Raw genomic sequence first — 55,869 nt, 5'->3', positions numbered from 1 at the left:
CGTTCTTCTTCGATCTCCAGGCGGTCAACTCGGGTGCGAACCGTCCCAAGGGCGTCGAGCCGAGGAAGGTGACCAAGGTGGCCGTGCTGGGTGCGGGGATGATGGGCGCGGGCATCGCCTACTCGTGTGCCCGCGCCGGCATCGAGGTCGTGCTCAAGGACGTCTCGCTGGAGTCGGCGGTCAAGGGCAAGGCGTACTCCGAGAAGCTGTGCGCGAAGGCCGTGGCGAAGGGCCGTACCAGCCGGGAGAAGGCCGACGCGCTGCTCGCCCGGATCACGCCGTCCGCCGAGGTGGCCGATCTCGCGGGCTGTGACGCGGTGATCGAGGCGGTGTTCGAGGACACCTCGCTCAAGCACAAGGTGTTCCAGGAGATCGAGCACGTCGTCGCCCCCGACGCGCTGCTGTGCTCCAACACCTCGACGCTGCCCATCACGGCGCTGGCCGAGGGCGTCGAGCGGCAGGGCGACTTCATCGGGCTGCACTTCTTCTCACCCGTGGACAGGATGCCGCTGGTGGAGATCATCAAGGGCGAGCGGACCGGGGACGAGGCGCTGGCACGCGCGTTCGACCTGGTGCGGCAGATCAGCAAGACGCCGATCGTGGTGAACGACTCGCGGGGCTTCTTCACCTCCCGGGTCATCGGCCACTTCATCAACGAGGGCGTCGCGATGGTCGGCGAGGGCATCGAGCCCGCCTCGGTGGAGCAGGCGGCGGCCCAGGCCGGCTACCCGGCGAAGGTGCTGTCCCTGATGGACGAACTGACCCTCACCCTCCCGCGGAAGATCCGCGAGGAGACGAAGCGGGCCGTGGAGGAGGCGGGTGGTACCTGGACGGCGCATCCCGCCGAGGCGGTCATCGACCGCATGGTCGACGAATTCGAGCGCCCGGGACGCAGTGGTGGTGCCGGGTTCTACGCGTACGGCGAGGACGGCAAGCGGGCCGGGCTGTGGCCGGGCCTGCGCGAGCACTTCACCAAGCCGGGCTACGAGATCCCGTTCGCCGACATGCAGGAGCGGATGCTCTTCGCGGAGGCGCTGGACACCGTCCGGCTCCTGGAGGAGGGGGTGCTGACGTCCGTGGCCGACGCCAACATCGGGTCCATCTTCGGGATCGGCTTCCCCGGCTGGACCGGCGGCGTCCTTCAGTACATCAACGGCTACGACGGGGGCCTGCCCGGCTTCGTCGCCCGCGCCCGCGAACTGGCCGACCGCTACGGCGACCGCTTCACCCCACCCCCGCTGCTGCTGCGCAAGGCGGAACGCGGCGAGACCTTCACGGACTTCTGACTCCGGCGTTTCCCACCCACCCGCAAGGAGGCCCCGATGACTCCAGAGCCCCGCACCGCCGGTGAACCACCCGACTCCCCGGCCCGGCGCACCCTGCCCCGGCTGCTGGCCCGCAATGCCCATGACCACCCAGGGCTCCCCGGTCTGTCCTGGCAGCAGCCGGAGGAAGGCGGGAACGGCGACTGGACGACGCTCACCTGGGCGGAGATCCACGAGCACACCGAGCGCCTCGCCGCCGGTTACGCGGGACTCGGCGTCGGCCGCGGCGACCATGTGCTGATGATGATGGCCAACCGGCCCGAGCACTGGCTGACCGACCTGGCGCTGGTCCGTCTCGGTGCCGTCCCGGTCAGCGTCTACGGCACCGCGGCCCCCGAGCAGATCACCCACATCGCCCGCAACTGCCGGGCCCGCCTCGCCGTGGTGGAGGGGGCGGCACAGGTGGAGGTGTGGGAGCCGCTGCTGACCGACGCGGCGACTTCGCTGGAGCGGCTGGTGGTGGCCCAGGCGGGCGCCGAGGGCGGCCACACCCCGTACGCCGGGCTGCTTGGAGTGCCGGTGCCGGAACCGCTCGCCAAGGAGCTGGACGCCGCGAGCCCCGACGATCCGCTGACCGTCGTCTACACCTCCGGTACGACCGGGGAGCCCAAGGGCGTCGTCCTGACCCACCGCCAGGTGCTGGCCAACGCCCTCGCGCTGGACGCGGTGGTGGAGCTGCCGCCGCACGTGGAGCACATCTGCTACCTGCCGTTCGCCCACATCGCGGAGCGGATGCTCGGCATCTACCTGCCCTGTCACCGGGCTTCGCACGTCTACCTCTGCGCCGACCCGGCCGCCGTGGGCGCGGTGGTGCGCAAGGTGCGTCCCGCGCAGTTCTTCGGCGTGCCGCGGATCTGGGAGAAGCTGTGCGCCTCCGTGCGGGCGGTCCTCTCCCTCATGCCGGCCGAGCAGCGGGAGGCCATCGACGCGGCGTCCGCGGTGGCCCGCGAGCACGTCCGGTACCGCGAGCGGGGGGAGGCACCGCCCGCCGAGCTGGAGGAGCGCTACGCCCGGGCCCGCGGGGAGGTCCTGCTGCCGCTGCTGGCGGCGGGCGGGCTGGACCGGGTGACCTGGGCGGCCAGCGCCTCGGCGCCCATGCCGGTCGACGTGGTCGACTTCTGGGCCGGGTTCGGCGTCGTGATCATGGACGCCTGGGGGCTGACCGAGACCACCGGCGTGGCCACCACCAACAGCCCCCGCACGGGGTTCCGGATCGGTTCGGTGGGACGCCCCGTGGAGTCGGTTGAGGTCCGCCTCGCCGCGGACGGCGAGATCGAGGTGCGGGGCGAGTCCGTCTTCTCCGGCTACCTGCGGCCGGACGGATCGGTGCGCTCCGCCCTGGACGCCGACGGCTGGCTGGCCACCGGCGACATCGGGCGCACGGACGAGGACGGCTACCTCTGGCTCACCGACCGGAAGAAGGAGATGATCATCACCTCGACCGGCAAGAACGTCTCACCGGCCCTGGTGGAGAACGCGCTCAAGGAGCACCCGCTCATCGGTCAGGCCCTGGTCCACGGCGACCGGCGCTCCTACCTCGTCGCCCTGCTCGTGCTGGACGCGGAGGCCGCCCCCGCCTGGGCCGCGGCCCATGGTGTGCAGGCCGACGGCACGATCGCCGGGCTGGTGGCGCATCCGGCCGTCAGGGCGGAGGTGGACCGTGCGGTGGCCGCCGCCAACTCCCGGCTCAGCCGCACCGAGCAGGTGAAGCGGTACGCGCTGCTGGCCGAGGAATGGGGCCCGGCGACCGGCGAACTGACGCCCTCGCTGAAGATGCGGCGCCGGGTCATCCGGGACAAGTACGCCGAGGCCCTGGCCGGACTGTACGGGGGCTGAGCACCGACTCGGCGGAGAACCGACGGCGCCGCCCGCCCCCGGCCGGGAACGGGCGGCGCCGCTCGTGCACCGGCCGGGGACGGGCGGCGCCGCCCGTTCAGCGGCCGGCTCAGAGGCCGTACGTCCTGCCGATCACGTCCCGCTGGATCTCGCTGGTCCCGCCGTAGACCGTGGAGACGACCGCGGCCCGCAGATGGCGCTCCATGTCGAACTCGGTCGTGTAGCCGTACCCGCCCATCATCTGCATGCCCTCCAGGGCCGCCCGCTTGGCGACCTCCGTGGCCTTCAGCTTGGCCATCGACGCCTCCCTCGGGAACAGGCGGTCCGGCTCGGCGTCGCAGTCCAGGGCCACCTCGCGCACCAGCAGTCGGGTGCACTCGATCTCGGTGGCGAGGTCGGCCACCCGGTGCCGCAGCGCCTGGAAGGTGCCGACGGGCCGGCCGAACTGCTCGCGCTCGCGGACGTAGCCGAGCGCGTCGTCGAAGGCCCGGCGGGCCAGGCCCAGCATGTTCGAGGCCAGGAAGAGCCGTTCATGGTTGAGCCCGGCCATCAACTGCCGCCAGCCGTCGTCGACCTGTCCCACCACCGCGTCGGCGGGCAGCCGGACACCGGTGAGGAACACGTCGTTGACCTCCCGGCCGCCCATGGTCTCGATGCCGCGCACCTCCACGCCCGGGGTGTCGGCGGGCAGGTGGAACATGGTCAGCCCGCCGTGCTTGTCCTCGCCGGTGCGGGCCACCAGCAGGATGCTCCGCGCGCAGTGGGCGTTGGATGTCCAGGTCTTCTGCCCGTCGATCAGCCACGTCCCGTCGGCCGCCCGCCGGGCCCGGCAGCGCAGCGCGCCGACGTCCGAACCCGCCTCCGGCTCGGACATGGCGATGGCCAGGACGTCGCCGCGCGCGGCACCGGACAGCACCTCCAGCCGCTGCCGCTCGCTGCCGAACCGTTCGTACGCCTTGGCGGCGATGACGGTGGTGACGAAGCCGCCCGCCGGGACCATGCCGTAGGAGGTCTCCTCCAGGAAGAGGCAGGCGTCGGCCAGTCCGCCGCCGGCACCCCCGTACTCCTCGGGCAGACACACCCCGAGCCAGCCCAGTTCGGCGAGCCTGCCGTACAGCCCGGGGTGGTGCGCCCCCCGCCCTTCGTCCGTCAGCGCGTCGCGCTGCTGCCGGGTGCCGCACTCGCGCTTGGCGAAGTCCCGGACGGCCGCGACGAACGCGGACTGCTCTTCGGTGAGACGGCTTCCCATCAAGTCCTCCAGGGTGCGTGTGACAAAGTGGTGGCAGTTGTTTCTCGATCGCCTTGGACGGAGGTGCCGCTTCGTGAGTACGGCCGCGAAGACCGAGACGGAGGACCCGACGGCGCGGCGCATCCTCGACGCCGCGCTGGAGCAGTTCACCGTCTTCGGCCTGCGCCGTTCCTCCATGGACGACGTCGCCAAACGGGCCGGTGTCTCGCGGGTCACCGTCTACCGTCGCTTCCGGAACAAGGACACACTGGTCGAGCAGACCCTGCTGCGCGAGAACAGCCGGTTCTTCCAGCGACTCGACCAGGCGGTGGCCGCCCTGCCGACCATGGAGGAACGGGTCGTCGAGGGGTTCGTGGTCGCCCTGCGCCACACCCGCGCGCATCCGCTCTTCGGTGGTCTGCTGCGCCTGGAACCCGAGGTGGTACTGCCGTACATGACCGTGCACGGCGGGTCCTCGCTCGCCGCCACCGTCGACTACCTGACGGGCCATCTGCGCCGTGCGCAGCAGGCGGAGGGCCGCCCGGACGACGACCCGCGGCCGGTCGCCGAACTCATGGTGCGGGTGGCCGTCTCCTTCCTGCTCAACCCCGCCAGCTGCATCGAGATGGAGGACGAGGACCAGGCCAGGGCCTTCGCCCGCCGTTACCTGGCCCCCCTCCTCACGGCCTGAACGGCGGGGCGCCGACCGGCGGTTCAGTGCCGCAGGTGCAGCGTCCGGGCCAGCCGCACGGCGCGCCTGCGGGCGGCGGCCGGTACCTCGAAGGAGGTCAGCGCGACCGGCGGGGCGAACCGCTGCACCGTCGTCGACTGCACCGCCGTGAACGCCCGCAGCCCCTCCGCGCCGTGGATCCGTCCGAAGCCGGAGTCCCGCGAACCGCCGAACGGCAGCGCCGGCACGGCCGCGAAGCCCAGCACGGAGTTCACCGACACCGCCCCCGCGTGCAGCCGCGCCGCGATCGCGGCCCCGGTGCGCCGGCTGCCGCAGAACACCGCGGCCCCCAGGGCGTACCGCGAGTCGTTGGCCCGGGCCACCGCCTCGTCCACGTCGGCCACCGCGTTGACGGCGACCACCGGTCCGAACGTCTCCTGCGTCATCGCCGCCGTGTCCTCCGGGACCCCGGTCAGCACGACGGGCGCGACGTACGGCGCCCGGACCGACCCGGGACCGCCCAGCGCGGCCCGCGCGCCCGCCGACACCGCCGCGGTCACCTGCCGGGCCACGGTCTCGAGCTGACCCGGCAGGGTCATCGGACCGTAGTGCGCGTCGGCGTCGGCGCCCGGCCGCAGCGCACCGGCGCGCCGCACCACCCGTTCGCACAGCGCCGCATGGATCTCGCGCACGGCGTAGACACGCTCCACACCGGCACAGGTCTGCCCCGCGTTGCTCAGCGCGCCCCACACGACGGCGTCGGCGGCGGCGTCCAGGTCCGCGTCCGCGGTGACGATCACCGCGTCCTTGCCGCCGCACTCGGCGAGGAACGGGGTCAGCGACTCGGCGCACACCGCCATCACCGTGCGCGCCGTCCCGGGCGACCCGGTGAACGCCAGCTTGTCGACGCCGGAGCGGGCCAGTGCCTCTCCGGTGGCGGCGGCGCCGGTGACGGTGGTGAGCAGCCCGGCGTGCGCGGGCACGGCCTCGTCGAACAGACCGGCGAGCAGGACGCCCGTGCCCGGGGTCAGCTCGGACGGCTTGAGGACCACCGCGTTCCCGGCCGCCAGGGCGTACCCGACGGAACCCATCGGGGTGTAGCAGGGGTAGTTCCAGGGGCCGATCACGCCGACCACGCCCAGCGGCCGGTGCACCAGCGAGGCCCGCTGGTGCACCGTGAACAGCCCAGTGCGCACCCGCCGCCGGCGCAGCACGCGGTCGGCGTTGCGGGCGGCCCAGCCCAGGTGCTCCAGCGTGAGGACGACCTCCAACTCGGCGTCCCCGACCGGCTTGCCGGTCTCCGCGGCGATGGTCCGGGCGACGGTGTCCAGCTCGAAGGCGAGCGCCCGCTTCCAGCGCAGCAGCGGCTCCCGGCGCCGGTCCGCGGACAGCGCGGCCCACTCCGACTGGACCCGCCGGGCCCGGACCACGGCTCGAGCGACCTCCTCGGGACCGTCGACCGGGTACTCGGCGAGCGGGTCGCCGGTCGCTGGGGAGTGCGTGGTGAATGTCGCGGCGCGGGGTGCGGCGTCCGGGGTGGTGTCGGTCATCGGGCCCCCAGCGAGTCGAAGATACAAAATCCATAAACTTGTTTCACGGGCACGCGGGGGCGTCAATGGGTTCGTCGGCAATCCGGTCGGGCATCTCTCCTGGGGGTCCGTGCGCCGAGCGTCCGGCTCTCCGAGGGTGGTCACCGACTGTGACTGTTTCTGATCGAGTCCGACCGGTTCTCCGGCATGACGGAACGGTTGCGTATCCGGCTTATCGGTCTGTCGTACGAGGCCTCATACCAGAGCGGGACGTTGCCCGGGGGACTTTGGCAACTGCCCACCGCACATGAGGGGCAGCCGACTACTGTCAGTGTCCGTCGGGCGACGTAGGGCCGACGGACCAGTACACGGACCAGTACGAGGACACCGATGTCTCACCTCCGCGCTCCGGCCGCGCGAGCAGACCGCCGCGAGGGCGGGCGGCACGGCCGGCCGGCCCCACGGAACACCGCCGCGCTGCCCGAGACCCACATACGGTCCCAACTCCTGAGGCTCGCCGTCCTGCCGCCGGTCGCGGTCGCCCTCGGCGCCTGCGCGGTCGTCCTGTTCACCGTCCGGTCCACCGGCGTGCGACCCGGCCCCGTCCTGTGGGGCGTACTGGCCGGGGCGGTCTCGGTGACCGGCGCCGCCGTCGTCATCGCCGCGGTCGCCGCCGACCGCGCCGCGCGGTCCGTGCACGAGCGCGTCGGCGCCCTGCGGCGCAGCACCGCGCGCCAGGAGGGCGACCTGCGCGCCGTCGTCGAGGCCCTGCGCCGCGGCGAGGCCCCGTCCCCGCGCACCCCGCGCGGCGGCCTGCCGGACGGCGCCGACGACTTCGAACTGCTCGCCGCCGACCTCTCCCGCGCCCACGACGGCGCCGTCACCGCCGTCGTCCGCGCCGCCCAGCTCTCCAGCCAGGCGGGCAGCGAACAGAAGCTGGAGGTCTTCGTCAACCTCGCCCGGCGCCTTCAGTCCCTGGTGCACCGGGAGATCTCCATCCTGGACGAGCTGGAGAACGAGATCGAGGACCCCGACCTCCTCAAGGGCCTCTTCCACGTCGACCACCTCGCCACCCGCATCCGCCGCCACGCCGAGAACCTCGCCGTGCTCGGCGGCGCCGTCTCCCGCCGCCAGTGGAGCAACCCGGTCGACATGACCGAGGTGCTGCGCTCGGCCATCGCCGAGGTCGAGCAGTACTCCCGGGTCCGGCTGGTCCCGCCCATCGACGGCACCCTGCGCGGCCACGCCGTCGCCGACGTCATCCACCTGCTGGCCGAACTCGTGGAGAACGCCACCCTGTTCTCCGCCCCGCAGACCCAGGTGCTGATGCGCGCCAACCTCGTCACCTCGGGCCTGGCCGTCGAGGTCGAGGACCGCGGACTGGGCATGCCCGTCGGCGAGCAGAGCCGGATGAACGCCCTGCTCGCCGACCCCGACCAGGTCAACGTCGCCCGCCTGCTGGCCGACGGGCGCATCGGGCTGTTCGTCGTCTCCCAGCTCGCCAAGCGGCACGGGATCACCGTGCGGCTGCAAACCAACATCTACGGCGGTGTCCAGGCCGTACTGGTCGTGCCGCAGGCCCTGTTGGGCACGGAGCCGGGGGCGCTCCCCGGGGGCGCGGCCCACCCGCCCCAGGGTGCCGGGACCGAACCGGTACCCGTGCCGCAGCCCCGGCAGCAGCCGCGGGCCGTGGCTCCCGCGACGCCCCCGGCGGCACCGGACAGCCCCGCTCCGGTCCCGCTCACCGCGGCCCCGCCCGCCCCGCACGCACCGGCTCCGGCCCCGCCGGCGCCCGCCCTCGCCCCCGCTCCCGCGGCGACCGGCCGGGGCCAGGTGCACCGGAGCGACGGCGAACCCCTGCCGCTGCCCGTGCGCGGCACGCACCGGAACCGCCCCACCCCGGCCGCCGCCGTGCCCGGCGTGCGGTCCGAGGACCGGGACGTCCTCGCCGAACACGCGGCCACCCCGCCCGTCCCGCGGCACAGCGCGGTGCGCGGCACCATGGGAAAACCCCAACTGCCGCGCCGCCGCGCCCAGGAACACATCGCCCCCCAGCTCCGCGGCGGCCCCGCACCCCGCCAGGAACCCGAGCAGTACACCGGTCACGACCCCGGCCTGATGGCGGCCTTCCAGCGCGGCATCGGCCTCGCGGAGGCCCAGCAGCACACCGAACCGGCGCCGCCGGCACCGACCCGCCGGGACCCGGGCGTGCCGGCCGAATGACCCGCACGACCACCCCCACCATCCCCACCACCCTCATGCCCCGTTCCGCCTCCGCACCCACCACCCCCACCACCCGCGCCCCAGCCCCCACCCTCACGACCAGCGCTCCCGCAGCCCTTCGTACCCCAAGGAGTCGATCCACCATGGCGAGCGATGCGCCGACCGGCCAAGTGTCCGACCTCGACTGGCTGATGAGCGGCCTCGTCCAGCGCGTGCCGCACACCAGCAGCGCGGTGCTCCTGTCCGCCGACGGACTGGTGAAGTCCGTCCACGGACTCGACGCCGACAGCGCCGACCACATGGCGGCACTGGCCTCCGGCCTGTACTCCCTCGGCCGCAGTGCCGGCGTCCGCTTCGGCGACGGCGGCGACGTGCGGCAGGTCGTCGTCGAACTCGACTCGACCCTGCTCTTCGTCACCACCGCGGGCTCCGGCACCTGTCTCGCCGTGCTGGCCGGCCGCGAGGCCGACGCGGCCGTCCTCGGCTACGAGATGGCGATGCTCGTCAAGAGCGTCCGCCCCTACCTGGTCACCGCACCCCGGCAGCACGCCGTCGAACCCCCGGCGATGAGGCCTTGACGGTGGCCGCGGCCGGCGACGGGCCCTGGCTCGACGACGCGGCCGGACGGCTGGTGCGCCCCTTCACCGTCAGCAACGGCCGTACCCGGCCCACCGTCGCGCTCGACCTGATGTCCCAGGTCATGGCCACCGGGGCGACCCCCCTCGGCTACCTCGGACCCGAGCACGCGCAGGCACTCGACCTGTGCCGGGCGCCCCTCCCGGTCGCCGAGCTCGCCGCACATCTGCGACTCCCGGTGGCGGTCACCAAGGTGCTGCTCTCGGATCTCGTCGACTGCGGCGCGCTGACCACCAAACCCCCCGCCGCGTTCCACCACCACCCCACGGACCGGGCCCTTCTGGAGGCAGTGCTCGATGGACTACGACGACAGCTCTGACAACGCGCACGGCGAAGGCGCCGACCCGTTCCCCACCGCCCTGAAGATCCTCGTGGCGGGCGGATTCGGCGTCGGCAAGACGACCTTCGTCGGCGCGGTCAGCGAGATCGCACCGCTGAGCACGGAGGAACTGCTCACCACGGTCAGCACCGCGACCGACAACCTCGACGGAATCGAGAACAAACTCGAAACGACCGTGGCCATGGACTTCGGCCGCCTCACCCTCGACCCCGAACACGTCCTGTACCTGTTCGGGACGCCCGGCCAGGAGCGCTTCTGGTTCATGTGGGACGAGTTGTGCGAGGGCGCGCTCGGAGCGGTGATCATCGCCGACACCCGCCGTCTGGAGGAGTCGTTCGCCGCCGTCGACTTCTTCGAGGAACGCGGGCTCGGCTTCGTCGTCGCGATCAACGAGTTCGACGGCTCCTACCGCTACGACCCCGAGGAGGTGCGCGCGGCCATGGACCTGCACCCCGAGATCCCGATCGTGCGCTGCGACGCCCGGATCTCCAGCTCCGGCGTCCAGACACTGCTCACCCTCGTACGCCACCTCATCGCCCACACCCCGGCCCCGGCGTCGGGGTTCGGCGCCGGAGTCCGCCCATGAGCTACGACCCGCCCCGCCCGGCCGGACGTCTGCTGCTCACCCCCGAGGACCGGGAGGCCCCCGCCCGGGTACGGCGGCTGCGCCGGCTCGGCCTGGCGGAACGCCCCGATCCGGCCCTCGACGCCTACGCCGGGCACCTCTCCGGCCTCGTCGAGGCGCCGTACGCGATGGTCAACTTCCTGGTGGAGGGCGGGCAGTTCTTCGCCGGCCTGCGGGTGCCGGAGGTCCCGCCGGTGACCCGGGGCGACGGGACCAGCCCCGAGTTCGGCCGGGTCCAGGCCAGGGACCACGGCTTCTGCCCCCACGTGGTGGTCCGGCGCAAGGCGCTGGTGCTGGAGGACGTGCGTGACTATCCGCGCTTCGCGGGCAACCCCGTCGTCGACGCGTTCGGCATCCGCTCCTACCTCGGCGCCCCGCTCATCGACAGCACGGGCACCGTCCTCGGCACGGTGTCCGCCGCCGACGTGCGGCCCCGGGCCTGGGGGACGGCGGGCCTGGCCACGATCAAGTCGACGGCGGCCGACCTCGTACGGCGTATCGAGCGCAGTGCGCAGGACGGGCTCCCGCTGTGAGCGGTGGCGCCCCCTCGCCGGGTGTGCACGGGCCGTCGGCGGACGCGTGAAGGAAAGCTGCGGCCGGGCTTAAGAAAGGCTCGATGGACCCGGGGCGGTGCGGTACGGCAGATTGCTGTGCGATTCCCCTCCCCTTCCCGGACGCGGGCCGCCTCGGTGTGCCCACCGCCGGGACCTCACCCCCGTCAGGAGCCGTAGCGTTGAAGGCGCTGGTCAAGGAGAAGGCGGAGCCCGGGCTGTGGCTCGCGGACGTGCCCGAGCCCGCCGTGGGACCCGGTGACGTCCTCATCAAGGTGCTGCGCACCGGCATCTGCGGCACCGACCTGCACATCCGGGCCTGGGACGGCTGGGCGCAGCAGGCCATCCGCACCCCGCTCGTCGTGGGCCACGAGTTCGTCGGCGAGGTCGTCGGCACCGGGCGCGACGTCACCGACATCAAGGCCGGCGACCGGGTCAGCGGCGAGGGCCACCTGGTCTGCGGGAAGTGCCGCAACTGCCTGGCCGGCCGGCGCCACCTGTGCCGCGCCACCGTCGGCCTCGGCGTCGGCCGGGACGGGGCGTTCGCCGAGTACGTCGCCCTGCCCGCCACCAACGTCTGGGTGCACCGCGTCCCCGTCGACCTCGACGTCGCCGCGATCTTCGACCCGTTCGGCAACGCCGTGCACACCGCCCTGTCCTTCCCGCTGGTCGGCGAGGACGTCCTCATCACCGGCGCCGGACCGATCGGCCTGATGGCCGCCGCCGTGGCCCGGCACGCGGGCGCCCGCAACGTCGTGATCACCGACGTGAGCGAGGAGCGGCTGGACCTTGCCCGCAAGGTCGGCGTCAGCCTCGCCCTGAACGTCTCGGCCGCGACCATCGCCGACGGACAGCGCGAGCTGGGCCTGCGCGAGGGCTTCGACATCGGCCTGGAGATGTCCGGCCGCCCCGAGGCCATGCGCGACATGATCGCCAACATGACGCACGGCGGCCGGATCGCCATGCTCGGCCTGCCCGCCGAGGAGTTCCCGGTCGACTGGGCCCGGATCGTCACCTCCATGATCACCGTCAAGGGCATCTACGGCCGCGAGATGTTCGAGACCTGGTACGCCATGTCCGTGCTGCTCGAAGGCGGCCTCGACCTCGCCCCGGTGATCACCGGCCGGTACTCCCACCGCGACTTCGAGGCGGCGTTCGCCGACGCGGCGAGCGGCCGGGGCGGCAAGGTCATCCTCGACTGGACCGCGTAAGCCACCCTCCCACTCCCGTATCTCCAGGAGCTCCCGACATGTTCGACTCCGTGCGCGACGACCTGCGCGCCACCCTCGACGAGATCCGCGCCGCCGGCCTGCACAAGCCCGAGCGCGTCATCGGCACCCCGCAGTCCGCGACCGTCAACGTCACCGCCGGCGGCCGCCCCGGCGAGGTCCTCAACTTCTGCGCCAACAACTACCTCGGCCTCGCCGACCACCCCGAGGTCGTCGCCGCCGCCCACGAGGCGCTGGACCGCTGGGGCTACGGCATGGCCTCCGTCCGCTTCATCTGCGGCACCCAGGAGGTGCACAAGGAACTGGAGGCCAGGCTCTCCGCGTTCCTCGGCCAGGAGGACACGATCCTCTACTCCTCCTGCTTCGACGCCAACGGCGGCGTCTTCGAGACCCTCCTCGGCCCTGAGGACGCGGTGATCTCCGACGCCCTCAACCACGCCTCGATCATCGACGGCATCCGGCTGTCCAAGGCCCGCCGCTTCCGCTATGCCAACCGCGACCTCGCCGACCTGGAGCGGCAGCTCAAGGACGCGTCCGACGCCCGGCGCCGCCTCATCGTCACCGACGGCGTCTTCTCCATGGACGGCTACGTCGCCCCGCTCGCCGAGATCTGCGACCTCGCCGACCGCTACGACGCCATGGTCATGGTCGACGACTCGCACGCCGTCGGCTTCGTCGGCCCCGGCGGCCGCGGCACCCCCGAGCTGCACGGCGTCATGGACCGCGTCGACATCATCACCGGCACCCTCGGCAAGGCGCTCGGCGGCGCCTCCGGCGGTTACGTCGCGGCCCGCGCCGAGATCGTCGCCCTGCTGCGCCAGCGCTCCAGGCCGTACCTCTTCTCCAACACCCTCGCCCCGGTGATCGCCGCCGCCTCCCTCAAGGTGCTCGACCTGCTGGAGTCGGCCGACGACCTGCGCGTACGGCTCGCCGAGAACACCGCCCTGTTCCGCCGCCGGATGACCGAGGAGGGCTTCGACATCCTCCCCGGCGACCACCCCATCGCGCCCGTCATGATCGGCGACGCGACGCAGGCGGGCCGCATGGCGGAGCTGCTCCTGGAACGCGGCGTGTACGTGATCGGGTTCTCCTACCCGGTCGTCCCGCAGGACAAGGCCCGCATCCGCGTCCAGCTGTCCGCCGCCCACTCCACGGACGACGTCAACCGCGCGGTGGACGCCTTCGTGGCCGCCCGGGAGCGGCTCGCGGCCTGAAAAGCCCCGGTGACCTGAGAGAATCGATCCCATGATCGAGGCGCGGCGGCTGCACATCCTGCGAGCGGTGGCGGACCACCGCACCGTCACGGCGGCCGCCGCCGCGCTGTACCTCACCCCGTCGGCGGTCTCCCAGCAGCTGGCCGCGCTGGAGCAGGAGACCGGGCACCGGCTGGTCGAGCGCGGCGCCAAGGGCGTACGGCTGACCCCGGCCGGCGAGATCCTGCTCAGCCACACCAACGCCGTCCTCGCCCAGCTGGAGCGGGCGGAGGCCGAGCTGGCGGCGTACGGCTCGGGCGAGGCCGGCACGGTCACCGTCGCCTCCTTCGCGACCGGCATCGCCCTCGTGGTCGCGCCCGCCCTGGCCCGCCTCGCCGACTCGGCGCCCGGCATTCGCATCCGCGTCCAGGACGCCGAGGGCGACGCCAGCCTGCCGATGGTCCTGGACCGGCAGGTCGACGTGGCCGTCGCCGTCGAGTACCGCGGGGCGCCGTCCGCCGACGACCCGCGGCTGACCCACGTCCCCCTGTACGCCGAGCCCTTCGACGCGGTCGTGCCGGTCGCCCACCGCCTCGCCGACGCCGCGGAGGTGCCGCTCGCCGAGCTGGCCAAGGACACCTGGATCGGCCCCTACCCGGGCAACCCGTGCCACGACGTGGTCGTGCTGGCCTGCGAGCACGCCGGGTTCCAGCCCCGCCTCGAACACTCCTCGGACGACTTCCGCGCGGTGGTGTCCCTGGCCGCGGCCGACGCCGGGGTGGCGCTCGTCCCGCGCTCGGCGCTGCACGGCACCGACCTCACCGGCGTGGTGGTGCGCCCGGTCGACGGGGTCGCGCCGACCCGCCGCGTGTTCGCGGCCGTACGCCGGGGAGCGGAGGAGCATCCGCTGATCCGCCAGGTGCTGGACGCGCTCGGCGAGGCGGCCCGGGTGTGAGGCTTCCGTAACCCGTGTGTCTCATATCCGGGATAACCTCCCGGATATGAGAGACGAAGACCGCGGCCTTGCCGCGGGTCCGGCCCCGGACCCCGCCCTCGATCCGGATCCGGTGGACGCCCGGCTCGCCGCCCGCCTCGCCGAACTGCGGGCCGAACGCGGCTGGTCGCTGGGGGAGCTGGCGGAGCGCAGCGGGGTGAGCCGCTCCACGCTGTCGCGGGCCGAGCGGGCCGAGACCAGCCCCACCGCCGCCGTACTGAACCGGCTGTGCGCGGTCTACGGACGGACCATGTCCCGACTGCTCAGCGAGGTCGAGGCGGCACCCGCGCTGCTGGTGCGGGCCGCCGAGCAGCCCCGATGGGAGGACCGCCCGGCCGGGTTCGTACGCCGCTCGGTGTCGCCGCCGCACGCCGGACTCCGCGGCGAACTGGTCGAGGGACGGCTCGCCGCGGGCGCCGACATCGCCTACGACCGGCCGCCCGTGCCCGGCCTGGAACAGCACGTCTGGGTCCTGGAAGGGGCCCTGGAGATCACGGTGGGGGACGTGGCGCACCACCTCGCCGCCGGGGACTGCCTGCGGATGCGCGTGTGGGGGCCGACGCGGTTCCGCAGCGCGGGACCCGAGGGCGCGCGCTACGCGCTGGCGGTGGTGCTGCCGTGATCGTGGACCGGGCCGACGCGTACCGGGTGACGGAGCTGCTGGACGGGCTGGCCGGTCTGCTCACCGACACCGTCGCGGGCGGCGCCTCCATCGGCTTCCTCGCCCCGCTGGACCACGCCGAGGCCGCGGACTGGTGGCGGGAGCGGGCCGCCGCCGTGGCCGCCGGGCGGCTCGCCGTCTGGGTGGCGCGAGGGGGGGAGCGGGTGACCGGGACCGTGAGCCTCGCCCTGCCGGACAAGCCCAACAGCCGCCACCGCGCGGAGCTGGTCAAGCTCATGGTGTCCCGCGAGGCCCGCGGCCGGGGGCTGGGCCGCCGGCTGCTGACCACCGCGGAGGAGGCGGCCGCGGCGGCCGGCCTCACCCTCCTCCACCTGGACACCGAGACCGGCAGCCCCGCCGAGCGCCTGTACCGGTCCGCCGGGTGGACCCGGGCCGGCACGATTCCCGACTACGCGGCCGACCCGCGCGGGGAACTGCGGCCGACGACCCTCTACTTCAAGCAGCTCGGCGTGCCCGCGGCCGCGGGCGCCGTCGCCGGGTGACTGTCGGTGGCGGCGGCTACCGTGCCTGTCATGCCGGACGCAGAAGACGTACGCCGAATCGCCCTGTCCCTGCCGGACACCACGGAGAAGACCGCCTGGAGCATGCCCACCTTCCGGGTCGCGGGGAAGATGTTCGCGACCCTGCCCGAGGAGGAGACCTCCCTCGCGGTGCGCTGCCCCAAGGAGGAGCGCGACGAACTGGTGCTGGCCGAGCCGGAGAAGTTCTGGATCGCCACGCACGAGGCGCAGTTCGCCTGGGTGCGGGCCCGGCTCGCCGCCCTGGAGGGCGAGGACGAGCTGCGCGACATCCTCGCCGACTCCTGGCGCCAGGCGGCCCCGCCCCGGCTGCTCGACGCCCACCCCGGACTGGGGCTGCCGGCCGGGGGCTGAAAACCCCTCGGGCGTTGTCAGTGCCCCATGGCATGATCCGAATACGTGCGCGACAGCCGGGACCGGAGGGGGGTCCCGGCTGTCGGACGTACGGTGCGACGGGAGCGCTGACGGGGAGGGGATGCACGTGAAGGCCGGTACGTCGTCGCGGCCGACGGCGGCGCGAGCCGTCTGGTCGCGGGACTTCGCCTTGTTCTTCGCCGCCCGGGCCGTGGCCCGGCTCGGCGACACCATGCTGCCCGTCGCGCTCGCCGCCGGACTGCTCCAGCACGGGTACGGGGCGGGCGCGGTCGGTCTCGCCATGGCCGCGACGGCCGCCGCCTTCGCCGGTCTGGTCGTCTTCGGCGGAGTCCTCGCGGACCGCTTCAGCACCCGCAAACTGATGATCGGCGCCGACCTGGTCCGGGTCGGCACCCAGTCCCTGGCCGCCGCGCTCTTCTTCTCCGGGCACGTCGTGCTCTGGCAGATCTGCGCCATTGGGTTCGCCAACGGGGTCGCGAGCGCCGTCTTCCAGCCCGGCGTCGCCAGCACCGTGCCCCGGCTCGCCTCCGACGTCCAGGGCGCCAACGGCGCGATACGCGTGGCCGAGTCCGCCGCCCAGCTCGCCGGCCCCGCGGCGGCCGGCCTCCTGGTCGGCTTCGCCTCGCCCGGCGGGGTCTTCGCCGCCCACGCCACCACGTACGCGATCAGCGCCCTGTGCCTGCTGCTGCTCCGGCTGCCCCCGCTCCCGCCGGGCAGCCGGTCGGTGTCCGGCCGCGGGAGCAAGGCCTTCCGTGCCGACCTGGTGCAGGGCTGGCGGGAGTTCCGGGCGCGCCGATGGCTGTGGAGCGTCATAGCCGTCTGGGGCGTCTACATGATCGCCGTCTGGGGCCCGACCGTTCCCCTGGTCGCCACCGAGGTGGTGCAGGAGCACGGCCCCCGCGCCTATGGGCTGGTCAACTCCGCGCTGGGCGCGGGGACCGTCGTGGGCGGTCTGCTCGCCCTGCGGCTGAGGCCGCTGCGCATGCTCCGGGCCGGTGCGATCGCCCTCGTGGGCTTCGCCGCCTTTCCCGCGAGCGTCGGCGCCGGGCTCGGCGTCCCCGCCATGGCGGCCGGAGCCGCCGTCGCCGGGGCCGGGCTGTCCTTCTGGGGCGTGATGTGGGCGACCAGCGTGCAGACCCAGGTCCCGCCGGACGTCCTCAACCGCATCCACGCCTACGACGTCGCGGGCTCGCTGGCGATGATGCCGGTCGGCCAGGCACTCGCGGGCCCGGCCGCGGCAGCCCTCGGCGCCGACCACGTCCTGCTCGTCGCGGGTGCGACCAGCTTCGCCGTGTGCGCGGCCCTGCTGCTGATACCGGCGGTGCGCGGGCTGGTGCGGGTGGAGCCGGCCGCGGCCGGCCCGAGCGGCGCCCCGGCCGTCACCGTGCCGTCGTCCCGCACCCAGAAGTGCTGACACCGCCGGAGCCCGCCGCGGAAAAGGGATGCGCGACCACGGGTCCGAGTGCGGTATGGTTTTCCTGCGCGTTGGACCGGGGGAAACCCCAGGTCAGATGGGCATCGGGACGTGGCGCAGCTTGGTAGCGCACTTGACTGGGGGTCAAGGGGTCGCAGGTTCAAATCCTGTCGTCCCGACTGGAGACAGTCGTTGATCGAGGGGCGGTTTCGGAGAGATCCGAAACCGCCCCTCGATCGTGCGTTCTGCGGCGTGCCTGGGCGCTGAGGCGAGATGCCCGATATATCACTGTCGGGTGTCCGCGCTCATCCTCTGCCACTTCGCGCTCGCGCTGTTCGCCGGGCCGCTGGTGAGACGGTGCGGAACCCGCGCCTTCCTCGTGCTGGCCCTGCCGCCCGCCGCGGCGACCGCCTGGGCCGCCACCCGCTGGAGCACGGCGGCCGCGGGCGGCGCCGACACCGCCGAGTGGCGCTGGCTGCCGTCCTACCACGTGGACTGGGCGCTGCGACTGGACGCCCTCGCCGAGCTCATGGTGCTGCTCGCCGCGGGTGTCGGCACCCTCGTCCTGGTCTACTGCGCCTCCTACTTCGACGACCGCTCGCGGCAGCTCGGCAGATTCGCCGGGAACCTCCTCGCCTTCGCCGGGGCGATGCTCGGCCTGGTGCTCGCCGACGACCTCGTCCTGCTCTACATCTTCTGGGAACTGACGACCGTCTTCTCCTACCTGCTGATCGGCCAGACCAGCGACCACAAGCGGAACCGGCGCAGCGCCCTCCAGGCCCTGACGGTCACCGCGCTCGGCGGACTGACCATGCTGGTCGGCTTCCTGCTCCTGGGCCACGAGGCGGGCACCTACCGCATCTCGGCGATCCTGGCCGACCCGCCGTCCCCCTCGCCCGCGCTGTCCACGGCGGTCGTGCTGATCCTCGTCGGCGCCCTGTCCAAGTCCGCGATCTGGCCCTTCAGCCTCTGGCTGCCCAACGCGATGGCCGCCCCCACCCCCGTCAGCGCCTATCTGCACGCCGCCGCGATGGTCAAGGCCGGCGTCTACCTCGTCGCCCGGCTCGCCCCCGCCCTCGCCGACATCACGCCCTGGCGCCCGCTCCTGCTCGTCCTCGGCTCGGCGACGATGCTGCTGGGCGGCTGGCGGGCGCTGCGGCTGCACGACCTGAAACTCGTCCTCGCCTACGGCACCGTCAGCCAGCTCGGCTTCCTCACCGTCCTCACCGGCGCGGGCCGCCACGACACCGGCCTCGCCGCCACCGCCATGATCCTCGGGCACGCCCTGTTCAAGGCGCCGCTGTTCCTGGTCACCGGCATCGTCGACCACGCCACCGGCACCCGGGACCTGCGCAAGCTCTCCGGCCTCGGACGCCGGCTGCCCGCCGTGTGCGCCGTCGCCGTACTCGCCGGAGCGTCCATGGCCGCGGTGCCGCCCCTGCTCGGCTTCAGCGCCAAGGAGGCCGCCTTCCAGGCGCTCCTCGACGGAAGCACCGGTGACCGCTGGGCGCTCGCCGCGGCCGTCGTCGGCTCCGCCCTGACCACCGCCTACACTCTGCGCTACCTGTGGGGCGCCTTCGCCCGCAAGCCCGGCGTCCCCGACACCCCCGCCCACCCCGTCGCGGCGGCCTTCCTGGCCCCACCCGCCGTGCTCGCCCTGGCCTGCCTCGTCCTGGGACCCGGAGTGACCTGGCTCCAGGGCCTGCTGGGCACCTACGCCGGGCAGTTCCCGACGCCCGCCCACCCCTACCACCTGGCGCTGTGGCACGGAGCGGGCCTCGCCCTCGGCCTGTCCGGCGCCGCCTGGGCGGGCGGGGTCCTGCTGTTCCTCGCCGCGGGCCCCGTCGGGCGGACCGGCCAGGCGGTGGCCTGGCGCTCCGCCGACCTCGTCTTCGGCCGGATGCTGCTCGCCCTGGAGCGGACCGCCCTTCAGTGCACCGGACTCGTGCAGCGCGGCTCGCTGTCGGTGTACCTGGTGACGACCATGAGCGTGGTCCTCGCCGGTCAGATCGCCGTGCTCGTCGCCGACGAACCCTGGGCCGCGGTGCCCGCCCCACGCCTGTGGGACCATCCCGCCCAGGCCGCCGTCGCCCTGCTGACCTGCGCGGCGGCCCTGCTGTGCCTGGGCGTGCGGCGCCGGATGAAGGCCGTCGTCTTCGCCGGCCTCACCGGATACGGCACCGCGCTGCTCTTCGTCGCCCAGGGCGCGCCCGACCTCGCGCTCACCCAGTTCTGCGTGGAGACCGTCTCGATGATCGTCTTCGTGCTGGTGCTGCGCCGGATGCCGGTGCGCTTCGAGGAGAACTTCAGCCGGTGGCGGCGGTTGCTGCGGATGCCGGTGGCCCTCGCGGGCGGCGCCGCCGTCGCCGTCGTCGTCTGGATCATGGCGGGGCACCGCCGCGCCGGCAGCGCGGGAGCCGCGATGGTCGAGGAGACCGCGCACCACGGGCTGAAGGACGTCGTCGCCACGATCCTGGTCGATCTGCGGGCCTGGGACACCATGGGCGAGTCCGCGGTGCTCGCCGCCGCCGCGATCGGCGTCACCAGCCTCATCTACCTGCACCGCCGCGCCGACGGCGCCGAACAGCCGGTACTGCCGCTGCCCGGGGACCATCCGCACGCCGGACTGCGCACCGCCTGGCGGGCCAGCCGCTACGAGTCGGCCGGGCTGCCCAGCGGCGACGAGGGCGCACCCGAGCGGAACTGGCTCGCCGCCAGCGCCACCCTCGCCCCCGAGCGCCGCTCCCTCGTCCTCGAGGTCGTCGCCCGTCTCATCTTCCACCCGGTCCTCGTCCTCTCCGTCTACCTGCTGCTGTGCGCGGAGAACCTGCCGGGCGGCGGCTTCGTCGCCGGACTGACCGCGGGCGTCGCCTTCATCGCCCGGTACCTCGCGGGCGGCCGGCACGAACTGGCCGACGCGGTGCCGTTCAAACCGGGCCTGTTCACCGGTCTCGGCCTGTTCCTGTCCACCGGGGTCGCGCTCGGCGGCCTCGGCGAGGGCACCGTGCTGCACGGCTGGACCTGGCACGGCCACCTGCCCGTGTGGGGCGACGCCCACCTGTCCACCGCCGTCCTCTTCGACTGCGGCGTCTATCTGCTCGTACTCGGCGTCGTCCTGGACATCGTGCGGGCCCTCGGCGCCCGGATCGACCGCCAGATCGAACGGGCCGCCCCGCGCCCGGAGGCGGGCCGCGCATGACCGTGAGCCTGTCCCTGCTGGTGGCCGCCGCCGTCCTCAACGCCGTCGGCGCCAGCCTGCTGCTGACCCGCTCCCTGACCCGGATCCTGCTCGGTGCCGTCGTCCTCGGCAACGGCGTCAACCTGCTGGTCCTCGCCGCCACCGGCAGCGCGGGCGAGGCGCCCCTGCTCTACCCGCACATCATCCGCAACCGCGTCACCGACCCGCTGCCCCAGGCCATCGCCCTGACCGCGATCGTCATCACCCTCGCCACCACCGCCTTCCTGCTCGCCATGGCCTACCGCAGCCACCAGGTCACCGGCTCCGACGAGATCAGCGACGACACCGAGGACCGGCTGGTCGCGCTGCGCGCCGAGTTCCTCGACCGGCGCGGCGAACTGCGCGACCGCTACCGCGAGGCCCGCGCCGAGGACGGCGGCGCCGACGCCGAGCAGCGCGCCCGCTACCGCGCCGCCCGCAGACGGCTGCGCCGGCGGGTCCGCGAGGAACGCGCCTACCAGGCCCGCGCCAACGACGTCTCCGGGAACCTGTGGAACGACATCCTCGGCGCCGACCCCGAGGACTACCGGGTGGGCCGCGAGCTGGGCTCCACCGACGCCGCCGGGCGCCCCGGGCCCGCCCCGGCCCGCGTCGCCGGACCCTCCAACGACCCCGAGGAGACCGGCCGCGAGCCCGACTCGCTCCCCGGCGAGGACTCCTGCCACCCGCCGCCCGACCAGCCCGACGACCCGGGCGGCGCCGGCACGGAAGGAACCAGGTGAACGCGCTCGTCCCGCTCCCCGTCCTGCTGCCCCTGTGCGTCACCGGCCTGAAGCTGGCCATCGGACCCCGGCTGCACCGCTTCCAGCGCTTCATCAGCATCGCCGTGCTCGGCGCGGTCCTGGTGCTCTCCGTGCTGCTCATGGTGGCCGCCGACCGCCACGGCCCGCTCAGCGTGCACCTCGGGGACTTCGCACCGCCGGTCGGCATCACCCTGGTCGCCGACCGCCTCGCGGGCCTGATGCTCACCGTCTCCAGCGCCGTCACCCTGCTCGTCCTGGTGTACTCGCTGGGCCAGGGCATGGCCGACCGCGACGACCAGGCGCCGGTCGGCGTCTTCCACCCCGCCTACCTCATCCTGGTGGCGGGCGTCTCCTGCACCTTCCTCGCCGGCGACCTCGTCAACCTCTACGTCGGCTTCGAGATCATGCTCGTCGCCAGCTTCGTACTGCTCACCATCGGCGGCACCGCGACCCGCATCCGGGCCGGATCGACGTACGTGATCATCTCGCTGTTCTCCTCCGTGCTCTTCCTGGTCGCCATCGCCATGACCTACGCGGTCGCGGGCACCGTGAACTTCGCGCAGCTCGCCCAGCGGCTCCAGGAGGTGCCGCTCGGGGTGCGCACCCTGCTGGAGGCGATGCTGCTGACCGTCTTCGCCATCAAGGCGGCCGTCTTCCCGCTCGCCGCCTGGCTGCCCGACTCCTACCCGACCGCGCCCGCGCCGGTCACCGCGGTCTTCGCCGGACTGCTCACCAAGGTCGGCGTGTACTCGATGCTGCGCACCCAGACCCTGCTCTTCCCCGGCCACCGCCTGGGCGACCTGCTGATGCTCGCCGCGCTCGCCTCCATGGCCGTCGGCATCCTCGGCGCCGTCGCCCAGACCGACCTGAAGCGGGTGCTGTCCTTCACCCTCATCAGCCACATCGGCTACATGGTCTTCGGCATCGCCCTCGCCGGGCGCGGCTCGATCGGCGGGGCGATCGTGTACGTGGCCCACCACATCACCGTGCAGACCACCCTGTTCCTCGTCGCCGGGCTCATCGAGCGGCGCGACGGCACCACGGAACTCACCCGCCTCGGCGGCCTGGCGAGGACGGCGCCGGTGCTCGCCGTGCTGTTCTTCGTCCCCGCCATGAACCTCGCGGGCATCCCGCCGCTGTCCGGCTTCATCGGCAAGCTCGGTCTGATGCGCGCGGGCGTCGCCGACGGCGGCGGCTGGGCCTGGGCACTCGTTGCCGGTTCCGCCGCCACCAGCCTGCTCACCCTCTACGTCATGGCGAAGGTCTGGAACCTCGCGTTCTGGCGCGACGCACCACCCGGCGCCGAGGAGGAGGGCGTCGTGCTGGAGTCGGCCGAGGACGACGACACGGGCGACGACACCGGCGACGACGAGGAGCGGCCCACCGGCTTCGGGAGCGGGCTGCCGGTGCCGGCGGGCGCCGTGGTCTCCGCGGGCTTCCTCGGGCAGTCCATCACCACCACCAAGCACCTGCCCTGGCCCATGCTGATGGCCACCGGCGCCGCCGTCGCCCTCGGCCTGTCGTACACCGTCCTCGGCGGCCCCCTCACCACCTTCACCCAGGCCGCCGCCACCGAACTCCTCGCCCGCACCCCCTACATCGAGGCGGTGCTCGGCCGGTGAGCAACCTCTTCCGCGACCGTTCCCCCTACAGCTGGTCCTTCCGCGTCGGCCGCGGCCGACGCGTGCTGGACCTGCCGCTCGTCGGCTGGCTGACCGTCATCTGGATCCTGCTGTGGGGCACCCCGTCCTGGGCCAACCTCGTCAACGGCGTCCTCGTCGCGGTCTGCCTGTGCCTGGCCTTCCCGCTGCCCGCCGTGGACATCGGCCTCAGGCTGCGCCCCCTGGGCATCCTGCGCCTCGCGGCCTACCTGCTGTACGACATGTTCTCCTCCAGCGTCGAGGTCACCCGGCAGATCTTCGCCAAGGGCCCCTACCACGCCGCGGTCGTGGCCGTCCCGCTGCGGGTGCGCAGCGACCTCATGCTCACGGCCACCGCCGTCGCCGTCTCCAACGTCCCCGGCGGCTCCGTCATCGAGGTGCGCCGTTCGACGGCCACCCTGTTCCTGCACGTCCTGGACGCGGGCAACCCCGGCGAGATCGAGGGCGCCCAGCGGCAGGTGTGGCGCATGGAGGAACTCGTCGCCCGCGCCTTCGGCACCGCCGAGGACATCGCCGACGCCGCCCGCCCCGTACCGGAAGGTGACCTCCCGACGTGACCACCCTGCACACCGTCGAAGACGCCCTGCTCGTCGCCTCGCTCGCGATGATCCTCGTCGCCGGCGCCCTGCTGCTGTACCGGATCTGGTACGGCCCCTCGATGCTGGACCGCGCCGTCGCCCTGGACGTGGCCGCGGCGCTCATCATCGCCGGCATCGGCGTCAAGGCCGCCCACGACCGCGACTCCTTCTACTTTCCCGTGATGCTGGTGCTCGCCTTCCTCGGCTTCACCGGCTCGGTGGGCATCGCCCGCTTCATCGCCGTACGCGACCGGCCGTCCGTGCGGGCGGACGGCCGGCAGGACCACCGGTGAACCCCTGGGCCCAGGCCGCCGACCTGGCCGGAACGGTCCTGCTGTTCCTCGGCTGCCTGCAATGCCTCCTCGGCGTGATCGGGATGGTCCGCTTCCCCGACGTGCTCTCCCGCAGCCACGCCGCCACCAAACCGCAGACCCTCGGGATGCTCCTCGTCCTCGCCGGGGTCGCGCTCAGGCTGCGGCACGGCACCGACGTGGGCACCCTCGCGCTCATCGCCTTCTTCCAGTTCCTCACCAGCCCCGTCGCCTCCCACCTGGTGGCCCGCTCGGCCTACCGCACCGGACAGACGGGATCCCGGGGCCTGCTCAGGGACGACCTGGACCCGCAGCTGAGCGACGCGGACGGCGGCGACGGGGACGGCGGGGACGACGGCGACCGGGGGCGGCAGCGGTAGCCGCGCAGCGAGTTCAGCCCACGCAGCCCACGTGTGCCAGCGCCTGCTTCAGCAGCACCCCGTGCCCGCCGGGCATCTCGCTCTGCACCGCCTCGGACAGCGCCTCGCGCGGATCGAACCAGACCAGGTCCAGGGCGTCCTGGCGCGGCCGGCAGTCACCGGTCACCGGAACCACGTAGGCGAGCGAGACCGCGTGCTGCCGCGGGTCGTGGTACGGCGTGACCCCGTGCGTCGGGAAGTACTCGGCCACCGTGAACGGCTGGAGCGAGGACGGCACCCGGGGCAGCGCCACCGGCCCGAGATCCTTCTCCAGGTGGCGCAGCAGGGCGTCGCGAACCCGCTCGTGGTGGAGCACCCGGCCGGAGACCAGCGTCCGGCTGACCGTCCCGTCGGGCCCGATGCGCAGGAGCAGGCCGACGCTGGTGACTTCGCCGCTGTCGTCCACCCGCACGGGCACGGCCTCGACGTACAGGATCGGCATGCGGGCGCGCGCCATTTCGAGTTCGTCGCTCGTCAGCCAGCCCGGCGTGGTTTCGGTCATGTCAGACATCGCTTGATCATACTTTCAGCCGTTCGTGCTTCCAGGGCGGCGCTCCGGGACTGTGACCCGTCCCACGCCGCTCAGCCGTCGTCCGCCGGACCGCCGGGCAGCCGGTAGACCCGGCGGGCGTTGTCCCGCCCCGCCCAGCGGGCCAGGCGCAACGCGTCCGGCAGGGACAGCTCGTCGGCGTCCAGCCGCTCCTGGAGCAGCCCGGCCAGCCCCCGCCGGAAGGCCAGCGCCCCCAGGTGGTGGAACTCGGCCACCCCGTAGGCGTCGGAGCTGTACAGCAGCTTGCGGAACGGGGTGATCTCCAGCGCCTCGGCGAGGATCGCGCCCGCCCGTGCGGGACCCACGTGGTGCAGGGTGAGCCCCACGTCGAGGTACACCCGCTCGAAGACCGCGGACAGGTAGGCCGCCTGGCGCTGGTAGGGCCAGCAGTGCAGCAGCAGGACCGGGATCGTGCCGGCGGTCAGGCGCAGCCAGTCGGTCAGCAGGGCCGGGTCCGCCCGGTGCAGGCGGAGGTCGCCGTCGCCGAACCCGGTGTGCAGTTGCAGCGGCCGCCCGAGATCCACGGCGGTCCACAGCAGGTGCCGCACGAGCACCGGGTCCGCCAGCCGCGCGCCGCCGCCCGCGAGCCAGCGCCGGGCGGCCTCGGTGACCTCGGCGGGCGAGGGGCGGGCCGGGTCAAGGTCGAAGCCGGTGCGGTAGGCCGCCACCGACTTGACGCCCACCACGCCGGGCCGCCGTACCGCCTCCCACGCGGCGGCACGGAACGCCCGCGCGTACCCGTCCGGTTCGACCCCGTCCGCCGCCACCGCCTCCGCGACGCCCTCCAGCCGGACCACCTCGTACGCCGTCGCGCCGGCCGCGTCGGCCAGCTCGGCCGGACTCGTCACCCGGTGCGGGGCGTACCCCGTGTCCACGCAGAACGCGCCGGTGCGCGCGGCCCGCAGAAACCGCCGGTTGACCTCGGCGGCGCCCAGCTCGGACCGGCGGGCCAGGTACACGTCGGCGGGGGCGTGGCGCGGCAGGCCCAGCAGGGGTGCGCAGTGGCGGCGTACGGCGAGGCCGGCGGGGCTGTCGAAGGGGGAGACGCCGGGCCACGCCTCGCCCTCGGTGAGCAGCGACTCGAAGCCCGCGCGGTCCAGGTCGCCGGTGACGGCGCCGTGGCAGTGGTGGTCCACCAGCTCCAGCGCGGCGAGCCGCTCGTCGACGGGTCCGGCGGCCATCTCAGTACTTCCAGCGGTACGCCGCCGCCACACCGTCGTCGTCCAGCCCCTCGGCCGACCGGGCCTCGCCCAGCCGTACGGCGATCACCGCGTCGGCCAGCACCGGACCCAGCGCCTCGCGCAGTACGCCGTCGGCGCGGAACGCCTCCACCGACTCCGTGAGCGTGACCGGCAGCCGCCGCACGCCCCGGGCCGCCGCCTCGTCGGCGCCGAGCCGGGCCGGGTCGCCGGTGGTCTCCGCGGGCAGCGGCGCGGACGCGGAGAGCCCGTCGAGTCCGGCCGCGATCACCGAGGCGAGGGCGAGATAGGGGTTGGCGGCCAGGTCGACCGGCTTCACCTCCAGGTTCGCCGCGCGGTCGCGGACCCCGGTGGTGCCGGTGACGATCCTGAGCGCCGCCTCGCGGGTCTCCCGGCCCCAGGCGGTGAACACCCCGGCCCACTGCGAGGGGCGCAGCCGCAGCCGGCTGGCCGGGCTCGGCGCGGTCATCGCCGTGAGCGCCGGGAGGTGGCCGAGGACCCCGGCCACGAAGGACTCGGCCTCCGCGGTCATGCCGTACCGGCCCGTGCCGCCCGCGTGCAGGTTCGTCCCGTCCCGCCAGGCGGAGAGGTGGAGGTGCCCGCCGTTGCCGACGCCCTGTCCGAGGACCGCCGGGGCGAAGGAGACGCGCAGCCCGTGCCGCCGGGCCACCGCCCGGATCGTCTGCCGCACCAGCACGCTGTGGTCGGCCGCCGCCACCGGGTCGAGCGCGCTCACCGAGACCTCGAACTGCCCCGCCGCGTACTCGGGATGGAACTGCTCCACGTCCACGCCCTGCGCGGCGAGCGCCGCGAGCAGGTCGGCGGCGCAGTCGCTCAGCTCGACCTGCCGGGCGGCCCCGTACGCCGGTCCGGACACCGCCGGGACGAACGCGTCGCCGTCCGTGTCGTCCCGCCCCACGACCCACTCGATCTCGACGGCGGCCCGGAAGGCGATGCCGTGCCGCGCGGCGGCCTCCGCCACGGTGCGGCGCAGGACGGTGCGCCCGCACGCCGGATGCGGTGCCCCCTCCTGCGTGATCCGGTCCACCGGCGCCCACGCCCAGCCGGGCTGCGCCGCCAGTACGGTCAGCCGGTCGAGGTCGGGGTAGAGGCGCAGGTCGCCGTCGGGGGAGCCGAGGACGTCCGTGGTGACGATCGAGTCGTCGGCCAGAAAGGTGTCGAACACCGGCGACATGCCCACGCCCCAGGCGGCGGCCGGGGCGAGCTTCGCGGTGGGCACGGTCTTCACCCGGGCGATCCCGGCGGTGTCGACGTAGGCCAGCACCACGCCGTGCACGCCCTGCCCGGTCAGCTCGCCGCTCAGCGCGGTGGCCCGCTCGACGTCACCGGGACGCCCGCCGGGCACGGGGTCGCTCTCGCTCACGTCTCGGCTCCTTCGCGCGTGCGCCGTCCGTCGCGGACCATTGTGCCGCCGGGTGATCACCCTGTCCGGGTTTCGGCGGATGTGCGCACGATGCGGTGAAGGCCGGGGTCAGTCCATGGGGGTGGGCTGCGGAGAGGGAGTCCCGCCGTCCAGGACGGTCTGCAGGCGCTCGGTGCCCTGGCGCACCGCCTGTTCGACCGAGTCGGTCTGTCCGCCGTCCAGACCGCCGCCCATGACGGTGACGGCGGAGGTGTCGACCCGGACCGCGGCGATGTCCAGGGTGAGCGTGGCGGGGCCGCCGTCGGCGTTCCCCCGGACGGTCACCCGCAGCCCCGTACGGGCGTCGCCCACGTCGGGCACCGACGCCTCGGTCACCTGGACCGTGCGCTCGCCACCCCCGGAACCGGTGGCGGTGAACTCGTCACAGGTGTCCGGCAGGGTGCGCAGCCACTTCATCCGGGCGTCCAGACCCGCGCGGTCGTACCCGGCGACCTGTTCCAGCAGGCGGGAGTCGCCCTGCTCGAAGCCGGTGAGGGCCGACGGTCCCGACGGGTCGCCCAGCAGGCCGTCGTCGTAGAGGGCGTCCAGCAGTGCCTGGCAGTCCGTCGCGCTGGACTTCGCGGTGAGGAAGTCGGCCACGTCGACCTCGCCGACGAGCAACCGGTCGCGCCACTTGTCCGCGTCCTCGACCTGGTTCCAGCCGCCCTCCAGGTCGGCCTCGGTGAGCAGGGCGGCCTTGGCCCCGGCCTCGGTGAGGGCGGCGGGGGAGGCGCTGGGGGAGCCGGTCGGGGAGTCCGTGGGCGAGCCGCTCGGGGTCTGCTCCGCCGCGTTCTGCCGGGCGACCCCGGCCTGTTCGGCGGCGGTGTCCGAGGCGTTCTCCGACCCGCCGCCGCCCGAACAGGCCGCTGTGGCGAGCAGCGCGCCCGCCGCCAGGGCGGAGGCCACGAGACGGACGGGGTGGGACGGACGACGGCTCATCGCGGGATGCCTCCTGGGACGGGAAACGGTGTCCTCAGCGCATCACCGGGGCCCGGGGCGCACCAGCGCACGGGCCTGTTCGGGTGACCGGCGTTCGGCCGGGCGGCAGGAGCGGGCCGGACCGCCCGGGCCCGGCGCCCCCGGCCGGCGCCCCCGGCCCACGGCGCCGGGCCCGGCGCCCTCAGCCGACGCGGTCGAGGGTGTCCTCGGCCACCTCCTTGTCCACCGCGGCCCGCACCAGGGCGGCCGCGAGCACGGCGGGTTCGGTCTTCCCCGCCAGAGCGAGGACCCGGTCCTGATCCCCGGGCAGCCGCAGTCGCTCCGCGCCCTGGAGGGCCTTGCGGTCCAGCAGGGGCCCCGCCTCCGGCCAGACCAGCTGGGCCTCCCGCAGGAAGATGTCCGCGCCGGTCGGCCCGACGCCGGGGAACTCCTGGAGCAGCCGCCGCAGCTCGGAGACGTCGCCGTCCGCCTCGTCACGGAGCCGGCGCAGGTCACCGCCCCACCGCTCGGTCAGCAGCTCGGCGGCCTCGCCGAGCTGGGTGGCGGTGCGCTCGTCGTAGCGCCGGTAGCCGCCCCGGCCGAGCGCGTCCACCCGCTGCTGCCAGGTGGCCCCGGCCATGCGGCGCGCATCGCGCAGTCCCGCCTCGCTCAGGGCACGGGCGGTGGCGACCGCGATGGACGCGCTGATGCGGGCGCTGAGCAGGTGCGCGAGGACCAGCAGCCGGTACAGCGGCTGCGGGGTGTCCTTGAGCCGGATGCCCGCCTCCTCGGCGTACGTCTGCCCGTGCGCGTCGACGAGTTCGCGCACCGTCCGGCGCTGGTCGGCGGCCACGGCTACGGCTTCAGCGGGTCGTGACCGACCGTCATGAGCCGGTGCCTGAGCCGGGTGTCGTCGGACACGGGCTCGTTCTCCAGGTCGGTCTGCGAGGTCACGGTGTCCACGACCTCGCGCATGGCGCGCAGGTCGTCCTCCGTGAGGTCGGTGCGCCGCTTTTGCAGGATCGCGAGGACGTGCTGTCCGAGCGGCGGACCGGCGTCGTCCGGCAGCGGCTCGGTCAGCTCGCCGGAGTCGCTTACCCGGAGCCAGTCCGCGAGTTCCGCGGAGGTCATGTTCACGACGCGGTGGAAGTCCTCCCACAGCGCGTCGAGTTCGAGGGCGTCGGCCATGAGGTGTCCCTCATTTCGTCGTGCGTACGTGCGTGCTGCGTGGTCAGCCGGAGCAGGGCGACGCGCTCCGCCTCGTCGGTGCCGCCCCAGACGCCGGAGGTCTGCCCCGATCGCAGGGCGAAGGCCAGGCACTCGGGCGTCACCGCGCATCTGGCGCACACGCGCTTGGCGGCCTCCGTGTCCCGCAGGGCGGGCCCGGTGGTGCCCACCGGGAAGAACAGATCGGGGTCCTCATCCACGCAGGCGGCGCGGCGCAACCACTCCATGCGGGCGCGGGTGCCCAAGGAGTGCGAGAGGCAAACGCCCGCCGCGTCAGCGGGCGAGCACGCCGTCCAGGAAGCGCGTGACGTCGGCGAAGACCTCCGCCCGGTTCGTCTCGTTGAAGACCTCGTGCCGGGCGCCCGGGTAGATCCGCTCGGTCAGGTCGCCGCCGCTCAGCGGCTCGACGCCGACCCGGCTGCCGGGCAGCGGCACCAGCCGGTCGTCGTCCCCGTGCACCCACAGCAGCGGCAGCCGCCCCACGTCGCCGCCGCCGGCCACGGTCGCCAGCGTCCGCACGAACGCCTCCAGGGTCGGCCGCTTCATCGGGCCGTGCCAGACCAGCGGGTCCGCGGCGTACGCGGCTCCCACCGACGGGTCGCGGGAGAGCGAGGCCGGGCTGATCGGGGTGTCGGGGATCTCCTCCAGGGCGAGCAGCCGGCGCGGCAGCCCCCAGTCGCCGATGACGGGCCCCGACAGCACCAGGGCCGTGAGCTCGCCGGGGTGGCGCTGGGCGTAGCGGGCGGCGATGAGGCCGCCCATGGAGTGCCCGACCATGACGACCGGCAGGCCGGGGTGGGCGGCCCGCGCCAGCTCGGCGACGGCGTGGACGTCGGTGACCACGTCCTCGAAGTCCTCGACGACCACCCGCTCGCCGTCCGAGCGCCCGTGCCCGGTGTGGTCCGGCGCGTAGACGGCCGCGCCGTGGCCGGTCAGGACGCCGGCCACCTCCTCGTAGCGCCCGGTGTGCTCGCCGTAACCGTGGACCAGCAGTGCGACGTAGCGCGGGTGCCCGGAGGGCCATGCGCGGACGGCGATCCGCCCCCGCGTTCCGGTCAGCGTGTGCTCGCGGGCCTCGGCCATGTCTCCTCCGGCTGCGTCGGTGACGTCGGTGACGTCGTCCGGAGGATCTTCCCAGGACGCCGTCCGGCGGTCTATAGTCCAAAACTAGCAGTGCTAATTAAGGGTAGTGCTCATCAAGGTTCGTGGTGGTCGACACGGCGGCGGTGCGCCGTCCGGCGACCGCGCGACGACGGTCAGGAGTCCCTCGTGCGTCCCGTCCACTTCGCGGCCGCCCGCCGCACCCCGATCGGCAAGCTGCGCGGCGCGCTGTCCACCGTCCGGCCGGACGACCTCGCCGCCGCCGTGATCCGCGGCCTGGTCGCCGACGTGCCCGCGCTCGACCCCGCCCGGATCGACGACGTGTACTGGGGCGCCGCCAACCAGGCGGGCGAGGACAACCGCAACGTCGCCCGCATGGCCGCGCTGCTCGCGGGCCTGCCCGAGACCGTGCCCGGCGCCACCGTGAACCGGCTGTGCGCCTCCGGCCTCGAGGCCGTCACCGCCGCCGCCCGCACCATCGCCGCGGGCGAGGCCGACATCGTCCTCGCGGGCGGCTCCGAGTCCATGAGCCGCGCCCCCTTCGTGCTGCCCCGCCCCGACGAGGCGCTGCCGCACCGCATCGAGACCGCCGACACCCGGCTCGGCTGGCGCCTGGTCAACCCGGCGATGAAGGACCTGCACGGCCTGCTCGCCATGGGCGAGACGGCCGAGGAGGTCGCCGAGCGGTACGGCGTCCCGCGCGAACGCCAGGACGCGTTCGCCCTGCGCAGCCACCGACTGGCCGCCGAGGCCCGGAAGAACGGCCGCTTCGACGACGAGATCCTCCCCGTCGAGCGGCCCGACGGCGTGGTCGTCGACACCGACGAGTGCGTCCGCGAGGACACCTCCCTGGAGAAGCTGGGCCGTCTCAAGCCTGTCTTCCGCCCCGGCGGCACGGTCACCGCGGGCAACGCCTCCCCGATGAACGACGGTGCCGCGGGCCTCCTCCTGGTCAGCGAGGAGGCGTTGAACGACCTCGGCCTGGAGTCGCTGGGCCGCTACGTCGCGGGCGGCTCGGCCGGAGTCCACCCCGACGTCATGGGCATCGGCCCGGTCCCCGCCACCCGCAAGGTGCTGGCCCGGGCGGGCTGGAGCATCGGCGACCTCGCCGAGGCCGAGTTCAACGAGGCGTTCGCCGCCCAGGCCCTCGCCTGCGTCGACCAGCTCGGCATCGACCCCGACCTGGTCAACCCCACCGGTGGCGCCATCGCGCTGGGTCACCCGCTCGGCTGCTCCGGCGCCCGCATCCTCACCACACTGCTCCACCGCATGCGCCGCACGGGCGCCGACCGCGGGCTGGCCACGATGTGCGTGGGCGTGGGGCAGGGCAGCGCGGTCCTCGTCGAACGCCACTAGGCCCCACCCAGCCGAAAGGCCCCTCGGCCGAGGAGCCCCAGCCGTAGAGCCACCCCTCGCAGAGCCGCAGCAAGGAAACGGAGCAACACCCCATGGCAACCCTCTCCGTCGCCGCCGTCCTCGCCGAGAACGCCCGGCGCCGTCCCGACAAGGAGGCGCTCGTCGAGGGCGACCTGCGGCTGACCTTCGCCGAGGTGTGGCGGCGGGCCCGCGCCCAGGCCGGCGCCCTCGTCGGCCTGGACGTCCGGCCGGGGGACCGGGTCGCGCTGATGGCACCGAACACCGCCGAATTCCCGGTCGCGTACTACGCCGTCGCCGCGGCCGGGGCCGTCGTGGTGCCGGTGCACCCGCTGCTGTCGGCGGCCGAGGTCGAGCACGTCCTGCGCGACAGCGGCGCCACCCTGCTGCTGTGCCACCCGGCGCAGGCGGAGACCGGGGCGGCCGCCGCGCGGGAGACCGGCGTACGGATGATCACGCTCGGCGAGGAAGCCGAGTTCGGCAGGCTCGCCGCCGACGCCGAGCCCCTGCCCGCGTACGTCACCCGGGACGCCGACGACCCGGCCGTCGTCTTTTACACCAGCGGCACGACCGGCGTCCCCAAGGGCGCCGTGCTCAGCCACTTCAACCTGGTGATGAACGCGACGGTCAACGCCTTCGACGCCAACGACATCCGGCCCGACGACGTGGCGCTCGGCGCGCTGCCCCTCTTCCACGCCTTCGGCCAGACCGTCTCCCTCAACTCCACCTGGCGGGCGGGCGCGACCCTGGTCCTGCTGCCGCGTTTCGACGCGGCGCGCGCGATCGAGCTGATGGTGAAGGAGGGCGTCAACACCTTCCACGGGGTGCCGACCATGTTCGTCGCCCTCGCCGCCGCGGCGGCCGGCGCCGACGCCCTGCCGGAGCTGCGGGTGTGCGTCTCCGGCGGCGCCTCGCTTCCGGTGGCCGTCCTCGAACGGTTCGAGAAGGCCTTCGGGGCGAGGATCTACGAGGGGTACGGGCTGTCGGAGACCTCTCCGGCCGCCGCCGTGAACCAGCCGGTGTTCGGCGCCAGGCCCGGCACCATCGGCCACCCGCTGTGGGGCGTCGACGTGGAGATCGCCCGCGCGGAGGTCGAGGGCGCGGTGGAACTGCTGCCGCCCGGCGAACTGGGCGAGGTCGTCGTCCGCGGTCACAACGTCTTCTCCGGCTACCTCGGCCGTCCCGAGGCCACCGCGGAGGCGCTCGTGGACGGCTGGTTCCGCACCGGGGACCTGGGCACCAAGGACGAGGACGGATTCCTGAGGATCGTCGACCGGAAGAAGGACGTCATCATCCGCGGCGGCTACAACGTCTACCCGCGGGAGGTCGAGGAGGTGCTGATGCGCCACCCCGGCATCGCGCAGGTCGCCGTCATCGGGCTCCCCGACGAGCTGCACGGCGAGGAGGTCTGCGCCGTCGTCGTGCGCGCCCCCGGCACGACGCCCGACGCGGTGCCGGACGCCGCCGGGGTCACCGAGTGGTCCAAGCAGCACCTCGGCCGGCACAAGTACCCCCGCCGGGTGGAGTTCGCGGACGAACTGCCGCTCGGGCCGAGCATGAAGGTGCTGAAGCGGGAGCTGCGCGTGCGGTACGCCGACCGCTAAGGATCAATGGGCGAGACGGTGCTTACGACACCGGTGGGGTGCGCATAGCATCGGTCCCCGCAATGGACACCATGACGCTCTGGCACCTCACCGGCTGGGAATTCGCCGCCCTCGCCTTCGCGGCCCTGCTCGTCGGCTTCTCCAAGACCGCGGTGAGCGGGGCCAACACGGTCAGCCTCGCGATCTTCGCGGCCGTCCTGCCCGCCCGCGCCTCCACCGGCATCCTGCTGCCGGTGCTGATCGCCGGTGACGTCCTGGCCGTCCTCACCTACCGGCGCCACGCGCACTGGCCCACCCTGTGGCGGCTGTTCCCGGCGGTCGGCGTGGGCGTGGTCGTCGGCACCCTGTTCCTGGTGTGGGCCGACGACGCGGTCGTCCGCACCTCGATCGGTGTGATCCTGCTGTTCATGGCCGGGGTGACGGTGTGGCGCCGGCGGCGGGCCGACGCCGCGGAACAGCCGGACGAGGTCACCTCGCGCACCGGCCGCGTGAAGGCCCGCTCGTACGGCGTCCTGGGCGGGTTCACCACGATGGTCGCCAACGCGGGCGGCCCGGTGATGTCGATGTACCTGCTCTCCGCGGGGTTCCGGAAACTCGGCTTCCTGGGCACCTCGGCGTTCTTCTTCCTGATCGTCAACGTCTCCAAGCTGCCCTTCAGCGCGGGGCTCGGCCTGATCGACGGCCACTCGCTGCTGCTCGACGCGGTGCTGGTCGTCTTCGTGGTGCCCGGCGCGTTCCTCGGCAGATGGGCCGTGAACCGGATCAACCAACGCCTGTTCGAGCGTCTGGTGATCGCGGCGACGGTTGTGGGCGGTCTGCAGTTGCTCCTTGCCTGATCCGCCGGGGGAGGCCGTTGCTGAGGTCCTCCACCAGCAGGCGCTTGGCGATGGCGTCGACGGCGGCGCGCAGCTCCGTGTCCGTGGGGCGGCCGATGTCCCGCTCCACCCGGTCCTCCAGCCAGACCGCCCACGCCCGGCCGATCACCAGCGCCTCCCGGGCACCCGCCTCGGTGTGGGACAGCAGGGAGCCGTGCCGGGTCAGGAACCCCTCCTCCACCATCCGGTCGAAGACCGGCAGCAGCACCTCCGGCGGCAGCCGGCGGCGGGCGGCGATCAGCCCGAGGCTGGCGTGCCCGACCAGCCGCGTGAACAGGTCCACCTGCATCACGGCCCAGGCACCGGCGACGTCCAGCCGGGTGTCGCTGTCCGCGATGATCCGACGCGCGGTGTCCAGCTCCGTACCGCCGATGATCTTCCCGACGGAGGCCTCCAGCGTCCGCCTGCTGCTGGCGTCGTGCGGTGAGGCGAAGCCCTCGCCCATGTCCGTGGACCCCGCGCGGGCGCTGTCGCGCAGCTGGACCTGCTTGAGGAACAGGGCGACCACGAAGCCCAGGACCGCGACCGGCACCGTCCACAGGAACACGGTCTGGATGGTGTCCGCGTACGCGCCGATGACCGGCGCCGACGCCGGGGGCGGCAGCCGGTGCACACCCTCCGGACTGGTCGACGCCCGCGCGATCACCGACGGGTCCGCGGCACCGGTGCGGGCCGCCGCCGCGACTCCGTCGCGCAGGTTGGGACCCAGCGAGTTGGCGTAGATCGTGCCGAACACGGCGGTGCCGAAGGAACTGCCCAGCGTGCGGAAGAAGGTGACGCCGGAAGTCGCGGTGCCGAGGTCGGAGTACTCGACCGTGTTCTGCACGGCGATGGTCAGCACCTGCATGGACAGGCCGATCCCGGTGCCCAGCACGAACATGTACAGCGACTCAAGCCCCGCGCCCGTGGCCGGACCCATCAGCGACATCAGGTACAGGCCGACGCCCATCACCAGGGTGCCCACGATGGGGAACAGCCGGTAGCGCCCCGTCTTGCTGACCACGTTGCCGCTGAACACCGAGGCGATCAGCAGCCCCGCCACCATCGGCAGCGTCCGCACCCCGGAGACGGTGGCCGAGTCCCCGTCGACGTATTGCAGGTATGTCGGCAGATACGTCAGCGCGCCCAGCATGGCGAAGCCGACGATGAAGCTGAGGATCGAGCAGACCGTGAACACCGGGTTGGAGAACAGCCGCATCGGCAGCATCGGTTCGGCGGCCCGGGTCTCCACCCAGCAGAACAGACCGAGTGCGATCAGCCCGCCCGCGAACAGGCCGATGATCACGGCCGAGCCCCAGGCGTACTCGTTGCCGCCCCAGCTCGTCGCCAGGATCAGCGCGCTGGCGCCGACCGCGACCAGCGCGATGCCCAGGTAGTCGATGACGGGACGGGCGGCCGACTTCACCACCGGGATGGTGCGGGCGGCGGCGAAGACGACGACGATCGCGATGGGCACGTTGACGTAGAACGCCCAGCGCCAGGACAGGTGGTCGGTGAACAGACCGCCCAGCAGCGGCCCGATGACCGTGGCGACCCCGAACACCGCGCCGATCGCGCCCTGGTACTTGCCCCGCTCCCGCAGCGGGATGACGTCCGCGATCAGCGCCATCGCCGTCACCATCAGGCCGCCCGCGCCGATGCCCTGCACCGCCCGCCAGAGGATCAGCAGCGGCATGTTGGTCGCCAGCCCGCACAGGAACGAGCCGGTGATGAACACGACCGCGGACACCTGGAAGACGACCTTGCGGCCGAACAGGTCGCCGAACTTGCCGACCAGGACCGTCGCCACGGTCTCCGCGAGCAGGTAGGAGGTCACCACCCACGACATGTGTTCGGCGCCGCCCAGGTCCGACACGATCGTGGGCAGCGCGGTGCCGACGATCGTCTGGTCCAGGGCCGCGAGGAGCATGCCGAGCATGATCGTGACGAAGACGACGTTGCGGCGCCGCCGGTCCAGCACGGGCGGCTGGGCGGCTGCGGTCCGCGGGGACTCCTCGGCGACTGTCACACGGTCACGATCACACCCGTGCACCGGCCACGCATGCGGGAGCGGTCCGCCCGGGTGGGCCCGAGGACCCGCTCGGGCCCCGCCCGGTCAGCGGTCCCCGGGGTTGCGCCGCAGCAGATAGGTGTCCATGATCCAGCCCTTGCGCTCCCGCGCCTCGGCACGCAGCCGCTCGATGCGGGGCGCGGCCTCGGCGATCGGGCCGGAGTCGAGGATCTCGTCCGGGGTGCCCAGGTAGGCACCCCAGTAGATGTCGATGTCCTGGTCCGCGTACCGCCGGAAGGTCTGATGGGCGTCCAGCATCACGACGACGTCGTCCGCGTCCGCGGGGAACCCCTCGGCCAGCCGCCGCCCGGTGGTGATCTGCACCGGGCGCGCCACCCGGTTCAGCCCCGTCCGGTGCCGGGCGACCAGCGAGGAGACGCTGCTGATGCCGGGCACCACGTCGTACGCGAACGCCACCGCGCCGCGCTCCAGGACCTCCTCCAGGATGCCCAGCGTGCTGTCGTACAGGGCAGGGTCGCCCCACACCAGGAACGCGCCGCTCTCGTCCTCGCCCAGCTCCTCGGCGATCAGCCGCTCGTAGACGCCCGCGCGGGCACTGCGCCAGTCCCCGACGGCGGGGGAGTAGGCGGCGCCGCCCGCGCCCCGGTCCCGCTCGGGGTCACGCGCCTCGACGACCCGGTACGTCCCCTCCGGCACGTGCGTCTCCAGCAGCTCCCGGCGCAGCCGCACCAGGTCGGCCTTGGCCCCGCCCTTGTCCAGGACGAAGAACACGTCCGTGCCCCGCAGGACCCTGACGGCCTGGAGCGTCAGCTGCTCGGGGTCGCCCGCGCCGATACCGATCACATGAATGGTCCGCACGCACCGAGTCTGCCGTACGCCGCCGGCCGTGCCCCGGCCGGGCCGCTCCGGCGGGGTTCAGCCCCGCAGCCGGGGCGCCCGCGCCGCCGCGTCCACGGCACCGCCGCTCTCCACCTCGCCCGCCAGCTCCCGGGCCCACCCGGCGACCGCGCCCAGATCCATCCCGTACGGCCGCTGCCGCCCGGACCCCGACGCCGCCCACGCCGTGACGGCACCCGCCCCCCGCCGCAGCAGCCTCGCCCCGCCGGTGGTGTTGCCGCGCGCCGAGTGCGTGAGCCCGACGGCCAGCTGGGCCATGCCCCGCCACAGCTCCCGCTCCACCTCGGGCCCCGACTTCCAGGCGTCCTCGAAGACCTCGTGCGCGTGGAACGGCTTCCCGTCGTCCAGCAGCCGCTGCGCCTCGGCGACGGTCGCCTCCGGGGTCCGTACGACGCCCTCGGGCTGGCGCGGCACGCCGTCCGCGCCGTACGGCAGCGGGCGTCCGAGCCCGTCCCGCGGCCGGGCGTTGCGCGCCCGGCCCTCGTCGTCACGGTCCCGACCCTCCGGCGGGCGGTCGGAGGCGGTGCTGTCCACGGAGTTGTCGGCAGGGCTGTCCATGGCACCGATTGTCCCTCTCCGGTGCCCGCTTAGGCGCGGCCCCGTCCGTGGGGTAAAGTGCTGTCGCGTGATCGCGCGGTCCACCGCGCGTGACGACACCGGGACGTGGCGCAGCTTGGTAGCGCACTTGACTGGGGGTCAAGGGGTCGCAGGTTCAAATCCTGTCGTCCCGACGGTGTGCAGGGCCTTCACGGACGCGAGTCCGTGAAGGCCCTTCTTCGTGCCGCCCCTCCCGGTGGTCAGTCCCGCGGCCGCGCCCCCGCGGCGACGAGCAGGTCCGCCGTCTCCCGGTGCGGTCCGTTCGACGCCCAGTCCAGCGGCGCCCAGCCCGTGCCGTGGTCCTCGCGCAGGTTCGGGTCGGCCCCGTACTCGAGGAGCGCGCGGACGGCCTCGGTGTGTCCCCAGCAGGCCGCCCCGCACAGCGGTGTGCCCTCCGAGCCGATCCCGCTCTCCGTGTCCGGCCGGGCACCGGCCGCGAGCAGCACGCGGACGATGTCGGCGTCCCCGTTCACGGACGCCAGGTACAGCGGGGTGCTCCCCGCGGTGTCCGCCGTCTCGGCGGGCGCTCCGGCCCGCAGCGCGGCCCGCACCCGGGCCGGCTCACCGACGAGCGCGGCGTCGACGAGACGCCGGGACAGTTTCTTGTGCTTTCGCCTGTTCACGCGAGCCGAGACTACTGAGCGCTTGACTTGAAGCGCACTTCAAAATGAAGACTCCCTCCCGTGCCCGGACGACCGGGCGCGCATGGGGAGGAACATAGTGAAGTACCGCACCATCGGCACCGACCCGGCGCACCGCCGCGAGGTGAGTGTGCTCGCCCTCGGCGCGATGCTGTTCGGCTCGCTGACCGACGAGAAGACCTCGTTCGCCGTCCTCGACCGCTATGTGGAGGCCGGCGGAAACTTCATCGACACGTCCGACAACTACGCCTTCTGGACCGACGGCGGCCAGGGCGGCCAGAGCGAGGAACTCCTCGGCCGCTGGCGGCGCAGCCGCGGCATCGGCGACGAGGTCGTGATCGCCACCAAGCTCGGCGCGCGCCCGCTCGCGCCCGGCACCGGCTACACCGACAACCCCGAGGGCCTGTCCGCCGAGGTGATCCGGGAGGCGGCCGACCGCAGCAGGCGACGGCTGGGAGTGGACAAACTCGACCTGCTGTACGCCCACATCGACGACTTCACCGTGGCGCAGCGCGAGACCGTCGAGGCCTTCGGCGCACTGGTCGCGGAGGGCACCGTCGGACTGCTCGGCGTCAGCAACCAGGCGATGTGGCGCGTCGAGCGGGCCCGGGCCCTGGCCGCGGCCGCCGGATGGCCCGGCTACGAGGTGCTGCAATACCAGCACAGCCACCTGCGGCCCCGCTTCGACGTGCCGAGCGAGTTCTCCCCGTACGGCAGCCTCGGCCACGCCGGGGCCGAACTCCTCGGCTACCTGCGGGCGGAGCCGGCGCTGACCCTGGTCGCCTATTCGCCGCTGCTGGCCGGTGCCTACGCCCGCGAGGACAAGCCGCTGCCCCCGGACTACGACCACCCGGGCACCCCGGCCCGGCTCGCCGTGCTCCGCGAGGTGGCCCGGGAGACCGGGGCCACGGTCAACCAGGTCGTCCTCGCCTGGCAGATCGGCGCGGAACTGCCGATCGTGCCGCTGGCCGGGGCCTCGTCCGTCGCCCAGCTGGAGGAGAACCTGGCGGCCGTGGAGCTGGAGCTGACGCCGGACCAGCGGACCCGCCTGGACACGGTCCACTGAGCCCGGTCAGTTCCTGACCAGCAGCTGGAAGTCGAACGCATACCGGGATGCCCGGTAGACGTGCGTCCCGTACTCGACCGGCCGCCCGGTGTCGTCGTACGCGATGCGCCGCATGGTGAGCAGCGCGGCGCCCTCCCGCTCACCGAGGCGTTCGGCCTCCTCGCGGGAGGCGATGCGGGCGCCGACGGTCTGCCGGGCGCTGTGCAGGGTGATGCCCGAGGAGCGCATCATCCGGTACAGGCCGGTCGACTCCAGCCGGGCGTCGCCGAGTTCCAGCAGGCCCGCCGGGAGGTGGTTGCACAGCATCGCCACCGGCTGCCCGTGGGTGAGGCGCAGCCGCTCCAGGACGGCGACCTCGGTGCCCTCCGCGACACCGAGGGCCGCCGCGACCTCGGCGGTGGCCGGGACGTGCTCGTTGCGGACCACCCGGGTCCCGGGGTCCTGTCCGGCCGCCTCCAGGTCGTCGTAGAGGCTGCTCAGCTCAAGCGGGCGCCTGACCTGGCTGTGCACCACCTGGGTGCCGACCCCGCGCCGCCGTACCAGCAGCCCCTTGTCGACCAGGGACTGGATGGCCTGCCGGACCGTCGGCCGGGACAGGCCGAGGCGGACGGAGAGGTCGACCTCGTTGCCCAGCAGGTTCCCCGGGGCGAGGACACCGTGTTCTATCGCCGCCTCCAACTGCTGGGCCAGCTGGTAGTAGAGCGGCACCGGACTGCTCCGGTCCAGGGCGAAGTCCAGGGTGCCGATCGCGGGGGCGGTCACGGCACGTGCGGGGTCGCCGGTCTTCGCCATGGACGTACCTCCCTTGCGTAGGGGACTGGCTGGGTGGCGGGGACGCCGGAGGGGTCAGAGGTGGCGGCGGCGGTCGGCGACCGCGCGCTCGTAGGCCGCCCGCGCGTCCGTGGCGGCCTCGCGGGCCGACACCTCGGCCACCGGCACGTCCCACCAGGCCTGGGCCGGGAGAGCGGCCGACGGGGGCGCCGTCTCGACGTACACACAGGTCGGGCGGGTCGCCGCGCGGGCCGTCGCCAGTGCCTCGCGCAGCTCCCGCACCGTCTTGGCGCGCAGCACGTCCATGCCGAGGCTGGCCGCGTTGGCGGCGAGGTCGACGGGGAGCGGGGCGCCGGTGAAGGAGCCGTCGGCGACGCGGTGGCGGTAGTCGGTGCCGAAGCGCTCGGCGCCCACCGACTCGGACAGGCCGCCGATCGAGGCGTACCCGTGGTTCTGCACCAGCACCAGCTTCACCGGCAGGTTCTCCTGCACCGCCGTGACGATCTCGGTCGGGTTCATCAGGTACGTGCCGTCGCCGACCAGGGCCCACACGGGGGTGCCGGGCGCGGCCTGCTGGACGCCGAGCGCGGCCGGGATCTCGTAGCCCATGCAGGAGTAGCCGTACTCCAGGTGGTACTGGCGCGGGGAGCGGGCCCGCCACAGCTTGTGCAGGTCGCCGGGGAGCGAACCGGCCGCGTTGATCACCACGTCCGCGTCGCCGACCACCGCGTCGAGCGCGCCCAGCACCTGCGTCTGGGTGGGCACCGCGCTGTCGTCGTCGGCCCGGAACGCCCCCTCGACCGCCTCCTCCCAACGGGCCCTGCCGGTGCGGTACTCCGCCTCGTACGCCGCGTCCACCCGGTGCCCGGCCAGTGCCTCCGTGAGCGCCGTCAGCCCCGACCGGGCGTCGCACACCAGGGTGGCGGCGGCGAGCTTGTGGGCGTCGAAGGCGGTGATGTTGAGGTTCAGGAAGCGCACACCCGGGTGCTGGAAGAGGGTGCCGGAGGCCGTGGTGAAGTCCGAGTAGCGGGTGCCGACGCCGATCACCAGGTCCGCGGTGCGGGCCAGGGCGTCGCTCACCGCGGTGCCGGTGTGGCCGATGCCGCCGAGCTCCGCCGGGTGGTCGTGGCGCAGCGCGCCCTTGCCGGCCTGGGTGGAGGCGACCGGGATGCCGGTGGCGTCCACCAGTGCCTTCAGGGCCGGTTCGGCCTCGCTGTGGTGGACGCCGCCGCCCGCGACGATCAGCGGACGCGCGGCGGCGCGGATCGCCCGGACGGCCTCGGCCAGCTCCGCCGGGTCGGGCGCGGGACGGCGCACCCGCCACACGCGGTCGGCGAAGAACTCCTCCGGCCAGTCGTACGCCTGCGCCTGCACGTCCTGGGGCAGCGCGAGGGTGACCGCGCCGGTCTCCGCCGGGTCGCTGAGCACGCGCATCGCCTGGAGCGCGGAGGCGAGGAGCGCCTCGGGGCGGGTGATCCGGTCGAAGTACCGGGACACCGGCCGCAGGGCGTCGTTCACGGACACGTCGGCCTCCACCGGGTGCTCCAGCTGCTGGAGCAGCGGGTCGGCGGCGTGCGAGGCGAAGTAGTCGCCGGGCAGGAGCAGGACCGGCAGCCGGTTGATCGTGGCGAGGGCCGCGCCCGTGACCAGGTTGGTCGCGCCGGGCCCGATGGAGGTCGTCACCGCCTGCGCGGACAGGCGGTTGAGCTGCCGGGCGTGACCGACGGCCGCGTGCACCATGGCCTGTTCGCTGCGGCCCTGGTGGTAGGGCATCGCCTCGCGGTACTCCACGAGCGCCTGGCCGAGGCCGGCCACGTTGCCGTGCCCGAAGATCCCCCAGGTGCCTGCGATCAGGCGGTGCCGTACGCCGTCGCGTTCGGTGTACTGCGCGGCCAGGAAGCGCACCAGGGCCTGGGCGGTGGTCAGTCGGCGGGTGGCGGCGGCGCTCATGCGGACCTCTCCGGTGCGGTGTAGAGGGGGAGCCGGGGGTCGACCGGCTGCTCGGGCCAGGTGTCGCGGATCCAGGCGTGGTCGGGGTGGTCGCAGATCAGCCAGGCGCGCTCGGCCTCCGGGCCCGCCATGACGTTCAGGTAGTACATGTGGTGGCCGGGGACCGCCATCGACGGCCCGTGCCAGCCGTCGGGGATCAGGACGACGTCCCCGTCGCGCACTTCGGCGAGCACGTCCGTGCCCTGTCCCCGTCCGGAGGGGGAGACGCGCTGGTAGCCGAGGCCGGGGGTGCCGTCGTGGGCCGCGAACTCGAAGTAGTAGATCTCCTCCAGCACCGACTCCTCGCCGGGGCGGTGCTCGTCGTGCTTGTGGGGCGGGAACGACGACCAGTTGCCGCCCGGCGTGAGCACCTCGACCGCGATCAGCCTGTCGCACTCGAACGTCCCCGCCGCGCCGAAGTTGTTGACCTGCCGCGAGCAGTTCCCGGTGCCGCGCAGCTCCACCGGCACCGACGATGCCGGGCCGTAGCGGGCGGGCAGGCGACGGGTGCAGCGGGCGCCGGTCAGCGCGAACCGGCCGCCGCCGGTGGAGGTCAGGGTCGTGCGGGCGTCGCGGGGGACGTACGCGAAGTCGGTGACACCGCCGAACACGCTGTCGCGGCCGGTCAGTTCGAAGGTGTCCCGGCCGAAGACGTCGGCGGTCGCGACCGTGCAGCCGCCGCTCAGCGGCAGGACGATCCACTCGCTCTCGCCGCTGTCGAAGGTGTGGCTGCCGCCGGGGGCCAGGTTCACCACGCGCAGGCTCGAGTAGCCCCAGCCCGCGCTCTCGGGTGTCACGTCCACGGCGTACGGGCCGTCGGCCGCCGCCCCGCCCGCGGGAAGGTGATACGTCATCGTCCGCTCCTCCGCCTCTCCTCGGTCACAGCAGTCGGTCCCAGCAGTCCCGGTCACAGCAGTCCGACGGCCGTGTCCACCGCCTCTTCCACGCTGCCCCCGGCCGGGTAGAGCAGCGAGCGCCCGACGACCATGCCCTGCACGGTGGGCAGCCGCAGCGCCTTGCGCCAGCGTTCGTAGGCCGCGGTCTGGTCCGCCGGGGAGCCCCCTATGTCGCCGCCCAGCAGCACTGCGGGCAGCGTGGAGGTCTCCAGGACCTCGGCCATGTCGTCCGGGTCGCGGGTGACGGGCAGTTTCAGCCAGGTGTAGGCGGAGGTGCCGCCGAGACCCGAGGCGATGGCGATGGAGCGGGTCACGGCCTCGGCCGACAGGTCGTTGCGGACCCGTCCGTCGACCCGGCGGGACATGAACGGCTCGACGAACAGCGGCAGTCGGCGCTCCGCCATGGCGTCGACCGCGCGGGCGCTCGCCTCCATCGTGGTCAGCGAGCCGGGGTCGTCGTAGTCGATGCGCAGCAGCAGCTTGCCCGCGTCGAAGCGCAGCCGGGCGATGTCCTCGGCGCGGTGGCCGGTGAAGCGGTCGTCCATCTCGAAGGCGGCGCCCGCGAGTCCGCCGCGGTTCATCGAGCCCATGACGACCTTGTTCTCCAGCACGCCGAGCAGCAGCAGGTCCTCCAGCACGTCCGCGGTGGCGAGCACCCCGTCGACGCCGGGCCGGGACAGCGCGGTGCACAGGCGTTCCAGCAGGTCGGCCCGGTTGGCCATGGCGAGCCCGCGGTCGCCGACGCCGAGCGCGCCGCGCGCCGGGTGGTCGGCGGCCACGATCATCAGGCGGCCGGAGTCGCCGATCAGCGGGCGGCGCACCCGGCGGGCCGCGGCCTCGGCGATCGCCTCCGGGTGCCGGGCGCGGACCGCGGTGAGGTCCGGGATGCTGGAGATGCTGAGGGACAAGGCGTTGCTCCGTTCAGGGTGTGGCTCGCGCGAGGAGGTCGTCGACCTCCGCCCCGGTGGGCATCGCGGAGGAACAGGCGAGGCGGGAGGCGACGAGGGCGCCGGCCGCGTTGGCGTACCGCATGATCCGCTCCAGCTCCCAGCCGGAGAGCAGACCGTGGCACAGGGAGCCGCCGAACGCGTCGCCCGCGCCGAGGCCGTTGACCACCTCGACCGGGACCGGCGGCACCTCGGCCGACCGGCCGTCGCGGTGCACGGCGAGGACGCCCTTCGGACCCTGCTTGACGACGGCCAGCTCCACGCCGGCCGCCAGCAACGCCTCGGCGCAGGCGCGGGGTTCGCGCACCCCCGTGGCGATCTCGCACTCGTCCAGGTTGCCGACCGCGACGGTCGCGTGCGCGAGCGCCTCGGCGTAGTACGGACGGGCCTGGTCGGGGTCGGCCCAGAACATGGGGCGCCAGTCCAGGTCGAAGACCGTGGTGCCGGACTTCGCGCGGTGCGCGAGGGCGGCCAGCGTCGCCGTGCGGCTCGGTTCCTCGCTCAGTCCGGTGCCGGTCATCCAGAAGATCGAGGCCGCGCGGATCGCGTCCAGGTCCAGCTCCTCCGGGTGGATCTCCAGGTCCGGCGCCTTGGGGCGGCGGTAGAAGTACAGCGGGAAGTCGTCCGGCGGGAAGATCTCGCAGAACGTCACCGGAGTCGGGTACGCGGCGACCGGCGTGACCCAGCGGTCGTCGACGCCGAACTCCTTCAGCGCGCCGTGCAGATACCCGCCGAAGGGGTCGTCGCCCGTGCGGGTGATGACGGCCGTGGCGCGGCCGAGCCGGGCGGCCGCGACCGCGACGTTGGAGGCCGAACCGCCGAGAAACTTGCCGAAGGTCTCAACCTCCGCCAGGGGTACGCCCGTCTGCAAAGGATAGAGATCGACCCCGATGCGGCCCATCGTGATCAGATCGAAACGCGGGACTGACTCGGCCATGTGCGACGCTCCTTTGGCTGGGCGGGGGCCTGCCGCCTCCCAAGGTGTATGACTCCTGGACGACGCTGTCAATACTTTGTACTTACATTCGGACCTGCGAGTGAAATGATGTCTTGACAAAGTATTGACAGTGGGCGTCCCAAGGACTTGTATCCGGTCCCAGCGCAGCAACAGCCATTCTTCTCGGGTCTGGCACTCGGGTCTGGCACACGGCTCTCCCGTCGCACAGTCGCACAGTGAGGTGCAGGAAAAGATGGACCGCTCTTCGCACGCCCGCTCCCGCAGATTCGCCCCTGCCGTGGCCCTCGCCGCCGCCGCGGCCCTGACCCTCGCCGGCTGCTCCAGCAGCTCGGGCGGGAAGAAGGCCGACGAGGACAGCGACTCGGGCGCCTCCGCGGGCAAGGCGAACACCCCCCGCATGACGGTCGCCCTGGTCACCCACCAGGCGCCCGGCGACACCTTCTGGGACATCGTCCGCAAGGGCGCCCAGGCCGCCGCCGACAAGGACAACGTCAAGCTCGTCTACTCCGCCGACCCGAACGCGGGCAACCAGGCCAACCTGGTGCAGAACGCGATCGACCAGAAGGTCGACGGCATCGCCGTCACCCTCGCCAAGCCGGACGCCCTGCGCAGCGTCCTCGACAAGGCGGAGAAGGCCGGCATACCCGTGGTCGGGCTCAACTCCGGTCTGGCGGACTGGAAGAAGCTCGGCCTGATGGAGTTCTTCGGCCAGGACGAGAGCGTGGCCGGCGAGGCGCTCGGCAAGCGGCTCAACGAGGACGGGGCCAAGAAGGCCGTCTGCGTCATCCACGAGCAGGGCAACGTCGGCCTGACCCAGCGCTGCGACGGCGTGAAGAAGACCTTCGAGGGGTCCATCGAGAACCTCTACGTCAACGGCACCGACATGCCCTCGGTGAAGTCGACCATCACCGCCAAGCTCAAGCAGGACGGCGGCATCGACCACCTCGTCACGCTCGGCGCCCCCTTCGCCATGACCGCCGTGCAGTCGGTGGACGAGTCCGGCAGCAAGGCCAAGGTCGCCACCTTCGACCTCAACAAGGAACTGACCGGCGCCATCGACAAGGGCGACATCGAGTTCGCCGTCGACCAGCAGCCCTACCTCCAGGGCTACCTCGCGGTCGACGGACTGTGGCTCTACAAGAACAACGGCAACTACAGCGGCGGCGGTGAGCAGCCGGTGCTGACCGGCCCGGCCTTCGTCGACAAGACCAACGTCAAGGCCGTCGCCGAGTTCGCCTCGAAGGGCACCCGGTGATGAGCATGGCCCAACAGGCTGAGCCGGCGGTGACCACACCGCCGGCCCCCGGCCCCAAGGAGACCGACGGCCGCACCCGTGAGCGCTCCGTGGCGCTGCGGGTGCTCGCCCGGCCCGAGGTCGGGGTCTTCCTCGGCGCCGTCGCCGTGTTCGTCTTCTTCCTGATCGCCGCGCCCACGCTCCGCGACGGCGGCTCCATGGCGACGGTGCTGTACCAGTCGTCCACCATCGGCATCATGGCGCTGCCCGTCGCCCTGCTGATGATCGGCGGCGAGTTCGACCTGTCCGCCGGTGTCGCCGTGGTCACCTCCGCGCTCACCGCCGGCATGCTCAGCTACCAGCTGACCATGAACGTCTGGATGGGCGTCGTCGTCGCCCTCGTGGCCTCGCTCGCCGTCGGCGCCTTCAACGGCTGGGTACTGGTGAAGACCGGCCTGCCGAGCTTCCTGGTCACGCTGGCCACCTTCCTGGTCCTCCAGGGCGTCAACCTCGCCGTCACCAAGCTCGTCACCGGCAACGTCGCCACCGACGACATCAGCGACATGGACGGCTTCGACCAGGCCAAGGCCCTGTTCGCCTCGTCCTTCGACGTCGGCGGCGTCGAGGTGAAGATCACGGTCGTGTGGTGGCTGGTCTTCGCGGCCCTGGCCACCTGGGTCCTGCTGCGCACCAAGTACGGCAACTGGATCTTCGCCGTCGGCGGCAGCCAGGAGTCCGCCCGCGCGGTCGGCGTGCCGGTCACCTTCACGAAGATCACGCTGTTCATGCTGGTCGGCTTCGGCGCCTGGTTCGTCGGCATGCACCAGCTGTTCTCCTTCAACACCGTGCAGTCGGGTGAGGGCGTCGGCCAGGAGCTGATCTACATCGCCGCGGCCGTCATCGGCGGCTGCCTGCTCACCGGCGGCTACGGCTCCGCCATCGGCCCCGTCTTCGGCGCCTTCATGTTCGGCATGGTGAACCAGGGCATCGTCTTCGCGGGCTGGAACCCCGACTGGTTCAAGGCCTTCCTCGGCGTGATGCTCCTCGGCGCCGTCCTCATCAACCTGTACGTCCGCCGCGCCGCGACCCGGAGGTGATCGGCATGACCAGCAAGACCCCCACAGCCCCCGGCACCCACGGCGCCGTCCTGGCCGACCCCGTACCCCAGCAGGACCGCCCGCTCGTCGAACTCCGCCGGGCCGGAAAGTCCTACGGCAACATCCGCGCCCTGCACGGCGTCGACCTCACCGTGCACCCCGGCCGGGTGACCTGCGTGCTCGGTGACAACGGGGCCGGCAAGTCCACCCTCATCAAGATCATCTCCGGGCTGCACCAGCACACCGAGGGCGAGTTCCTCGTCGACGGCGACGCCGTGCGCTTCGCCACCCCGCGCGACGCGCTGGCCCGCGGCATCGCCACGGTCTACCAGGACCTCGCCACGATCCCGCTGATGCCGGTGTGGCGGAACTTCTTCCTCGGCTCCGAGATGACCAAGGGCCCCTGGCCGGTGCGCCGCCTCGACATCGACCGCATGAAGCGGACCGCCGACGAGGAACTGCGCAACATGGGCATCGTCCTGGACGACCTCGAACAGCCCATCGGCACCCTCTCCGGCGGCCAGCGCCAGTGCGTCGCCATCGCCCGCGCCGTCTACTTCGGCGCCCGCGTCCTCATCCTCGACGAGCCCACCGCCGCGCTCGGCGTCAAGCAGTCCGGCGTGGTCCTCAAGTACATCGCCGCCGCCCGCGAGCGCGGACTCGGCGTCATCTTCATCACCCACAACCCCCACCACGCCTACATGGTCGGCGACCACTTCAGCGTGCTGCGCCTGGGCACCCTCGAACTGAGCGCCGCCCGCGCCGACATCACCCTCGAAGCGCTCACCAACCACATGGCGGGCGGCGCCGAACTGGCCGCCCTCAAGCACGAGCTGGCGCAGGTCGGCGGGGTCGACGTGGCGGCGCTGCCCGACGCCGCGGGCGATGCGGTGAAGCCCTCCGCACCCGATACTGCCGACAGGACCGACAGGAAGACCGAGAGCGCCGCGTCCGACGCGGCGGAGTCCGACGCCGCCGCGTCCGACAGCACCGCATCCGGCACCGCCGAAGGGAAGGCCTGAGCATGCCCTCTGCCCTCGACCGCATCCGCGTCGGCTCGGCCCCCGACTCCTGGGGCGTATGGTTCCCCGACGACCCCCGGCAGGTGCCGTGGGAACGGTTCCTGGACGAGGTCACCGAGGCCGGCTACGACTGGATCGAGCTGGGCCCCTACGGCTACCTCCCCACCGACCCGGCCCGGCTCACCGACGAGGTGACCAGGCGCGGACTCAAGGTCTCCGCGGGCACCATCTTCTGCGGCCTGCACCGCGGCCCCTCCGAATGGGACGCCACCTGGGAACAGGTCGGCCGCGTCGCCGCCCTCACCCAGGCGATGGACGCGAAGCACCTCGTCGTCATCCCGTCCTTCTGGCGCGACGACAAGACCGCCGAGATCCTGGAGCCGCCGGAGCTGACCGGCGAGCAGTGGGGCCACCTCACCCGCGGCATGGAACGCCTGGGCCGCGAGGTACGGGAGACCTACGGCCTGGACATCGTCGTCCACCCGCACGCCGACACCCACATCGACACCGAGGAGCACGTCGAGCGCTTCCTCGACGCCACCGACTCCGACCTCGTCAACCTCTGCCTCGACACCGGCCACTACGCCTACTGCGGCGGCGACAGCGTCAAGCTGATCGAGACCTACGGCGAGCGCATCGGCTACCTGCACCTCAAGCAGGTCGACCCGGAGATCCTCGCCGGCGTGCGCGAGGGCGGGGTGCCGTTCGGACCGGCCGTGCAGCGCGGCGTGATGTGCGAGCCGCCGGGCGGCGTGCCGGAGCTGGGCCCGGTGCTCACGGCGGCCCAGGAACTCGGCGTGGACCTGTTCGCCATCGTCGAGCAGGACATGTACCCCTGCGAGCCGGACAAGCCGCTGCCCATCGCGGTGCGCACCCGGAAGTTCCTGCGCTCCTGCGGCGCCTGAGACCGGCCGCACCGGCGGGCGCGTCCCGCCGGTGCGCCGCTCGGCGGGCCGTTGCCGGTGGTGCGCGCTAACGTGCGCAGCACTGACACCTCGTCCCGTTCCGGGAGGCACCCATGTCCTCGCGTCTCAACCCGTACCTCAGCTTCGACGGGGACGCCCGTCAGGCGATGGAGCTCTACGAGCAGGTGTTCGGCGGCACGCTGTCGCTGAACACCTTCGGTTCGGCCGGGATGCCGGACCCCGCCTACACCGACAAGATCATGCACGGCATGCTGGAGACGCCGAGCGGCTTCACCCTGATGGGCGCCGACACCCCGCCCGGGATGGAGTACACGCCGGGGAACACCTTCGCGGTGAGTCTCAGCGGCGACGACGCGGCCGAGCTGCGCGGCTACTGGGAGAAGCTGTCCGCCGGCGGTGCCGTCGCGGTGCCCCTGGAGAAGCAGATGTGGGGCGACGTCTTCGGCATGTGCACGGACCGCTTCGGCGTCACCTGGATGGTGAACATCAGCGAGCCGGAGGGCTGACCGGGCAGCCCGCCGGACCGTGAGCCCGCCCCACCCCGCTCAGCCGCGCCGCACCTCGGCGATGGTCACCGGCCGGTGCTCGTGCAGCGACAGCGTGCACGCCTCGGCGATCCAGCCCGCCTCCAGCGCGTCCTCGACCGTGCAGGGCGAGGTGCGGGCACCCGCGATGACCTCGGTGAACGCGGTCAGCTCGGCGCGGTAGGCGGCGGTGAAGCGGGCCATGAAGAAGTCGTGGGGAGTTCCGGCCGGGAAGGTCACGCCCGGCTCGACCGAGCGCAGGGGCAGCCGGTCCTCCAGGCCGACGGCGATCGAGTCGTCGAAGCCGTGGATCTCCATCCGGACGTCGTAACCACGGGCGTTGTGGCGGCTGTTGGAGACCACCGCGATGGTGCCGTCGTCCAGGGTGAGGATCGCGCCGGTGGTGTCCGCGTCGCCCGCCTCCCGGATGAAGTCGGCACCGCGGTTGCCGCCGACGGCGTACACCTCGCTCACCTCCCGGCCGGTCACCCAGCGGATCGAGTCGAAGTCGTGCACCGAGCAGTCCCGGAAGATGCCCCCGGAGGCGGCGACGTACGCGGCCGGCGGCGGCGCCGGGTCCAGCGTGGTCGACCGTACGGTGTGCAGCGGCCCCAGTTCGCCGCTGCGCACGGCGGCCCGCGCCGCGGCGAACCCGGCGTCGAAGCGGCGCTGGTAACCGATCTGGACCGGCACGTCGTGGCCCGCGAGGGCCTTGAGCACCTCGACGCCCTCCGTCATGGTGCGGGCGACGGGCTTTTCGCAGAAGACGGGCACGCCGGCCCCGACGGCGGCCCGGATCAGGTCGGGGTGGGCGTCGGTCGCGGCCGCGACCACCACTCCGTCCACGCCCGCGGCCAGCACCGCCTCGGGCGAGTCCGCGACCTCGGCGCCGAACCGCTCGGCGGCGGCCTTCGCGGCGTCCGCGAACGGGTCGGCGACGACGAGCGAGTCGACGGCGTCGAGTCCGGCGAGGGTCTCGGCGTGGAAGGCGCCGATGCGGCCGAGGCCGAGGATTCCGATACGCATGTGCTGTGCTGCTCCTTGCTCGGTGGGTGGGGTGTCCGCGCCGGGGCCGGTGCCCCGCGCGCCCCCGTTCATCGGCTCTCGCGTCGTGCGCGGTCCGCCCGCAGCCGCGCCCGGAGCGCCTGCGGGGCCCACTCCTCGCGCAGCGCCCGCCGTACGACGTCCGCCTGGGAGGGCGGGGCCAGACCGTCGACCGGCGGGTCGCGGTCGAGGTTGGTGGGGAAGGGGTACCCCTCCGCGCTCGCGGCGACCACCTGCTCCAGCCACCGCTCGCCCACGCCCTCGGCCTTCCGCCTCAGCAGCACCGGGTAGACGGCGTTCACCACCGCCTCCCGGTCCACGCTCTCCATGGCCCGGCCGAACGCGGAGGAGACCTGCAACAGGTTGGCCATCCGGCGGACGTCCGCGGAGCGGTTGGCACCCGCCGCGTGGAACAGCGCGGGACTGAAGAACACCGCGTCGCCCTTGGCCAGCGGCACCTGCACGTGGTGCGCCTCGAAGTACTCCCGGAACTCCGGCAGCCGCCAGGCCAGGTAGCCCGGCTCGTACTTCTGCGAGTGCGGCAGGTACAGCGTGGGACCCGACTCCACCGGCATGTCGCAGTGCGCGACCGCGCCCTGGAGGGTGAGCACCGGGGAGAGCCGGTGCACGTGCGCCGGGTACGCGGCGGCAGCCTCGCCCGAGAGGAAGCCCAGGTGGTAGTCGCGGTGCACGGTCTGCGCGGCACCGCCCGGGTTGACCACGTTGATCTGGGAGGTGACCTGGTGGCCGGGGCCGAGCCAGGCGCGGGCCACCAGGGCCAGGGCGTCGTTCGCGTAGTAGTCGGCGAACGCCTCCGGATCGCGCAGGGCCGCCTTCTCCAACGCGTTCCACACCCGGTCGTTGGCCCCGGGCGCGGCGAAGTGGTCTCCGGCGGCGGCGCCCGAGGCGCGCTGCTCGGCGATCAGCGCGTCGAACACCGCGGTGGCCCGGTCGACCACCGCCGGGTCCGGAAAGGCGCCCTTGAGGACGACGATGCCGGGGCCGTCGGCGAGGGCGTGGACGAGTTCGGCCGCCGTCTCCGCGTCGTCGCGCAGCGCCCCGGCGTCGTACACGGGGACGTTCTGCTCCACGGCGGCGGCCCGCGGGTGGGCGGCCGGGTCGGTCGGCTGCTCGACGAGCTCGCGGAAGGCGGCGAGATCGCAGTCGCGTGCGGACAGGTGGGCGCGGTGGGCGGGGACGGGCGCTGCGGGCATCGTCGTCCTTTCGCTGACAGGGGCGACGCGGTGCTGTCATTCTTGTCCGGACAAACGCGTCGAACAACCATCAGCGGGCCATCAAAAAGCCATCAGAGCGCACCGCACGGACGAAGCCGAGGAGCCGGTCATGGGGCATCCCTTCCCGATCCGGGAGATCGCACGGCAGGCGGGCCTGAGCGAAGCCACCGTCGACCGGGTGCTCAACGGCCGCGGCGGTGTGCGCCGGAGCACCGCCTACGAGGTGCACCGGGCCATCGCCGACCTGGACCGCCAGCGCACCCAGGTCCGGCTGGTCGGCCGCACCTTCATGTGCGACATCGTGATGCAGGCGCCGGAGCGCTTCTCCACCGCCGTGCGGGCCGCGCTGGAGGCCGAACTGCCCGCCCTGCACCCGGCCGTGGTGCGCTGCCGCTTCCACTTCCGTGAGACGGGCCCGGCCGGGGAACTGGCCGACACCCTGGACCGGATCGCCCGGCGCGGCTCCCAGGGGGTGGTCCTCAAGGCCCCGGACGTCCCCGAGGTGACCGCCGCCGTGGCCCGGCTGGCCGCCGCGGGCGTCCCCGTCGTCACCCTGGCGACGGACCTGCCCGCCAGCCCCCGGGTCGCCTACGTCGGCATCGACGACCGGGCGGCCGGCGCGACCGCCGCCTACCTCATGGGCCAGTGGCTCGGCGACCGCCCCGGCAACGTCCTCACCAGCCTCAGCAGCGGCTTCTTCCGCAACGAGGAGGAACGCGAGATGGGCTTCCGCGGCGTCATGCGGGCCCACCACCCCGCGCGGGCACTCGTCGAGATCGCCGAGGGGCAGGGCCTGGACGCCACCCAGTACGACCTGGTGCGGGCCGCGCTCGACCGCGACCCGGACATCCGGGCGGTCTACTCGATGGGCGGCGGGAACATCGCCACGCTGCGCGCCTTCGCGGACCTCGGCCGCCGCTGCGAGGTGTTCGTCGCCCACGACCTCGACCGGGACAACACCCGTCTGCTGCGCGAGCGGCGGCTGTCCGTCGTCCTCCACCACGACCTGCGTCACGACCTGCGCGAGGCCTGCCACCACGTGATGCGGGCCCACGGCGCGCTGCCGTCCGCCGGTCCGGCGCGGCCCTCGCCGATCCAGGTCGTCACCCCGCACAACATGCCGCCCGACACCGCGACCGTGTGACGCGTGCCGCCGCCCCCGGCGTGTGACGGGGCCGTCCGTGCCCTCGCTCCTACCGTCGGGGACATGTGGAAATCGACTCCGGCCGGCGGCCCCGAGCGGGTGGTGGCGCTGGCCGACGGTGTCTTCGCGATCGCCATCACGCTGCTCGTCCTGGACTTCTCCGTCCCCAGCGGTCTGGACTCCTCCGCCTACCGCGCCGAACTGCGGGATCTCGCGCCCAACCTGGGGGCGTACGTGCTCAGTCTGCTGGTGCTCGGGCTCTTCTGGCGCGACCACCGCCGCATCTTCGGCCTCGTCGAACGGGTCGACGGCCAGGTGATCACGCTGTCCCTGGCCGGCCTCGGTGTCGCGGCACTCGTCCCTTTCCCGACCAAGCTCCTCTCCGAGTACGGGGACGATCCGGTCTCCGTCGCCGTCTACGCGGCGGCGATCGCCGCCCTGGGCGCCTCCCACGTGATCCTGCTCGCCGTACTGGCCAACCGGCCGTGGCTGTGCGGCGGTACGGCCCCCGAGGAGGGGTTCCTGCTCTTCGGCCTGGACATCGCGGCGACGACGGTGGTCTTCGCGCTGAGCATCCCGCTCGCCCTGGCGGTCGGCCCCGCGGCCATGTGGAGCTGGCTCGTACTGGCCCCGGTCCAGATACTGCTGGGCCGGTGGACGACACGGGCCCGCCGCCGCGGCGCCGTCACCCGGACACCGCGGGACTGACCCAGGTGCCGCTGTCCGCCGACCGCGACATGGCCTCCAGTACGGCCGCGCTGTACACGGCGTCCGACAGGGTGGCGCCGTACGGGGTGCCCTCGGCGACCGAGCGCAGGAAGCGGTGGGCCTCCACCACCTTCAGGTCGTCGTACCCCATGGCGTTCGCGGCCCCCGGCTGGAACGCGGCGAACTCGCCGTGCCCGGGGCCGACGTACACGGTGCTCACCGGCTGGTCCTGGTACTCCGTGCCGCGGCTGACGCGCAGTTCGTTCATGCGGCGGAAGTCCCAGGACACCGCGCCCCTGGTGCCGTGCACCTCGAAGCCGTAGTTGTTCTGCTCGGCGACGGAGACCCGGCAGGCCTCCAGGACGCCGCGGGCGCCGGAGGCGAAGCGCAGCAGGCAGTTGACGTAGTCCTCGTTCTCGACCGGCCCCGGCTCGCCGCCCGTGGCCCGGGCGTGCCCGGCGGTGGCGGCCGCGGGGCGGGCCCGCTCCGGCAGGAAGACCGCCGTGTCGGCGGTCAGCGACGCGATGTCGCCGAGCAGGAACCGGGCCAGGTCCGCGCCGTGCGAGGCCAGGTCGCCGAGCACTCCGCTGCCGCCGCGCTCCCGCTCGTAGCGCCAGGTGAGCGCACCCTCCGGGTGGGCCGCGTAGTCGCTGAGGAAGCGGAGGCGGGCATGGGTGACGGTGCCGATCTCGCCGGCGGCGATCAGGTCGCGGGCGGTCTCCACGGCAGGGGCGTTGCGGTAGTTGAAGCCGACCGTGCCCTGCACCCCGGCCCCGGCCACCGCGTCCGCCACCGCCCGCGCGTCGTCGGCGGACAGGCCGACCGGCTTCTCCACCCAGATGTGCTTGCCCGCCCCGGCCATCGCGACGGCGATCTCGCGGTGCAGGAAGTTGGGAGCCGTGATGCTGACCGCGTGCACCCGCGGGTCCGCCGCCACCTCGCGCCAGTCGCGGGTCGCCGAGGCGAACCCGAACTGCGCGGCGGCCTCCTCGGCCCGCCCCGGCACCTCCTCGGCGACCGTCACCAGCTCCGGGCGCAGCGCCAGGTGCGGATAGTGGTGGCGGACCCGGGCGTACGCCTGGGTGTGCACCCGGCCCATCCAGCCGAAACCTACGACGGCGACACCGAGTGCCTGGACCATGAGAGCCCCTCTTCGGACCTGTCCGTGACCTGTCCTGCGTGATCTGCTGCGTGATCTGTCCGAGGCCACCCTGGGCGGGCGTCGGCATCATGTCAACCTTTTGACAGGACAAAGAGCGGGCCGGGCGTCAGGGGCGGCCGGGGCCGATCGCGTACGCCTTGCGCAGTGTCTCGTGCACCGTCCACGTCGTGCGGTCTCCCTCACGCAGCACGACCAGGTCGCCCGGCCCGACGGTGAGGGTCGGACCGTCCGCCACCTCGATGGTGGCCGAGCCGCTCAGCACGACGAACATCTCGTCCGCCTCGGTGTCGGTGACCACGCCGGGGGTGATCTGCCAGACGCCGCGCACCAGGCGGCCGTCCGGCGACTCCCAGACCACCTTGCCGGTCACCTCGGGTGTGCCGGACACGATCTGGCCGGGGTCGAGCGGCT

Annotated in this window: 55 protein-coding genes and 2 tRNA genes (2 of these 57 only partly in view); 34 read left to right on the top strand and 23 right to left on the bottom strand. The window is 73.4% G+C overall.

What is annotated here, in order from left to right; genetic code table 11:
* Together B9W62_RS05140 and B9W62_RS05135 are read left to right on the top strand one after the other, a co-directional pair.
* Positions 1-1,286, top strand: partial view of a 3-hydroxyacyl-CoA dehydrogenase NAD-binding domain-containing protein gene (locus B9W62_RS05140; RefSeq protein ID WP_087805594.1) — the 3' portion only. The gene continues 898 nt to the left of window position 1, outside the view; the window shows 1,286 of its 2,184 coding nt (coding positions 899-2,184); its start codon lies beyond the left edge, outside the window; it ends in the stop codon at positions 1,284-1,286.
* A gap of 36 nt (positions 1,287-1,322) precedes the next feature.
* Positions 1,323-3,161 (top strand): AMP-dependent synthetase/ligase, encoded by a 1,839-nt coding sequence (locus B9W62_RS05135; protein ID WP_087805592.1) that lies wholly within the window; start codon positions 1,323-1,325, stop codon positions 3,159-3,161.
* Positions 3,162-3,270: 109 nt separating this feature from the next.
* Here the strand turns inward: B9W62_RS05135 and B9W62_RS05130 are convergent, their stop codons facing one another.
* Positions 3,271-4,410, bottom strand: a complete 1,140-nt coding sequence (locus tag B9W62_RS05130; protein WP_087805590.1) for an acyl-CoA dehydrogenase family protein — start codon at positions 4,408-4,410, stop codon at positions 3,271-3,273.
* A gap of 73 nt (positions 4,411-4,483) precedes the next feature.
* Between B9W62_RS05130 and B9W62_RS05125 the strand changes: the two genes are divergently transcribed.
* Positions 4,484-5,080 (top strand): TetR/AcrR family transcriptional regulator, encoded by a 597-nt coding sequence (locus tag B9W62_RS05125; RefSeq protein WP_087805588.1) that lies wholly within the window; start codon positions 4,484-4,486, stop codon positions 5,078-5,080.
* A 23-nt stretch (positions 5,081-5,103) separates the two neighbouring features.
* Here the strand turns inward: B9W62_RS05125 and B9W62_RS05120 are convergent, their stop codons facing one another.
* Positions 5,104-6,609 (bottom strand): aldehyde dehydrogenase family protein, encoded by a 1,506-nt coding sequence (locus B9W62_RS05120; RefSeq protein WP_087805586.1) that lies wholly within the window; start codon positions 6,607-6,609, stop codon positions 5,104-5,106.
* 369 nt (positions 6,610-6,978) lie between these two features.
* Between B9W62_RS05120 and B9W62_RS05115 the strand changes: the two genes are divergently transcribed.
* From B9W62_RS05115 to mnhG, 19 genes are all read left to right on the top strand, one after another.
* Positions 6,979-8,811, top strand: coding sequence for a sensor histidine kinase (locus B9W62_RS05115; RefSeq protein WP_087805584.1), 1,833 nt, complete (start codon positions 6,979-6,981; stop codon positions 8,809-8,811).
* A gap of 143 nt (positions 8,812-8,954) precedes the next feature.
* The gene (locus tag B9W62_RS05105) at positions 8,955-9,389 is read left to right on the top strand and encodes a roadblock/LC7 domain-containing protein (protein ID WP_030189437.1); all 435 of its coding nucleotides are present in this window, start codon (positions 8,955-8,957) and stop codon (positions 9,387-9,389) included.
* A 2-nt stretch (positions 9,390-9,391) separates the two neighbouring features.
* On the top strand, positions 9,392-9,766 hold the full coding sequence (locus tag B9W62_RS05100) for a DUF742 domain-containing protein (RefSeq protein ID WP_052841983.1): 375 nt from the start codon (positions 9,392-9,394) through the stop codon (positions 9,764-9,766).
* Positions 9,744-10,373, top strand: coding sequence for a GTP-binding protein (locus tag B9W62_RS05095; RefSeq protein WP_179235357.1), 630 nt, complete (start codon positions 9,744-9,746; stop codon positions 10,371-10,373). Before B9W62_RS05100 ends, B9W62_RS05095 begins: the two co-directional genes overlap by 23 nt.
* Entirely contained in the window at positions 10,370-10,945 is a 576-nt protein-coding gene (locus B9W62_RS05090) for a GAF domain-containing protein (protein ID WP_087805582.1), read from the top strand. The genes B9W62_RS05095 and B9W62_RS05090 overlap by 4 nt, the downstream gene beginning before the upstream one ends.
* A gap of 200 nt (positions 10,946-11,145) precedes the next feature.
* Positions 11,146-12,174 (top strand): L-threonine 3-dehydrogenase, encoded by a 1,029-nt coding sequence (gene tdh / locus B9W62_RS05085; protein WP_087805580.1) that lies wholly within the window; start codon positions 11,146-11,148, stop codon positions 12,172-12,174.
* 38 nt (positions 12,175-12,212) lie between these two features.
* Entirely contained in the window at positions 12,213-13,406 is a 1,194-nt protein-coding gene (locus B9W62_RS05080) for a glycine C-acetyltransferase (RefSeq protein WP_087805578.1), read from the top strand.
* Between the two features lie 31 nt (positions 13,407-13,437).
* Positions 13,438-14,340 (top strand): LysR family transcriptional regulator, encoded by a 903-nt coding sequence (locus tag B9W62_RS05075; RefSeq protein WP_087805576.1) that lies wholly within the window; start codon positions 13,438-13,440, stop codon positions 14,338-14,340.
* Positions 14,341-14,386: 46 nt separating this feature from the next.
* Positions 14,387-15,001 carry a helix-turn-helix domain-containing protein gene (locus tag B9W62_RS05070; RefSeq protein WP_087805574.1) on the top strand — a complete coding sequence of 205 codons (615 nt, stop codon included), beginning with the start codon at positions 14,387-14,389 and terminating at the stop codon, positions 14,999-15,001.
* Positions 14,998-15,543 (top strand): GNAT family N-acetyltransferase, encoded by a 546-nt coding sequence (locus B9W62_RS05065; RefSeq protein WP_087805572.1) that lies wholly within the window; start codon positions 14,998-15,000, stop codon positions 15,541-15,543. The genes B9W62_RS05070 and B9W62_RS05065 overlap by 4 nt, the downstream gene beginning before the upstream one ends.
* Positions 15,544-15,573: 30 nt before the next feature.
* Positions 15,574-15,933 (top strand): MmcQ/YjbR family DNA-binding protein, encoded by a 360-nt coding sequence (locus B9W62_RS05060; RefSeq protein WP_179235356.1) that lies wholly within the window; start codon positions 15,574-15,576, stop codon positions 15,931-15,933.
* Positions 15,934-16,054: 121 nt separating this feature from the next.
* A complete protein-coding gene (locus tag B9W62_RS05055; protein ID WP_087805569.1) occupies positions 16,055-17,368 on the top strand; it encodes an MFS transporter in 1,314 nt (437 codons plus the stop codon).
* Between the two features lie 105 nt (positions 17,369-17,473).
* A tRNA-Pro gene (locus B9W62_RS05050) sits at positions 17,474-17,547 on the top strand.
* 116 nt (positions 17,548-17,663) lie between these two features.
* Positions 17,664-20,567, top strand: coding sequence for a Na+/H+ antiporter subunit A (locus B9W62_RS05045; protein WP_087805567.1), 2,904 nt, complete (start codon positions 17,664-17,666; stop codon positions 20,565-20,567).
* Complete coding sequence (locus B9W62_RS05040; RefSeq protein ID WP_087805565.1) at positions 20,564-21,328, top strand: Na(+)/H(+) antiporter subunit C; 765 nt, start codon at positions 20,564-20,566, stop codon at positions 21,326-21,328. The genes B9W62_RS05045 and B9W62_RS05040 overlap by 4 nt, the downstream gene beginning before the upstream one ends.
* Positions 21,325-22,971 carry a Na+/H+ antiporter subunit D gene (locus tag B9W62_RS05035; RefSeq protein ID WP_087805564.1) on the top strand — a complete coding sequence of 549 codons (1,647 nt, stop codon included), beginning with the start codon at positions 21,325-21,327 and terminating at the stop codon, positions 22,969-22,971. Before B9W62_RS05040 ends, B9W62_RS05035 begins: the two co-directional genes overlap by 4 nt.
* Complete coding sequence (locus tag B9W62_RS05030; RefSeq protein ID WP_087805562.1) at positions 22,968-23,567, top strand: Na+/H+ antiporter subunit E; 600 nt, start codon at positions 22,968-22,970, stop codon at positions 23,565-23,567. Before B9W62_RS05035 ends, B9W62_RS05030 begins: the two co-directional genes overlap by 4 nt.
* The gene (locus tag B9W62_RS05025) at positions 23,564-23,881 is read left to right on the top strand and encodes an MrpF/PhaF family protein (protein ID WP_087805560.1); all 318 of its coding nucleotides are present in this window, start codon (positions 23,564-23,566) and stop codon (positions 23,879-23,881) included. The genes B9W62_RS05030 and B9W62_RS05025 overlap by 4 nt, the downstream gene beginning before the upstream one ends.
* A complete protein-coding gene (gene mnhG / locus B9W62_RS05020; RefSeq protein WP_087805558.1) occupies positions 23,878-24,279 on the top strand; it encodes a monovalent cation/H(+) antiporter subunit G in 402 nt (133 codons plus the stop codon). Before B9W62_RS05025 ends, mnhG begins: the two co-directional genes overlap by 4 nt.
* Positions 24,280-24,292: 13 nt before the next feature.
* On the opposite strand, the gene B9W62_RS05015 is transcribed toward mnhG, so the two are convergent.
* The 8 genes from B9W62_RS05015 to B9W62_RS04980 all read right to left on the bottom strand — a co-directional run bounded on the left by B9W62_RS05015 (position 24,293) and on the right by B9W62_RS04980 (position 30,718).
* Positions 24,293-24,820, bottom strand: a complete 528-nt coding sequence (locus B9W62_RS05015; protein WP_161378720.1) for an NUDIX hydrolase family protein — start codon at positions 24,818-24,820, stop codon at positions 24,293-24,295.
* Between the two features lie 80 nt (positions 24,821-24,900).
* A complete protein-coding gene (locus B9W62_RS05010) occupies positions 24,901-26,049 on the bottom strand; it encodes an amidohydrolase family protein (RefSeq protein ID WP_087805554.1) in 1,149 nt (382 codons plus the stop codon).
* Between the two features lies 1 nt (position 26,050).
* The gene (locus tag B9W62_RS05005; protein WP_087805552.1) at positions 26,051-27,451 is read right to left on the bottom strand and encodes a type I glutamate--ammonia ligase; all 1,401 of its coding nucleotides are present in this window, start codon (positions 27,449-27,451) and stop codon (positions 26,051-26,053) included.
* Positions 27,452-27,559: 108 nt separating this feature from the next.
* On the bottom strand, positions 27,560-28,429 hold the full coding sequence (locus B9W62_RS05000) for a hypothetical protein (RefSeq protein WP_087805549.1): 870 nt from the start codon (positions 28,427-28,429) through the stop codon (positions 27,560-27,562).
* A gap of 181 nt (positions 28,430-28,610) precedes the next feature.
* Entirely contained in the window at positions 28,611-29,261 is a 651-nt protein-coding gene (locus B9W62_RS04995; RefSeq protein WP_087805547.1) for an HhH-GDP family DNA glycosylase, read from the bottom strand.
* 2 nt (positions 29,262-29,263) lie between these two features.
* Entirely contained in the window at positions 29,264-29,596 is a 333-nt protein-coding gene (locus tag B9W62_RS04990) for a DUF3140 domain-containing protein (protein ID WP_087805545.1), read from the bottom strand.
* The gene (locus B9W62_RS04985) at positions 29,542-29,862 is read right to left on the bottom strand and encodes a WhiB family transcriptional regulator (protein WP_256976188.1); all 321 of its coding nucleotides are present in this window, start codon (positions 29,860-29,862) and stop codon (positions 29,542-29,544) included. Before B9W62_RS04985 ends, B9W62_RS04990 begins: the two co-directional genes overlap by 55 nt.
* A gap of 46 nt (positions 29,863-29,908) precedes the next feature.
* The gene (locus tag B9W62_RS04980; protein WP_087805543.1) at positions 29,909-30,718 is read right to left on the bottom strand and encodes an alpha/beta hydrolase; all 810 of its coding nucleotides are present in this window, start codon (positions 30,716-30,718) and stop codon (positions 29,909-29,911) included.
* Between the two features lie 186 nt (positions 30,719-30,904).
* Between B9W62_RS04980 and B9W62_RS04975 the strand changes: the two genes are divergently transcribed.
* The 3 genes from B9W62_RS04975 (at position 30,905) to B9W62_RS04965 (ending at position 34,550) form a co-directional block, all read left to right on the top strand.
* Entirely contained in the window at positions 30,905-32,092 is a 1,188-nt protein-coding gene (locus tag B9W62_RS04975; protein ID WP_087805542.1) for a thiolase family protein, read from the top strand.
* Positions 32,093-32,184: 92 nt separating this feature from the next.
* Positions 32,185-33,714, top strand: a complete 1,530-nt coding sequence (locus tag B9W62_RS04970; protein ID WP_087805540.1) for a long-chain-fatty-acid--CoA ligase — start codon at positions 32,185-32,187, stop codon at positions 33,712-33,714.
* A 62-nt stretch (positions 33,715-33,776) separates the two neighbouring features.
* Complete coding sequence (locus tag B9W62_RS04965) at positions 33,777-34,550, top strand: sulfite exporter TauE/SafE family protein (protein WP_087805538.1); 774 nt, start codon at positions 33,777-33,779, stop codon at positions 34,548-34,550.
* Here B9W62_RS04965 and B9W62_RS04960 read toward each other — a convergent pair.
* The 3 genes from B9W62_RS04960 to B9W62_RS04950 form a co-directional block, all read right to left on the bottom strand.
* Positions 34,477-36,597 carry an MDR family MFS transporter gene (locus tag B9W62_RS04960; RefSeq protein WP_179235355.1) on the bottom strand — a complete coding sequence of 707 codons (2,121 nt, stop codon included), beginning with the start codon at positions 36,595-36,597 and terminating at the stop codon, positions 34,477-34,479. The genes B9W62_RS04965 and B9W62_RS04960 overlap by 74 nt on opposite strands.
* Positions 36,598-36,684: 87 nt before the next feature.
* Positions 36,685-37,458 carry a precorrin-6A synthase (deacetylating) gene (gene cobF, locus B9W62_RS04955; protein ID WP_087805535.1) on the bottom strand — a complete coding sequence of 258 codons (774 nt, stop codon included), beginning with the start codon at positions 37,456-37,458 and terminating at the stop codon, positions 36,685-36,687.
* Between the two features lie 57 nt (positions 37,459-37,515).
* Entirely contained in the window at positions 37,516-38,055 is a 540-nt protein-coding gene (locus B9W62_RS04950; protein ID WP_087805533.1) for a DUF309 domain-containing protein, read from the bottom strand.
* Positions 38,056-38,154: 99 nt separating this feature from the next.
* Between B9W62_RS04950 and B9W62_RS04945 the strand changes: the two genes are divergently transcribed.
* A tRNA-Pro gene (locus tag B9W62_RS04945) sits at positions 38,155-38,228 on the top strand.
* A gap of 66 nt (positions 38,229-38,294) precedes the next feature.
* On the opposite strand, the gene B9W62_RS04940 is transcribed toward B9W62_RS04945, so the two are convergent.
* Positions 38,295-38,717: an ankyrin repeat domain-containing protein gene (locus tag B9W62_RS04940; RefSeq protein WP_087805531.1), complete on the bottom strand. Its 423-nt coding sequence runs from the start codon at positions 38,715-38,717 to the stop codon at positions 38,295-38,297.
* Positions 38,718-38,814: 97 nt separating this feature from the next.
* Between B9W62_RS04940 and B9W62_RS04935 the strand changes: the two genes are divergently transcribed.
* The gene (locus B9W62_RS04935) at positions 38,815-39,801 is read left to right on the top strand and encodes an aldo/keto reductase (protein WP_087805529.1); all 987 of its coding nucleotides are present in this window, start codon (positions 38,815-38,817) and stop codon (positions 39,799-39,801) included.
* Between the two features lie 6 nt (positions 39,802-39,807).
* Here B9W62_RS04935 and B9W62_RS04930 read toward each other — a convergent pair whose 3' ends face one another.
* The 5 genes from B9W62_RS04930 to iolC are packed head-to-tail and all read right to left on the bottom strand — an operon-like array spanning position 39,808 to position 45,341.
* Positions 39,808-40,593, bottom strand: a complete 786-nt coding sequence (locus B9W62_RS04930) for a GntR family transcriptional regulator (RefSeq protein WP_087805528.1) — start codon at positions 40,591-40,593, stop codon at positions 39,808-39,810.
* Between the two features lie 54 nt (positions 40,594-40,647).
* The gene (gene iolD / locus B9W62_RS04925; protein WP_087805526.1) at positions 40,648-42,522 is read right to left on the bottom strand and encodes a 3D-(3,5/4)-trihydroxycyclohexane-1,2-dione acylhydrolase (decyclizing); all 1,875 of its coding nucleotides are present in this window, start codon (positions 42,520-42,522) and stop codon (positions 40,648-40,650) included.
* Complete coding sequence (iolB, locus tag B9W62_RS04920) at positions 42,519-43,415, bottom strand: 5-deoxy-glucuronate isomerase (protein ID WP_087805524.1); 897 nt, start codon at positions 43,413-43,415, stop codon at positions 42,519-42,521. Before iolB ends, iolD begins: the two co-directional genes overlap by 4 nt.
* Before the next feature lie 53 nt (positions 43,416-43,468).
* Positions 43,469-44,365 (bottom strand): Cgl0159 family (beta/alpha)8-fold protein, encoded by an 897-nt coding sequence (locus tag B9W62_RS04915; RefSeq protein ID WP_087805522.1) that lies wholly within the window; start codon positions 44,363-44,365, stop codon positions 43,469-43,471.
* A gap of 13 nt (positions 44,366-44,378) precedes the next feature.
* Positions 44,379-45,341: a 5-dehydro-2-deoxygluconokinase gene (iolC, locus tag B9W62_RS04910; RefSeq protein ID WP_087805521.1), complete on the bottom strand. Its 963-nt coding sequence runs from the start codon at positions 45,339-45,341 to the stop codon at positions 44,379-44,381.
* Between the two features lie 253 nt (positions 45,342-45,594).
* On the opposite strand from iolC, the gene B9W62_RS04905 reads away from it, so the two are divergent.
* The 5 genes from B9W62_RS04905 to B9W62_RS04885 all read left to right on the top strand — a co-directional run bounded on the left by B9W62_RS04905 (position 45,595) and on the right by B9W62_RS04885 (position 50,147).
* Positions 45,595-46,617 carry a sugar ABC transporter substrate-binding protein gene (locus B9W62_RS04905; protein WP_087805519.1) on the top strand — a complete coding sequence of 341 codons (1,023 nt, stop codon included), beginning with the start codon at positions 45,595-45,597 and terminating at the stop codon, positions 46,615-46,617.
* The gene (locus B9W62_RS04900) at positions 46,617-47,693 is read left to right on the top strand and encodes an ABC transporter permease (RefSeq protein WP_179235354.1); all 1,077 of its coding nucleotides are present in this window, start codon (positions 46,617-46,619) and stop codon (positions 47,691-47,693) included. The genes B9W62_RS04905 and B9W62_RS04900 overlap by 1 nt, the downstream gene beginning before the upstream one ends.
* Positions 47,694-47,698: 5 nt before the next feature.
* On the top strand, positions 47,699-48,715 hold the full coding sequence (locus B9W62_RS04895; protein WP_087811750.1) for an ATP-binding cassette domain-containing protein: 1,017 nt from the start codon (positions 47,699-47,701) through the stop codon (positions 48,713-48,715).
* A 2-nt stretch (positions 48,716-48,717) separates the two neighbouring features.
* The gene (locus tag B9W62_RS04890) at positions 48,718-49,620 is read left to right on the top strand and encodes a sugar phosphate isomerase/epimerase family protein (protein WP_087805515.1); all 903 of its coding nucleotides are present in this window, start codon (positions 48,718-48,720) and stop codon (positions 49,618-49,620) included.
* A 113-nt stretch (positions 49,621-49,733) separates the two neighbouring features.
* Complete coding sequence (locus B9W62_RS04885) at positions 49,734-50,147, top strand: VOC family protein (protein ID WP_087805513.1); 414 nt, start codon at positions 49,734-49,736, stop codon at positions 50,145-50,147.
* A 39-nt stretch (positions 50,148-50,186) separates the two neighbouring features.
* On the opposite strand, the gene B9W62_RS04880 is transcribed toward B9W62_RS04885, so the two are convergent.
* Complete coding sequence (locus B9W62_RS04880; protein ID WP_179235353.1) at positions 50,187-51,191, bottom strand: Gfo/Idh/MocA family protein; 1,005 nt, start codon at positions 51,189-51,191, stop codon at positions 50,187-50,189.
* 68 nt (positions 51,192-51,259) lie between these two features.
* Positions 51,260-52,423 carry a phytanoyl-CoA dioxygenase family protein gene (locus B9W62_RS04875; RefSeq protein WP_087805509.1) on the bottom strand — a complete coding sequence of 388 codons (1,164 nt, stop codon included), beginning with the start codon at positions 52,421-52,423 and terminating at the stop codon, positions 51,260-51,262.
* Positions 52,424-52,553: 130 nt separating this feature from the next.
* Between B9W62_RS04875 and B9W62_RS04870 the strand changes: the two genes are divergently transcribed.
* Both B9W62_RS04870 and B9W62_RS04865 read left to right on the top strand, forming a co-directional pair.
* On the top strand, positions 52,554-53,588 hold the full coding sequence (locus B9W62_RS04870) for a LacI family DNA-binding transcriptional regulator (protein WP_087805506.1): 1,035 nt from the start codon (positions 52,554-52,556) through the stop codon (positions 53,586-53,588).
* A 63-nt stretch (positions 53,589-53,651) separates the two neighbouring features.
* Positions 53,652-54,296 carry a TMEM175 family protein gene (locus B9W62_RS04865; RefSeq protein ID WP_179235352.1) on the top strand — a complete coding sequence of 215 codons (645 nt, stop codon included), beginning with the start codon at positions 53,652-53,654 and terminating at the stop codon, positions 54,294-54,296.
* On the opposite strand, the gene B9W62_RS04860 is transcribed toward B9W62_RS04865, so the two are convergent.
* Both B9W62_RS04860 and B9W62_RS04855 read right to left on the bottom strand, forming a co-directional pair.
* On the bottom strand, positions 54,274-55,437 hold the full coding sequence (locus B9W62_RS04860) for a Gfo/Idh/MocA family protein (protein WP_087805504.1): 1,164 nt from the start codon (positions 55,435-55,437) through the stop codon (positions 54,274-54,276). The genes B9W62_RS04865 and B9W62_RS04860 overlap by 23 nt on opposite strands.
* Before the next feature lie 127 nt (positions 55,438-55,564).
* On the bottom strand, positions 55,565-55,869 hold the 3' portion of the coding sequence (locus B9W62_RS04855; protein ID WP_087805503.1) for a cupin domain-containing protein. The gene runs 49 nt beyond the window's last position; 305 of the gene's 354 nt are visible here — the last part of the coding sequence; its start codon lies off the right edge, out of view; its stop codon occupies positions 55,565-55,567.

The organism is Streptomyces sp. CS113 (assembly GCF_002188365.1).
GTDB lineage: Bacteria > Actinomycetota > Actinomycetes > Streptomycetales > Streptomycetaceae > Streptomyces > Streptomyces tendae.
The sequence above is the reverse complement of the archived record's forward strand: the minus strand, read 5'-3'. Positions and strand labels throughout refer to the sequence as shown.

Excerpts from the sequence above, each read along its gene's own strand:
- B9W62_RS05135 (WP_087805592.1), top strand. The coding sequence starts at position 1,323 with ATGACTCCAGAGCCCCGCACCGCCGGTGAACCACCCGACTCCCCGGCC.
- B9W62_RS05130 (WP_087805590.1), bottom strand. The coding sequence starts at position 4,410 with ATGGGAAGCCGTCTCACCGAAGAGCAGTCCGCGTTCGTCGCGGCCGTC.
- B9W62_RS05120 (WP_087805586.1), bottom strand. The coding sequence starts at position 6,609 with ATGACCGACACCACCCCGGACGCCGCACCCCGCGCCGCGACATTCACC.
- B9W62_RS05115 (WP_087805584.1), top strand. The coding sequence starts at position 6,979 with ATGTCTCACCTCCGCGCTCCGGCCGCGCGAGCAGACCGCCGCGAGGGC.
- B9W62_RS05105 (WP_030189437.1), top strand. The coding sequence starts at position 8,955 with ATGGCGAGCGATGCGCCGACCGGCCAAGTGTCCGACCTCGACTGGCTG.
- B9W62_RS05095 (WP_179235357.1), top strand. The coding sequence starts at position 9,744 with ATGGACTACGACGACAGCTCTGACAACGCGCACGGCGAAGGCGCCGAC.
- B9W62_RS05090 (WP_087805582.1), top strand. The coding sequence starts at position 10,370 with ATGAGCTACGACCCGCCCCGCCCGGCCGGACGTCTGCTGCTCACCCCC.
- B9W62_RS05080 (WP_087805578.1), top strand. The coding sequence starts at position 12,213 with ATGTTCGACTCCGTGCGCGACGACCTGCGCGCCACCCTCGACGAGATC.
- B9W62_RS05075 (WP_087805576.1), top strand. The coding sequence starts at position 13,438 with ATGATCGAGGCGCGGCGGCTGCACATCCTGCGAGCGGTGGCGGACCAC.
- B9W62_RS05070 (WP_087805574.1), top strand. The coding sequence starts at position 14,387 with ATGAGAGACGAAGACCGCGGCCTTGCCGCGGGTCCGGCCCCGGACCCC.
- B9W62_RS05060 (WP_179235356.1), top strand. The coding sequence starts at position 15,574 with ATGCCGGACGCAGAAGACGTACGCCGAATCGCCCTGTCCCTGCCGGAC.
- B9W62_RS05055 (WP_087805569.1), top strand. The coding sequence starts at position 16,055 with ATGCACGTGAAGGCCGGTACGTCGTCGCGGCCGACGGCGGCGCGAGCC.
- B9W62_RS05040 (WP_087805565.1), top strand. The coding sequence starts at position 20,564 with ATGACCGTGAGCCTGTCCCTGCTGGTGGCCGCCGCCGTCCTCAACGCC.
- B9W62_RS05015 (WP_161378720.1), bottom strand. The coding sequence starts at position 24,820 with ATGACCGAAACCACGCCGGGCTGGCTGACGAGCGACGAACTCGAAATG.
- B9W62_RS05010 (WP_087805554.1), bottom strand. The coding sequence starts at position 26,049 with ATGGCCGCCGGACCCGTCGACGAGCGGCTCGCCGCGCTGGAGCTGGTG.
- B9W62_RS05000 (WP_087805549.1), bottom strand. The coding sequence starts at position 28,429 with ATGAGCCGTCGTCCGTCCCACCCCGTCCGTCTCGTGGCCTCCGCCCTG.
- B9W62_RS04990 (WP_087805545.1), bottom strand. The coding sequence starts at position 29,596 with ATGGCCGACGCCCTCGAACTCGACGCGCTGTGGGAGGACTTCCACCGC.
- B9W62_RS04985 (WP_256976188.1), bottom strand. The coding sequence starts at position 29,862 with ATGGAGTGGTTGCGCCGCGCCGCCTGCGTGGATGAGGACCCCGATCTG.
- B9W62_RS04980 (WP_087805543.1), bottom strand. The coding sequence starts at position 30,718 with ATGGCCGAGGCCCGCGAGCACACGCTGACCGGAACGCGGGGGCGGATC.
- B9W62_RS04970 (WP_087805540.1), top strand. The coding sequence starts at position 32,185 with ATGGCAACCCTCTCCGTCGCCGCCGTCCTCGCCGAGAACGCCCGGCGC.
- B9W62_RS04965 (WP_087805538.1), top strand. The coding sequence starts at position 33,777 with ATGGACACCATGACGCTCTGGCACCTCACCGGCTGGGAATTCGCCGCC.
- B9W62_RS04950 (WP_087805533.1), bottom strand. The coding sequence starts at position 38,055 with ATGGACAGCCCTGCCGACAACTCCGTGGACAGCACCGCCTCCGACCGC.
- B9W62_RS04930 (WP_087805528.1), bottom strand. The coding sequence starts at position 40,593 with ATGGCGAAGACCGGCGACCCCGCACGTGCCGTGACCGCCCCCGCGATC.
- iolD (WP_087805526.1), bottom strand. The coding sequence starts at position 42,522 with ATGAGCGCCGCCGCCACCCGCCGACTGACCACCGCCCAGGCCCTGGTG.
- iolB (WP_087805524.1), bottom strand. The coding sequence starts at position 43,415 with ATGACGTATCACCTTCCCGCGGGCGGGGCGGCGGCCGACGGCCCGTAC.
- iolC (WP_087805521.1), bottom strand. The coding sequence starts at position 45,341 with ATGGCCGAGTCAGTCCCGCGTTTCGATCTGATCACGATGGGCCGCATC.
- B9W62_RS04905 (WP_087805519.1), top strand. The coding sequence starts at position 45,595 with ATGGACCGCTCTTCGCACGCCCGCTCCCGCAGATTCGCCCCTGCCGTG.
- B9W62_RS04900 (WP_179235354.1), top strand. The coding sequence starts at position 46,617 with ATGAGCATGGCCCAACAGGCTGAGCCGGCGGTGACCACACCGCCGGCC.
- B9W62_RS04895 (WP_087811750.1), top strand. The coding sequence starts at position 47,699 with ATGACCAGCAAGACCCCCACAGCCCCCGGCACCCACGGCGCCGTCCTG.
- B9W62_RS04890 (WP_087805515.1), top strand. The coding sequence starts at position 48,718 with ATGCCCTCTGCCCTCGACCGCATCCGCGTCGGCTCGGCCCCCGACTCC.
- B9W62_RS04885 (WP_087805513.1), top strand. The coding sequence starts at position 49,734 with ATGTCCTCGCGTCTCAACCCGTACCTCAGCTTCGACGGGGACGCCCGT.
- B9W62_RS04880 (WP_179235353.1), bottom strand. The coding sequence starts at position 51,191 with ATGCGTATCGGAATCCTCGGCCTCGGCCGCATCGGCGCCTTCCACGCC.
- B9W62_RS04875 (WP_087805509.1), bottom strand. The coding sequence starts at position 52,423 with ATGCCCGCAGCGCCCGTCCCCGCCCACCGCGCCCACCTGTCCGCACGC.
- B9W62_RS04870 (WP_087805506.1), top strand. The coding sequence starts at position 52,554 with ATGGGGCATCCCTTCCCGATCCGGGAGATCGCACGGCAGGCGGGCCTG.
- B9W62_RS04865 (WP_179235352.1), top strand. The coding sequence starts at position 53,652 with ATGTGGAAATCGACTCCGGCCGGCGGCCCCGAGCGGGTGGTGGCGCTG.
- B9W62_RS04860 (WP_087805504.1), bottom strand. The coding sequence starts at position 55,437 with ATGGTCCAGGCACTCGGTGTCGCCGTCGTAGGTTTCGGCTGGATGGGC.